This window comes from Arthrospiribacter ruber (assembly GCF_019343195.1).
Classification (GTDB): domain Bacteria; phylum Bacteroidota; class Bacteroidia; order Cytophagales; family Cyclobacteriaceae; genus Arthrospiribacter; species Arthrospiribacter ruber.
In genome coordinates this window covers 346,027-403,697 of record NZ_RPHB01000001.1, presented here as the reverse complement: position 1 = coordinate 403,697, position 57,671 = coordinate 346,027, and the positions used below count along the sequence as shown (strand labels likewise).

The following is a 57,671-nucleotide window of genomic DNA, read 5'->3' as shown; positions in this document are numbered from 1 at the left end:
TCCCTACCGCTTTACAGTGAAAGAAGGCGAAGCTTTTGCTTTTGCAGGGATTTGGGAAGAATATGAGAATGAAGCGGGGGAAACCAAACACACCTTTTTGATACTGACCACTGAGCCCAACTCTTTGGTAAGTGACATCCATGACAGGATGCCCGTTATTTTGGCTAAGGAAAATGAAAAAAAATGGCTGGATAAGTACACTCCTGAAAATGACCTTCTTTCCATGCTAAAAACTTACTCTGCCGACACCATGCTAAGCTATACAGTTTCCCAGCAGGTCAATCAGATCAAAAACGATAATCCTTCCCTGATCAGAAAAACATCCCCCATGGATCAATTTGGAAATTACACCCTTTTCGGATGAGAGAAAAAATCCACATCAATGATTTAAAATTTTTGGAAACAGAAGAAGCCATTGCCTGTTTCCTGATTGAAACTACATCAGGTCCCATTATGATAGAAACGGGCCCGGAAAGCACCTTCCCCCAACTTGAAAAAGGTATCACTGACCTTGGCTGGAGCCTTAAAGAAATTCAGGGTGTATTTCTTTCACATATACATTTTGACCATGCCGGTGCTGCTTGGAAGCTGGCAGCTTTAGGAGTAGATATATATCTACATCCAGCAGGTGTCCCCCACCTCCATCAGCCTGAAAAGCTATGGAATTCGGCAGCTCAGATTTATGGCGACCAGATGGAATACCTTTGGGGAAAAATGGAACCTATACCACAGGCCAAGCTAAAACCAGTTTCACACCTTGAGGAGGTGACAATTGGCAATGTCAAGTTGAAATCTTTGCATACTCCCGGACATGCCAGCCATCATATCAGCTGGATGGTTGGAGATGTGATTTTCACCGGAGATGTAGCAGGTGTGAAAATCGGAAACGGCCATGTAGTTCCCCCCTGCCCTCCACCTGATATACACTTGGAGGATTGGAAAAAATCCTTGGACATTCTTCGTAAAGAAGATGCAAAAATGCTTTTTCTGACACACTTTGGACGCATTGATGAAATTTCAAGGCATCTGGATCATTTGGAAAACACCTTGGACACCTGGGCTTTGTGGATCAAACCTCACTTTGAAAATAATAGGGATCAAAAAGAAATCATACCTGAATTTATGAAATTCACCCAACAACAGCTTAGGGATGAGGGTTGTACTGATGAGTTGATCAAAGTGTATGAATATGCTAATCCAAGTTGGATGTCGGTCGCTGGTTTGTACAGGTACTGGAAATTAAAAAGCCAAGGAAGAATTCAATGATCTTCTCTTTTTGCGAATAGGACTATAAAGTGGGATATTTGTACTGCTCAAGAAGAATTTCCTAAGAACCCAAATAACTTAGTTTATGAAAAAATCAAAAATAAAAGGTGTAGGCCATTATGTTCCAGAGCGGGTGATCACCAATGATTACCTATCCGGAATTATGAATACCAATAATGAATGGATTGTGGAGCGTACCGGTATTCAGGAAAGAAGGTGGTTTACCCCTGGGAAAGATACCGTTACCAGTATGTCAGCAGCAGCATCAAAGATGGCGTTGGAACGGGCAGGACTACAAGCTTCTGATATAGATTTTATTGTTTTTGCAACGATTACCCCTGACTATTTCCTTCCGGGAAATGGAGTTCTTTTACAAAGAGAACTAGGAATGCAAGGAATTGGAGCCTTGGACATACGAAATGCCTGTTCGGGATTTATTTATGCACTCTCGGTGGCAGATCAGTTTATCAAGACCGGAATGTACCGCAACATCTTGGTGGTAGGCGCCGAAATACAGTCTTCCGCTTTGGATAAAAGTGATGAAGGCAGATCCAGCGCGGTGATATTTGCTGATGGAGCGGGAGCAGCTGTACTAAGTGTCAGTGAAAATGAGGATTCATGCATTCTTTCCACTCACTTACATGCCGACGGTGACTATGCAGAAGAATTATATTGCAGTGATCCGGGCAGCAGCAGAGAAGTAAGGATATCCCCTGAGATGATTGATGCAGGTGATTTTTTCTTGAAGATGAATGGCAATGCCGTTTTCAAACATGCTGTAGTAAGGTTTTCGGAAGTAATCCAGGAAGCCTTGGACGCAAATGCCAAAGACAAATCGGAAATTGATCTTTTGGTACCTCACCAGGCCAACCTCAGGATCAGCAATTATATCCAGCAAAAACTCGGTCTGCCCGATGAAAAAGTTTTCAACAATATCATGCACTTGGGTAATACTACAGCAGCCACTATCCCTATCGCTTTAAGCGAAGCTTGGGAACAAGGAAGGCTAAAAGAAGGTGATTTGGTATGTCTAGCTGCTTTTGGAAGCGGATTTACATGGGCTTCAGCTTTGCTAAAATGGTGAATGAACAAAAGGACAAAATTGATCTGGAATTTTTGGAAAGCGCAAACTCTTTTTTCAAAAATTATGCTGTAGAAAAGAAAAAAATCCTTGATTTATTTACCGAATTAGCGAATGCTTTTCCCATAAGAGACCAAGTTGGAAGATATATCCATTCCAAAGGCAATAAAATCAGTCAAGGTTATAACTTGGATGGCTTTCCCTATCAAGTGCTCGACATAGGAAGAAATTTCGATATAGATCATGGCTTCAATATTCGCATCTTGCATTGGGTCGGTAAGGGAATGTTCTTTTTTGTCTATTTAGGTGGGGAAAAAGTAAACAAATATCTCTCTGGAATAAAAGATTCAGCAGTGGAAAGCTATTTTTATTCTCTTAAAAAACCTTTTGCATACCCAGAAATCCTCGTTCAGTCTTTGCCGGTAAAAGATGTTAAACCAGTTGATAATCCGGGCAATTTGATGATAGTATGGGAAAAAATTATTCTTGAAAGAGAGTTTTTAAAAAACTTTGACATGTTGTTGGAAAAGATAGGCAAGGCATTTGATTATACATTTTAGGTTTTCCTATTTTGGACAATTTAACCTAATTTAGAACCGAGTAGTTAAGATTTCGTAATCTTTAGACAAACATAGATTCCTCATATATGAAATATATTTTTGGTATTGTCACCTTTTGCTTATTCAGTCTCAACGTCTGGAGCCAAGGAAATTCCAATGTTGTATCCATTTATAATGCTGATTCTACCCTTATGGGAACTGGAATTATGAACAACGGACTAATGGAAGGTCTCTGGAAATTTGAAAACCCAAAAACCAATAGACTGATACAGACCATTACGTTCAGACAGGGCCTGAGAGACGGTCTTGCCATTGTATTTCATAGCAATGGAAACAGGCAGTTGGAAGCCGAGTACAAGGACAACAAATTGAATGGCGTTTTTCGTGAATATGACTCCACCGGTGCTATGAAGCTAGACCGGGTCTTCAAAGACAGTGTAGCCATAGGCCCTTACCGGGAATATTACGGCAGATCAGGTCAACCGGATTTTTTCAACCCCAGACAGATCAAAGTAGAAGGCCAGTTTGCAGAGGGCAAAAGAGATGGCAGATGGGTCACTTATTACAACAATGGTGAACCTGCAATCATACAAACTTACGAAAAGGGAAATCAGCACGGCACCTATCAGGAATTTTCTATAGATGGTGATCTCCTTCTGACCGTCAATTATCAGGACAACAGGCCTCATGGCACATTTACCCGCTATTCTTTCAATAAAATAGTAGAAGAAAGAGGCGAATACAACAATGGCCGTAGAGTCGGTAAATGGGAATCTTTCTTTCCTGGGACAAGAGTGCTTGAGTCTGAAAGGAATTATGATGAGAGAGGCAACAGAACTGGAGAATGGAAATTTTACTATGAAAACAGAAGGTTAGCAAGAATCGAGAGGTACGAAAATGATATTCCCGTAGGAACATGGGAAGAGTATTTCCCTAACCGAAGTCTATCCAAGAAGAAAACTTATGAGTTAGGTTTGCCTGTAGGAGAATATGAAGAGTTTCATGCCAATGGCAAAGTCTCTGTGAAAGGTCAGTATAAAAGTGGGGTAAAAGATGGACTTTGGAGGAATTTCTTTCCCGAAGGTACTCTATATTCAATTGGGGAATATAGAAATGACCTAAAGACCGGTCTTTGGAAATATTTCAACAAAATAGGCGTACTTATCGCTGAAGGCGAATATTCATTGGGATCAGAAAATGGACAATGGATTTATTATTATGACGGTGGTCAGCTTAAATCCATTGGAAGTTATTTTCTTGGCTTCGAAAACGGTGTTTGGGGTTTGTTTTATGACAATAAGCAACTGACGCAGGAAGAAACCTGGAGCAATGGCAGACTGATGAATGTCTCTGATTACAATACTTATGATGGTAGTGGTACTTTGGATAAAGGTACACTTCAGGATGGTAACGGTACAAGAATCACTTATTACACCTCAGGTAAAAAGGAGTCTGAGGGAAATTATGAAATGGGCAAGCCTGAAGGCACCTGGATATATTTCCATGAAAATGGAAACAAAGCTTCTGAAGGAAAAATGGAAGATGGCAAGAAAGAAGGTGCATGGAGATACTACAATCAAAATGGCCGACTGGAACAGATCATCAATTTCAAAGACGATGAAATCGTAACGGAAGAAGATGAAATGAGAAGTGAAATACCATTCACCAACTTCAACTGATAAAACCATATTGCTACTTTTCAGTTCTATTTCTAAAAAAGGACATGTTTGGACTATTTAAGAAAAAGACAGAACTGGAAAAGCTTCAGGAAACATACAAGAGTCTGCTGGAAAAATCACATAAGATTTCTCACAGTAATAGGACTGAGGCAGATAAGTTGATGGCAGAGGCAGAAGAAGTCGCCAAGAAGATAGATACTTTGAAAAAGAAGTGATCAAAAATCCGGGAATTCCCGGATTTTTTTATGTTTAACAGTGGAACTTTTCTTATTGCCAATCCCACTCCGCTTAAGTTATTGATATACAGGATAGATTTTTTTCATTTTCTCCGAAACCATTATCAATATGAAAATTTGCTAAAACGGTTTTGCTAATTTTTTATTCTTTTTATTAAAATTTTAACAAAACTTAATTTCATTTTTTAGCGTAAAATCAACCAAACACACTAAATCCTATTATCATGAAAACTACAATCCTATATCGAATATGCATGGTGCTGATGCTAGGCGTCGGTATGGCTCTGTTCCAGAGAGCTGATGCAGCCCCTCACAATGGTAGTGTTTCATTTCAGATATTCTATAATGAACTTGCACCATACGGAGACTGGGTAATGGACCCTAATCATGGCTATGTTTGGGTACCTTATGTAGATGCCAACTTCCAGCCTTATGTAACCAATGGCTACTGGACCATGACCAATTTTGGCAATACTTGGGTGTCCAATTACGTATGGGGATGGGCCCCTTTCCATTATGGAAGGTGGTTCTGGAGTGACTTCTACGGTTGGGCCTGGGTTCCCGGATATGAGTGGGGACCGGCTTGGGTCAGCTGGAGAACCGGTGGAGGATACTATGGATGGGCTCCTTTAGGCCCTGGCATGCACGTAAACATTGGTATTTACATGCCAGCAAGACACTGGGTCTTTTTACCTCAAAGAAGGTTCAGAGCTAGGTATTTCCACAGATACTTTATCCCTAGTCACAATGTGGTGAATGTGTATAACAAAACCACCATCATCAACAATACCTACGTAAACAATAATACCACATATTATACAGGTCCGTCTAGAACTGAGCTTCAAAGAACTACCAGATCAAATGTCCCGGTATATCAGGTCAATGAAACCAATAGACCTGGACGAAACACCTTGAACAACAATACCCTCAGTGTGTATAGACCTCAGGTAGCTTCCTCCAGATCAGTAAATGATGCAGCAAGGCCTCAAAGAGCAATTACCGCGGACGAGTTTAAGAACACTGACAGAAGAAGTAGGATCAATCAGAATGCTCAAAATAGCAGAAACAACCAGGCTGTTCAGAGTGCAGGGTCTGCTACTAGGGGTAACACTCAAGGAACAAGGATTCAGAGTACCCCACAGAGTCAAAGCAGAACTGCTGCTCCTGCTACCAGAAATACCAACAGAGAAGCTATCAGGGGTTCTGGATCTTCAAGAAGCAACCAAACTGCAACTAGCCCTGCTCAAAGAAACAATTCCAGGGTACAGCAATCAGGAACCAATCAAAGGTCTTCTGCCCCAGCGGTCAACCAAAGAAGCAACAGAAATCAAAATAGCTCAACTGTACGGCCTCAGCAAAACCAAAGGTCAAGTTCTCCTGCGGTAAGAAGTGGTTCGCAATCAAGAAGCAGTTCTCCTGCTGTCAGAAGCGGAGGATCATCAAATAGATCCAGCAGTCCGGCAGTAAGAAGCAGCGCTCCGAGCAGGCAAAGTAGCCCTAGGGTGAGCAGTGGATCTTCAAGCAGACAAAGCTCCCCTGCGGTCAGATCTGCACCTAGCAGGAGCAGTTCATCAGGAACCAGCTCCAGAAGCTCTTCAGGCAGAAGCTCTTCAGGCAGAGGAGGGAATTAAAATTAAAGGAGAAAGCCACCTTAGCGGTGGCTTTCTCCTTTAATTTCGATAACCCTCCCTTAAATTTTTAAAAATTGACCAGATTTTAATCGAGTTTTTGATAGTATCATCTATTTTTTTACTTAAGCCATTTTATTATTCTATAAATTTTTACTTATTTGATCTAAATTTTTAACACATGAACCTAATTAACCCGAAGAAATCACTCGAAAAAGCTGATGGTGTAGTAGAAATGAAAAGCTACATCAACAAATTAAAGCTGATCAAGAATTTATATACAAAAGGCAGCAACACTGCAGGAGAAATGTGCAATGAAGTCGGTATAAGCTTACCCACCGTAAACTCTCTGTTGAGCGATCTGATGAACTCAGGAGAAGTCATCAAACATGGCAGAGCGGAATCCCAAGGAGGAAGAAAACCGGACCTGTACAGACTTGCTGAGGATGCTTTCTACATAGTGTCAGTCGATATCAATAAATTCAGAACACGCGTGGCGATATACAACAGCCTCAACAATTCTGTGACTGAACCTGAAATACTGAAACTCCAGCTCAACAATGAAAAAGAGACTTTTGACAAAATTTGTGAGTTCATTGAAGAGCATAAAAAAAAGTCCGGAGTTTCTGAAAACAAGATTATAGCCATAGGTATCTCCATGCCGGGTTTGATTGATTCAGCTAACGGTGTCAACCATACCTATTTAAAGTTTGGTAAAAAAAGTTTGTTGGAAAACTTCGAGTCAAAATTAGGTAGGCAGGTTTTCTTGGAAAATGATGCCCGGGCCATGACATTAGCGGAGTTTAAGTTTGGCCAAAAAGAATCCCATAAAAATGTGCTCGGCATATTTATAGGCTGGGGAATCGGTATAGGTATCATAATAGATGGCAAACTTTATCATGGGGCATCTGGCTTTGCGGGAGAATTCAGCCACTCTCCTATTTTTGAAAACAGCGAAAACAATTCAATCAATAAAAACACCAGCCTGGAAACAGTCGCATCAGGAACTGCCATAGTTAAAATGGCCAATGAAGCCATACAGCTTGACGAAGACTCCATTTTGGCCAGAATGGTCAAGGAAAATGATCATGAAATAGAACCGGCTTTAGTGGTAGAAGCCGCATTGGCAGGAGATCAGCGTGCCATCACCATTCTATCCGAAGCAGGTCTCTTTCTGGGAAGAGGAATTTCTATCCTCTTGCAACTCCTAAATCCAGAGCTTATCATATTGGGTGGATCTGTGGCAGAAGCCAAACAGTACCTGACTATACCAATTCAACAAGCTTTGAATATTTATAGCATGCCTAAAACGAGGGAAAGTACCGACCTTACTATCTATAAACTTGGCAAAGAAGTGGGACTGCTTGGAGGAGTGGCAGTAGTCAACGAAAAAATATTCGAAGAAATTTTCCAGGCTTAGGAAAGAAAAATTAAGACCTGAGTGCAGTATGAAGTTTACAGTGTATTTTCTACTTATTTCAATATTGCTTTTTGCCGGAGTGATTCCATTTGGAGAAATTCCAGCAAACAAGTCTGCTTATTTTGAATCCATCTCTTCGAGAAAGTCAGGGGTCAGTTTCAATAACAAACTTACAGAAGACAAAAGCAACAACATCCTGACTTACGAGTACTTTTATAATGGAGGTGGAGTGGCTGTAGGGGACTTCAACAATGACGGTTTGGAGGATATTTTTTTCACCGGAAACATGACAGAAAACAAACTGTACCTCAACCTTGGTGATTTCAAATTCAGAGATATTACCAAGTCTGCAGGAGTTGGAGGCAAAAAATCATGGACTACAGGAGTGAGCGTGGTGGATATCAATGGAGATGGCCTTTTGGATATTTATGTGTGCTACTCCGGAAATGGAAACCTGGATAGCCGAAGAAACGAGCTATTTATCAACCAGGGAGACCTTACCTTTGTAGAGTCAGCCAAAGACTACGGCTTAGATGACCCTTCCAATTCTACCCAAGCCCTTTTTTTTGATTTTGACAATGACGGTGACCTTGACCTGTATTTGCTTAATCACCATATAGAAGTCATCAATGAAATAGAATTTGACGATGCAAGGCAAAAAAGGCATCCCTTTGCAGGTGATAAATTGTACAGAAATGATGGGGGAAAATTCACAGACATCACCCAAGAAGCGGGCATAAAAGGTTCTGCCTTAGGTTTCGGGCTTGGAGTAGTAGCTTCTGATCTGAATGGTGACGGCTGGATTGACCTGTATGTAAGCAATGATTACATAGAGCCCGACTACCTTTATATTAATAATGGAGATGGTACTTTCTCAGACAGATTGCCTGATTACTTGCAGCATATCTCCCATTTTTCCATGGGCCTGGACATTGCTGATATGAACAATGACGGCCTTCCTGACATTTTTACTTTGGACATGCTTCCAGAAGATAACAAGCGGCAAAAACTACTCTATGGCCCGGAGAACTATGAACAGTATGCCCTGATGGTCAATCGCGGATTTTATCACCAAAATATGAGAAATATGCTCCATTTAAATCATGGAGAAGGAATGTTCAGCGAAATCGGTCAGCTCTCGGGGATTTCCAACACAGATTGGTCCTGGTCTGCTTTGTTTTTTGATGCGGACAATGATGGGCACAAGGACCTCTTTGTCACCAACGGATATTATCGAGATTATACTAACAGGGATTTTTTAAAATACAAAGGAGATTATTACTTCAAAACAGCTGTAGCAGGAGAAAAAGCGGACACACTTCACTTGGTTACTTCCATGAGTTCTACGCCCATCTCCAATTATTTTTTCGGGAATACTGGCAATCTCACCTTCCAAAATCACACTAGAGATGCCGGATTGCACCAGCCCAATTTCTCAAGTGGCGCTGTCTATGCAGACTTAAATAATGATGGAAAACTTGATCTGATCGTCAACAATATCAACCAAGCTGCTTCTATTTACAGGAACAACCATCCAGCTGAAAACTATTTTATCAAAGTAAAACTGGAAGGAAATTCAGGCAACACATCAGGAATTGGAAGCAAAGTAACAGTATACACCTCAGAAGGCAATTACTTTCAGGAACAGTCACCCGTAAGGGGTTTCCAATCCTCTGTGAGTACAACTTTGCATTTTGGACTGGGAGGAAATTCCAAAATCGATTCTATAAAAGTGATTTGGCCTGGAGGAAAGTCTTCTGTGATCCAAAATCCTAAAGTCAATACCACACTTTCCATCAAAGAAAATGAAGCTTCCATGGGTCATCAGACCTACGAAAAACCCAAACCCATTTTTACCAACGGAGCAAATCCAATTCCTTACCGACATGAGGAATATGGTTTCAACGATTTCAAAAGAGAGCCCATGTTGCTTGAAATGCCCTCCTATATCGGCCCTATAATGGCTGCCGGAGACGTAAGTGGTAATGGCTTGGAAGAAGTATTTGTAGGGGGCACTAAAGGTTATCCAGGTAAAATGTTCCGCCAAGAAAATGGTGAATGGAAAACTTACAGCGTGTTTGAATCCGACGAAGAATTCACAGATGCCAGTGCGGTCTTTTTTGACGCTGATGGAGATGGTCTTCTGGATCTTTACATCGCGAGCGGAGGATACCATGATTACTTAAGCAGCGATGAATCTTTACAGGACAGGTTATACCTCAATGACGGGCAAGGCAATTTAAAGATAAGCGCCGACAAGCTCCCCAGAATCAGGTCAAGTGCGTCCAAGGTAGTCTCTTTTGACTTTGATGGAGACGGACATTTAGACCTATTTGTGGCAGGTAGGATTGTTCCTGGAAAATATCCCGAATCGCCCAAAAGCATTCTTTTATTAAATGATGGTAGAGGGAATTTTTCAGATATTTCAGAAATGGCACTTCCGGAAGGCGGCAAGCTGGGTATGATCAGAGATGTAGCAGTCCTTGATTTAAATGGTAATGGAAGAAAGGACTTGATTTTGGCAGGAGAATATACCCCAATCATATTTCTTGAAAATACTGAAGGTGAAAAATTTCAGGACAAAAGCTTGGAATACCTTCCCGATAACCCTCTAGGCTGGTGGACGAAATTAGAGGCAGGCGATTTCAATAATGATGGAAAAATGGACGTAATAGCTGGAAATTTTGGCTTGAATTCACAATTTAACCCATCTTCAGACGAACCACTTAGCCTCTATTTCGGCGATTTTGATGACAACTCTTCGATAGATCCTATTTTAAGTTATTTTATACAAGGTAAAGAATATCCTTTTCCAAGCCGGGACGAGCTTTTGGATCAGATGTACAGCATGAGAAGCAAGTTTACCGATTACGAATCTTATGCAAATGCCACAATAGAAAAGGTGTTGGGAAAAGAGGGGCTTAAAAAAGCATCCATCCTGAAAGCTAACGAATTGAGGTCAATGGTTTTGATCAACAATGGAGGCTTATTTGAAGCCACTCCACTTCCAATTGAGGCACAATTTGCTCCTGTTTATGCCATTCAGGTTTTGGATTTTGATGAAGACGGTAATCCTGATCTACTTTTGGCAGGAAATCAATCTCAAATAAGGTTAAGGCTGGGTGTCATTGATGCCAGTTATGGCCAGCTTTTTAGAGGCAAAGGCGATGGTGAATTTGATTACATAGACCAACAAAAGTCTGGGCTCCGGCTATATGGAGATGTCAAATCCATTGTAAATTTGCCTTCACAACCAAAAAAGTATTATTTTGGAGTAAACAACGGGGCCATTCAGGCCATTGAGCTCAATCCATAATGCTGTTACTATTTCGATATTGCTTTTTCTTAACCTTAATTTTGACCGGAATGCCATTGGCAAGCCAAACAAAAGGAATACCCCCTACCCAGCTTTATATTGACAATCTTTTTAAGATCACAGAAGTCATGGTAACTGATGTAGCTTCGCCACCGGCAGCTGCGCGCTTTTATGCATACACAACGCTTGCTGCACATCTTGCATGGGAACTTGCAGAAAACAAACACTTGGACAATAGTTTGGCAAATCACATAAACAGTAAGCCGGAAATTAACTTTGAAATCCCTGAAAATATTGATCCTTATTTTTGTGCTGTTTTTGCGATGTTGGAAGTAGGCAGTCAAATAATGCCATCAGGGGCATCACTTTCCCAGGCAAAGTCAGAATTGGAAAAAGACTATGTAAAGAGTAAAAAGCTGAAAAAGCAGCATTTGGAGCATAATAAGAAATTTGCCCTGCAAGTGGCCACTACCGTAATGGTAAAAGCGAAAAACGACAACTATGCACAGCTAAGTACCCTTACAAGGTACTCACCAAAAAAGGGGGAGGGATACTGGTACCCTACTCCTCCCGCCTATATGGCTGCTGTAGAACCGGAATGGAGAACCATCACACCCTTTTTTCTTGATGAATTGAGCAACTTCAAACCTACTCCTCCAGCAGTGTTTTCTTTGGATGAGGAAAGTTCATTTCACAGGCAAATGACAGAAGTGTATGAGGTAACTTCCCAACTTTCTAATGAACAAAAGTTGATTGCCAATTTCTGGGATTGCAATCCATTTATGGTCCAATATTCAGGGCACATGGCTATTGGTATAAAAAAAATCTCTCCAGGAGGACACTGGATAGGAATTACTGGGATTGCTGCACAACAGGCTAATCTGGACTGGAATGAAACCCTCTACATTCATGCTTTAGTGGCAGCTGGATTGCACGATGCTTTTATCAGCTGTTGGGAAGAAAAGTACGATTCTGACCGCATAAGACCCGAATCAGCCATCACCAAATACTTGGACAACAACTGGAGGCCACTGCTTCAGACTCCACCATTCCCTGAGTATACCAGCGGGCATTCTGTTGTATCAACACTCAGTTCGGTGATTCTGACCGATTTTTTCGGGGAAAATTTCGAATTTATCGATACCTCGGAGGTCTATTTTGGGCTTCCTGAAAGGGCTTTTGGATCATTTGAGGAAGCAGCCGCAGAAGCTGCAATTTCCAGGCTATATGGAGGCATACATTTTAGAGATGCCATTGAGGAAGGTGTAGTCCAAGGAAGAAAAATCGGAAAAATGATTCTGGAAAAAGTCAAAGGGCATGAGGCTTTGGTGCAGCATTAACCATTTTTGGAAGGCCTAAGGATTGACCAGTTCATTGTCCTCTTCGGCTAGTGAGCTGATTACGCCGTACAATGCTGACATTTCTCCTAATTCCGAAAAATCAAATGACAAATTACTTCCCAATTTTTGTAGTTCTAATTTCAATTCCTCTTCAAACAAAAATGAAGCTTTGCATATATTCCCTCCAAAAACCACATGATTCAACTCATATTTCTGATTACTCTCCCACAAAAACACCGCTAGATTGGCCGCATATTCTTTAAAAATGGATTTTACTTCATCCTTTGGAAGGGTCTCCACAAGCTCTTTGACCCCTGATAGTTTTTCTCCAAAGATGGCCTCTCCTTTATTCAAAAACCACCCCGTACCGAGGTAATCCTCTGCTATTCCCTCTTTGAATGACTTGGACCATAAGGCTCCATCCGAAAACTCTTCTCCAAACTTAAATGATGAACCCAAACCCGAACCTAAAGTCAAGCCTAAGACATTTTGGTAACCTTGAGCTTTTCCACAATAAGCCTCCCCTCTCAAAAAAGCTTCCGCATCATTGACAAAAAACAAATTTTCAGATGAAATGGAAAGCCTGTTTGCAAGCTCCTGTTTCAAATTTACTCCATACAGACTCAAAAATTTACCCTGGTCTTTAATCCAACAAACGCCATTTTTATAATCAAATGGAGCTGGCATTGCCAAGCCAATCAATATTTCCGGATTGCTATTAACCAGTGGTTCAAGAACTTTTGACCAAAGGGTCAGAATCTCTTCTTTAGAACCAGAGGAGTCGACGTTTGTCCGGGAAGATGTTAAAATTTTCATTCCCGAAGAAGATTCTTCAATTAGCGCAATGGAAATATGGGAACCTCCAATATCTCCAGCTAATATCCTTTTATGGGGCATTTCTGTGGTTTTAAAAGTAATTTAGGTCTATAATCTAGTTTTTAGCAACTACCCAAATGAAGCTGCTAAAAGGTTTTATCAAAATTATGAAAAAAAATCCAAACTCAATTAATTGATCTTTTTTCTTTCTAAAGTCAGGTTGATTCACGAATGTTCAATTTGTTGGGAAGGATAATTTTTCTAGATACATAACCCTTGTCCAACTCCTCAATATGGTTCAAAATAGTTTCCATCAATTTTTCAGAAATGGTCTCCAAAGGTTGCTCAATTGCAGTGATTTTAGGCTTGAACAATCCAAAAAAGTAATGATCATCAAATGATACCACCTTTACGTCCTTTGGAATATTTCTTCCCAATGAATCCAAGGCCTGCAATCCTTCGAATGCCAGGTAATTGGTCGCGAAAAACACCCCATCTATATCTCTGTTTTTTGAGAAAAATTCAAAAAGCTCTTGATAAGGCCCTGACTCAGCCAAATTATGGAATTTCAGTTTGAGCTCCAAACCCTTCACTCCTGATTGCTGAATGGCCTCTCTAAAACCTGTTTCTCTGTCAATCATCTGGGTTTGATCTGATTCCAATGAGATAAATGCGGGCCGTTTAACACCTTCTTTAATCAAATGATCAGTTCCTTCAAACGCACTTTTTTTGTTTTCCACTATTACATGGCTGCAATCTACATCAGGCAACCAACGGTCAAAAAGCACCACGGGGAATTCCTCTTCCATCAAATCTTTAATTACGTCCTCAAGGTCAGGAGTCGGGGTAATGATAAACCCGTCCACATTTCTCATTTTAAAAGTAGAAATCAATTCTTTGGCCTTTCCTACATCATTATCTGTACTACAGTAAATGATTTTATAGCCATTTCTATAGGCCTTCTCTTCAATGAACCTTGCTATAGAAGAAAAAAATTGATTGGAGATATCCTCCGCCATAAATACTATGATTTTGGACTTTCCCAACCTTAGGCTTTGAGCCACATGGCTCGGTTTATAACCAACTTCCTTGATATAATCTTTGACCTTCTTGGAAACCTCATCACTTATTCTCTGCTCTCTAGCCTTACCATTGATGATAAAAGAAACAGTGGTGATAGAAACTCCCAAAGCCTTTGCTATGTCTTTTATCGAAACTCTTTTTTTAGCCATACAATAAAAAGCCCCATTTTGCTAATCTTTAGCAATATGGGGCTTTAATTGATCAAAATCAAAGTCAAAAAGATCAGGGATTATACATATTTTCGAAAATTGCATTTAATAAGTCCCTGTCTTCAGAGTCCTCATTATACTCCCAAAACATAGCACCTCCAAGCTTATTTTCCTTTATGAACTTCACTTTTGCTGCTATGGATTCAGGATCTTCATAGCTTATAAAAACCCTATCCAACCTATTCCAGAGGAAAGGAGCTTGTGATTCATCATCCCAAAACCTTTCAAATTCCTTTTGAGACTCTAACTCTTTGAGCTGGAGAAACGGAAAAGTCCTGTTCCATTCCCCGGGCTGGTACAATCCATTGTTTTCATCTTCAACATTCTTCCAGCTTTTGCCATAGAATGCCAATCCCATTACCAGCTTTTCTATGGGCACACCTGCCTCAACATGATCATAGACCGCTTGTGCCGCTGACCTGCCCCCCTCCTTTGGATTAAAAAGATTGGTATGATGGGCAGTGGTATCCGTACCGGGCCCAACAAAATCATAGGTCATGATATTGATAAAGTCCAGGTAATTTTGGGCCGCCCCCAAGTCATTTACTTCCAGGTATTTTTTAAACCCTGCAGAAGCTATGGTATTCAGGTAATATTTTCCAGTCACTTCCTGAAGACTATCCAATGCCTCTCTTACAGATTTCAGCATGAGCACGAAGTTTTCCCGGTCTTCTACTCTGAAAATATTGCCATCTCCTTCCATTCCGGGATATTCCCAGTCAAAGTCCAATCCATCCAGGTCATGTCTGATCAGGTAATTTATGGCAGAATTTGTGAATTTTTTTCTACTTTCTTCTGTCAAAACTGCATCAGAAAATCCTTTGGACCAAGTCCATCCTCCGATGGATATCAGAATTTTTAAGTCAGGATTTTTTGATTTCAAAGAATGTAACTTCTTCATGTTTTCCCGATCTTGCTCCAATCTTCCCTCCCCTTCTGTGACCAATCCTTCTATCACATTGGCAAAAGCATAGTTGATATGTGTCAGTTTTTCCGCATGAATTCTGGCGGTATCTACTCCTTTCCAGCCGGCTACATAACCGATAATTTTCTTCTTTTCAGAAAATACAGTTTCACTTTCTGTCATTTGCTTAGTTTCTCCACAAGAGAAAAAAGCCACAAACCCAATTGCCAGTATCCAAAAATGGACCTTAACCCGTACATTTACATGAAAAAGGTGCCCTAAAGCACCTTTTTCTGTTTCATTTTTCAAGAGATTAGTTTCCACCATCCCACCAAACTCTGGTCATAAGAAAGTCACCACCGATTCTTGCACGTGCAGCTTCATAATTTTCCGGATTGGATCCGATTTCAGCTTCCCAATACCTTAGTCTCCTTGGGATTTCATTGGCTTCAAATCTGTTAGGGTCTTGTGTAGGAGTCAATTCAGGATAGCCTGTTCTTCTCCAGTTGGACCATGATTCAATATCATTCAGCCATGTGGCTGCCCAATATTCTTCGCCTATAAGCCTGAGTTTGTCTTCAGTAGATGCTGCAGCAAATCCCCTTCCTTGAATATAGGCCTCTACTTCTTGGGCGGATCTTGCAAAAGATGCGTCAAAATTGACCCAGGCATTGATAGCAGCAGCCACTCCACTTGCAAAATGTGTATTGGCATCAGATCCGATCCAACCTCTCACAGCGGCCTCAGCTTTCATCAATTCCGTTTCGGCATAAGTGATCAACAAATATGGATCTTCCCAATCGAGATACTTGAGGTTGACCATAGAAAACATTCTATTTCCCTGGCTTTGGAATAAAGGTATATCATCACCTGAAAGGACATTGAGTATAGTAGTGGAATTGTAGCCATTTGGCATACCTCTTTGGGCTTCTGGATCTGTATTCCAAGTACTAGGATCAGACTCAGGGTTACCTATCCCTCCGGAAACAATCATCAATCTCGGGTCATCGTTGGACTTCATCCAATCAATAAAGGTTTTAGAAATTTTGCAATCTCTGGAATACCTGTAAGTACCCCAATACCCATCGTTCAGTCCATTTCTATTGATTCCTATAGGACCTTCTTCATACAAGATATAAGCATTGTCAGCATTGGACTCAAAAGCACCGCTGTTATACGCTTCCAAAAAGACTTCTCTTGCTTTAGCCTCATCTACATTGCTCATCCTCATAGCCACTCTCATCAAAAGGGAATTAGCAAATTTTCTCCATTTGGCAAGATCCCCTCGGTAGATATAATCCTGGTTTCCAAGACTCCTTGCAGATGATGTAAAACTGTCTCTGGCAGACTTCAACTCCTCCACCATATCATAGTAGATATCCCTTTGGCTGTCATAAATCGGGAACCAAAATTCTTCACCTTCCAGTCCTCTACCTGCCTGAGAATAAGGAATATCCCCATATAGATCAGTCATTCTCTGCAAATCAAACACCCTAAGTACCGAAGCTGCTGCATATACATTGGCTTCATTTGGATCGTCCTGAGTATTTTTGATGACATGTGCCAAAGACCTGATCACATTGGTGTAATGAGTCTCCATGTAAGCACCACTGTATTGGGCATTATAGAAATACTTATCTCCACTGAAATAGCCCGCAAGAGAAGCCGTATGCTGTATTGCGGGAGCTGCATATAGCATATTGGCACGGGTGTTTTCATATTCCCCGCCGATCCTTAGGGTAGCCAGTGAAAAAAGATATTGCATATCCATTTCGGTGGCTGAATTAGGATCCACATTGAGATCCAATAGCGCTTGTTCGTCACAGGACGAGAAAGTCAGGACTGAGGCCAGAAATAAACCTGTTATTTTATTTATAGCTTTCATTTTTCTTAGTTTAAATTTTTGAGTAAACATCCTGATTAGAAATTAAGGTTGATATTAAAACCTAAATTCCTTGTCAAAGGCATTGCGAAATACTCGAGCCCCTGAGCATTACCGGAAACCGTATACCCCGATTCAGGGTGAATGTTCGGTACATTAGACCATAACAAAGCCAAGTTTCGCCCTACAATTGAAATAGACGCGCCTTCAAAAGGAGTTTTCGCCAACAGACTGTTTGGCAAAGCGTACCCGAAAGAAAGTTCTCTCAACTGAATAAAGGATGCATCATACACCACATTTTCGGTAATCATGGCATAACGTGAATAATACTGATCTACCCAGTAGCTGTTTGGATCGCCGGCCACAGCAGGTATGTTCCATGTACGGGCTTCCCCATTTCTATCCACACCATTTATGGTCAATCCAGACTCTCTGCCAGGAAGGGTTTCCTTGTGAAGACCATTGCCATAGGATACGGCATTTGTTCCGGACATAATACTTCCTCCATATCTCATATCAAACAATACCATCAACCTGAAGCCTTTGTAGGAGAAGTTATTGGCCAAACCTGCAGAAACAGGATGTCTACCTTCGGCCAAAGTTTCCAAACCATCTGTCCATACCGGCAATCCATCATCATCATACACCTTTTGTCCATCTATGGTCAAGTGTCTAAAACCTGCAATCATGCCCAAAGGCTGACCTACAATATGACGGATTCTTTCTCTTTGTCTTCTTGATTCGTCCAAATTGATAAATTCTATTGGGTCACCTGCTGCATCATTTCCTAGACTCAAAACCATACTTTGGTTGTTGGCATAATTCAGAGAGAAATCCCACTTGAAGTCTCTTGTCTGCACCGGAGTGACGTTTAATAAAAGTTCAACTCCTCTGTTTCTTAGCTCTCCAATATTGATAATAGTGGAACCAAATCCTGAGGTCGCCGAAATCCCTGTTGCCAATATATCATTGGTAGTATTTCTCTCATAATATGTAACATCTAATCCAATTCTGTTATTGAGGAATCTAAAGTCAACTCCAAACTCATACTCAGTTGACAAATAGGGCTGCAAAAGCTGGTTAGGAATAGAACCTACATTGATTTCTCCAAGACTACCTCCCAAGTGACCCTGTCCTACCAGGCCATATGTGAGGTTCAATGCATAAGGATTTGGGGCTCCTCCACCTGTTTGACCCCAAGAGGCCCTGAATTTCGTAAAAGTGATGGCACTTGGCATTTCAATCACATCACTCAAAACAAAGCTGGTTCCGACAGATGGATAAAACAATTTGCTGTTGTCAGGAGCAAGGGTAGAAAACTGATCCTGTCTAGCTGTAAGGTTCAAGAAGAGAAAGTTTTTATAACCGATGTTGGCCGAGCCAAAGAAGGAATTGATTCCCCATTCTGAAAAACCATACCCAACCTGCGGCGCTCTTACGTTTCTTACACTATGGAAGAAAGGAACTACCAGTTCATTTCCTCCTCCAGAAAGTGATTCGGAAGACCTTCTCATTCTGTTGGCACCTAACATAGCATCAACGGATACATCTCCAAAATCCTTTTGAGCACCTACGAATAAATCCAAGTTATCTTCTCTAATAGACCTTTTGGTAACCGTATAATCACCAAGAGGCTTGTAAGCAGTACCATATGCTTCGGAGGAATCATCCGTTCTGGCCTGAAAATCCGTGCCGGCACGGCCCATCACATACAACCAATCGTTGATGTCATACCTTAAGGAAACTTTACCCAATACCCTGTTGGTCAAATCCTGTCTGAAAAACTGGTGCGCCGCCCAATATGGATTGGTAAGGAAGACATTGTCTGTATATCCTAATTCGAAAAGATCTTCTCTGGCTCCCAACTTATCCCCAGGACCTCTCATCACATCAAATGGCAAATTGCCAGGTCTTGTTAAAACTGCAAAATTGGCATTTCCAGGAGAATCAGATAGTCTTGGCCTATTGGTAGCCAGCTGATTGGAATACTGACCACTAAAGTCCAAAGTCAATTTTTGGCCCAGCTTACTATTGATATTGACATTTAATACCTTTCTCTTGAAGCCTGCGTTTGGCATAATGTCTTCATTGACAAGGTCTGAATAAGCAAATCTGTATGTGCTTGATTCATTACCCCCACTTAGTGCTACTGAGTTGTTGATAGTGACTCCTGTCCTATAGAAGTCATTCAGTCCTTCTCCAGTATGTTGATAAGGTCTGTTTTCTCCATTAAACAAAGGAGCATTTCCTCCGTACCTGGAACCCCAATGGCTTACACCGATCTCTCTAGCTTCATTAGCAGTGGCGGGTGCTAGACCATCTCTTCCGGGACCAAACTCTCTTTGAAAATCTGTCAAATCCCAAGCCCTGTCAAAGGTTACATTACTGTTGAGAGAAATTCCTATCCCCTTTCTTGCCTTTCCCGATTTGGTAGTAATCAAAACCACCCCATTTGCAGCTCTTGCACCATACAACGCAGCTGCTGCGTTGCCTTTAAGTACCGAAATACTTTCGATATCATCCGGGTTAATAGAAGCAAGTCCATCACCACCATCATTTCCGCCCCACATTCCCGCACTTCCTAAGTTGCCTGTTTCAATAGGCATACCATTGACTACATAAAGCGGCTGATCATTGCCAGTCAAAGATGAACCTCCCCTGATCACCACTCTAGTTGATCCTGCAGCTCCTGAGGCAGGGGGTGAGACATTCACACCGGCAATTTTACCAGTAAGGGCGTTTCCAAGGTTTACAGCTCTGGATTCCGTGAATTTATCTCCACTGACCTGAGTTACTGAATAGCCCAATGCCTTCTTGTCCTTTTCCATACCAAAAGAAGTTACTACCACTTCTGCCAAATCAGACATATCTTCCTGCAAGGTCACATCCAGTTCACTTCTATTTCCTACGGCAAATTCCTGTGCCAAGAATCCAATAAATGAAAAGGTGAGCACGGAATTGTTGGTTACCGTAATCGTATACCTACCATCTAGATCAGTGGTGGTACCGGTATTTGACTGTTTATCCAGAATGTTTACCCCTGGAATAGGTTCCCCGGTAGGATCTACTACCGTACCGGAGAGCACACGTGTCTGAGCATAACTTTCCTGATGAAAGAAAAGCCCAAGAAACAACGCGCACATCATGAGTACAACTTTGTTCATAAAATTTAATTTAGGGTTACTTGATCTATAATTTTTAATTGAGGTTTAGCTTTTTTAAGAACATTTGAAATTTACTTTCCAAATCCTAAATCACAGAATTTAAAATCTTTAAACTCACCAAAAACAATTCAAACATCCGATTTTACCGCCTATCCAATAATTAGATGCAAAGTAAATGTATCAAAATTTTTAGAGCTGAAAAACAAATATTCTAATTTTTTTAATTAAGTAACATTCAATCTTTTAAATATTTTAATATAGTAAATCGATTTAGTGAAAATATTTGGTAGATTTTAACAAAAAAATAACTTAAAATTTTTTTCTATTAAGACCAATATTTAAATGATTTTTTTTATAAAGTATGTGAAATTTATTTATTATTTTATCTTTAATCACATCATTTAAATGATATTTTCTTCTTTAAAAAACAGCTGATAATTTGTTTAATTGCCAAAAATCCACAAAAAAACCCACAGCTTTTGACTGTGGGTTCCTGTTAAGTAATGAATAAATTTCTATTTAATAAAGAGCATTTCTCTATACTTGACCAGTGGCCAAAATTCATCGTCCACCAATAGCTCCAGCTTATCTACTGCATACCTGATTTTGTCAAAGTAGCCTTCTTTTACTTCATCACAATATCCTTTGGCTCTTTTCACTATATCTTCCTCTTTATTTAGAGTTCTTCTAGCATCAATCATCGCCATTACATTTTGTTTGAGTGATTCCAAATGCTTGCTCACTTCTTTGATGGTTTCAATGGCAGCCGTATTGTCAAGGCCTAGCCCTTTTAGGCCATTGGCATTTTCGATCAGCTTATTCTGGTATTGGATTGCAGTTGGAATGACATGGTTCAAAGCCAAATCTCCCATAACTCTCGATTCAATCTGTACTTTCTTCAGATAGTTTTCCAGCATGATCTCGTGTCTTGCGTGCAACTCTACCGGAGACAATACATTGTGCCTGCTAAACAACTCAATAGTTTTCTTTTCTAAATAAGTATCCAAAGCATAAGGAGTACTTTTCAGGTTAGATAGTCCTCTTTTTTCTGCCTCATTAGCCCATTCCTCAGAGTAACCATCCCCTTCGAATCTGATTTTTTTGGAATCTTTAATGTACTTTCTCAATACATTCACTACAGCAATTTTTTTCTCTTTTCCGTTGCTGATCTCCTTTTCTATGTCTTTGGCCATTGCTTTCAGTACTTCCGCAACGATCACGTTCAATACTGTCATTGGTCCGGCGGAATTGGCACTGGATCCTACTGCACGGAACTCAAACTTATTTCCGGTAAATGCAAATGGTGATGTTCTGTTTCTGTCAGTGTTGTCAAGGATAATCTCAGGTATCTTGGAAATACCCAGTTTCATATACATGTTGTCTCCCTTTTCAATCTTGACATTACCGTTCTTCTCCAACTCGTCCAATACACCTGTCAAAGTAGATCCTAGGAAAACTGACATGATAGCAGGAGGAGCTTCGTTGGCACCAAGTCTGAAATCATTACTTGCAGAGGCAATAGATGATCTCAAAAGATCTGCATTGTCATAAACAGCCTTGACAGTAGCGACTACAAAGGTCAGGAATTGCAGATTCTCTCTGGCAGAATTGCTTGGCTGGAAAAGGTTGACACCAGTATCTGTAATCAGTGACCAGTTGTTGTGCTTACCACTACCATTTACTCCTGCAAATGGCTTTTCGTGGAAAAGGACCTTTAAACTGTGTTTTTCTGCTACTTTATCCATCAGGTCCATCAAGAGCTGATTGTGGTCAATCGCTTTATTGATTTCTTCAAATACAGGAGCAACTTCAAACTGTCCTGGAGCTACCTCATTATGTCTGGTAGACACAGGTATGCCCAATTTCAAAGCCTCAATTTCGAAATCCATCATGAAGTCCTTGACCCGGGTAGGTATTGAACCGAAATAATGATCTTCCAATTGCTGACCCCTTGCTGGATTGTGCCCAAAGACAGTTCTGCCTGACATTACCAAATCCGGTCTGGTCGCAAACAATGCCTTATCTATCACAAAATATTCCTGCTCCACTCCCAAAGAAGGAGTCACTTTTTTCACATTTCTATCAAACAATTGACAGATTTCTACGGCTGCAGAATTGATCGCCTCCATAGATTTCAAAAGAGGAGTTTTGTAATCTAGGGCTTCTCCCGTGTAGGCCACAAAAATCGTGGGGACACAGAGAGTTTTGTCAAAAATGAAAATCGGAGAAGATGGGTCCCAAGCTGTGTAACCTCTAGCCTCAAATGTAGATCTTATCCCGCCATTTGGGAATGAGGATGCATCAGGTTCTTGCTGCACCAATGCGGAACCTTTAAACTTCTCTATCCCCGCATGTGCATCAAAAAAAGAGTCGTGCTTTTCTGCTGTAGACCCTGTCAAAGGCTGGAACCAATGGGTATAATGTGTAACCCCTTTGGATAATGCCCAGGTTTTTACTGCGGAAGCAATCTCTTCAGCTGTAGAAGGATCGATTTTACCCCCTCTTTCAGTTGCCTCAATTACTTTTTTAAACACAGAAGGCGCCAAAGCTTCCTTCATTTGCTTAGTTCCAAAAACATTGCTTCCAAAGAAGTCTGAAATTTTACTTGATGGAGGAACAACATTGGTTTTTGGTCTCCCCTGCGCTATTAGAAGCGCTCTTTGTCTTAAAGTTGCCATTTTCTACAATAAGTGGTTTGTTTTTATCCCTACAAAAATATGAAATAATATTAAATTTAAAGATCTAGGGTCATTTTTAATACCAAAACTCATGTTTTTTACATTCTTTTTAAAAAAACAGGGGCAATTTTATTGATATCAGTTCCAAAAACTGTGATTTGGTCTGAAAAAATAGAAAATTGAAAACTTGAGCTTATTGATTACCTTTGTAGATTGAAATAAAGGAGAATAAAGTGAAGAAAGTAGCATTTTATACGCTTGGCTGTAAGTTAAATTATTCTGAAACATCTACCATCAGTAGGATGTTTGAGGCAAAAGGATACCAAAAAGTGGATTTTCAGGATAATCCTGACATTTATATCATCAACACCTGTTCGGTGACCGAAAATGCTGATAAGAAGTGTAAAAAAATCGTCAAAGAGGCAAAAAAAATATCTCCAGACTCATACGTTACTATAATCGGATGCTATGCACAGCTCAAGCCTAGAGAGATTTCCGAAATTAAAGGGGTAGATGCTGTGTTGGGAGCAGCAGAAAAATTCCGTCTCATTGAACTATTAGATGGTTTTGCAAAAGAACAGGAAACCAAAGTACTTGCCTCCGAAATTCAGGAAGCCAACACTTTTAATAATGCCTACTCCATACATGACAGAACCAGAACCTTTTTAAAAGTTCAGGATGGATGTAATTACGGCTGTGCTTTCTGTACCATTCCTTTAGCAAGGGGAAAAAGCAGGAGTGACAGCATTTCCAACATATTGGATGCGGCCAGAGAAATTGCCCATACCGAAGTAAAGGAAGTCGTATTGACCGGAGTGAACATCGGAGACTTTGGAATTCAGGATGGCAGAAGAAAAGAGAAGTTTGAGGACTTGGTCCGTGCCCTGGATGAAATCGATGGCATAGAAAGATTCCGCATATCATCTATAGAACCCAATCTGCTCACCAACGAAATCATAGAATTTGTATCCATCTCTAAAAGATTCGTTCCCCACTTCCATATTCCACTCCAATCAGGAAGCAATACCATTTTGAGAAAAATGGGCAGGAGATACTTGAGAGAGCTTTATGAAGATAGGGTAGCCAAAATTAAAACCCTGATGCCTCACTGCTGCATCGGAGTAGATGTGATCGTAGGATTCCCTGGAGAAACTGATGAACTGTTTTTGGAGACTTACAACTTCCTCAACGAACTTGATATTTCATATCTACATGTCTTTACTTATTCCGAAAGAGCCAATACCCGTGCCGTAGAAATGGAGGACGTTGTACCTATGAAGATCAGAAATGAACGGTCGAAGATGCTCAGGATTTTATCTGAGAAAAAAAGAAGGAAGTTTTACGAAGAAAACCTTGGAAAAACTTTCACTGTACTCTTTGAAGAAGATATACAGGAGGGACAAATGCACGGCTTTACCGAAAACTACATCCGTGTAGCGGCCAAATATGACCCTATATTGATCAATGAATTAAAGACTGTTACTTTAAACGCTGTCAATGATCATGGAAACGTAGAGGCTATAGAACCCGAAATGAGCTACGAAAGTCATTGATTTTCAGACTTCCAAAAAATAATTATGTAACAAAAACAAACATTTCCTCCTGCTTATAGTTAAGTTTATACACAAAAACCTAACAACCATGAGCAGTTTCTTTAATCCAGACGGCAGAATAAGCCGCAGAAAATATTGGATCTTTTTTATTGTTTTTTATTGGACAAATTTATTGGCATTGATCAAAATGTATGATGCTTACACAATGGATGATATTTTCTCCTTTGTGGCATTTGGAGTCGTTTTGATCACTACCATTATACTTCTGATGATTCAAGCCATCAAAAGATTACATGATATAGGCTTGGATTGGAAGTATTCCTTGTACCTACTTATTCCACCTCCTATCAATTTCATTGGATTTATTTGGTTGGGTGTCAAAAAAGGACAGGAAAAAACAAATGAATACGGTAAGGAGCCCAAAAAGACAGACGTGGTCTGATCTTGCTCTATTTTATTTGATATTTCCTTTATTCAATTCTTTCACCGCATGGTTCACAGCTCGTGCTGTCAATGCCATGTAGGTGACAGAAGGGTTTTGCGTCCCTGTAGAGGTCATACATGCACCATCTGTGACAAAAACATTTGGACAATCATGTAATTGATTGAATCCATTTAAAATGGATGTTTTTGGATCTCTCCCCATCCTTGCTCCTCCCATTTCGTGAATATCAAGACCGGGTGCCTGATGGGTATCCCATGCTCTAATGTTTTTGCAACCGGCAACCTCCAACATCTCAGATCCTTGCTCAAGAAAATCAGCAAGAAGCTTTTCATCATTTTCAGTATAATCTACATTTATTTTTAAAAGAGGAATACCCCAAGGGTCTTTACTTGATTGGTCTAATTCAACAAAATTACTTTCAACAGGTATTGTTTCACCTTGCATCATCATAAAGACCGACCAATCACCTGGGACAGAATTTTTCTCCTTAAATTCCTCCCCAAAAGGAACACTAGTCCGGGAACCCCAACCCTGTCTCCCCGCAGTATAAAAAGACATGTAGCCCCTTAAAAAATCAGTTTCCTGTTTTTTTACATTCCTAAAATTCGGCATCATCACAGCCGTAGGTCTACGACCAAAATAATGCTTATCCTGATATCCATCAAAGCTCCCTCCTATATTACCTCGGTAATTGTGAAATGCAATGTACTTACCCAAAACTCCGCTGTCATTTCCCAATCCATTTGGAAAACGGTCAGAAGTTGAATTCAGCAATATCAGGTTAGAATTAAGTGCTGAAGCATTTAAAAAAATAACTTTGGCAAAATACTCCTTCGTGGTCCCATCCAAAGCGTCTACTATTCTTACTCCGGTGACCTTTTCCTTTTTATCATCATATATGACAGAATGAACTACAGAATGAGGTCTAAGAGTGAGATTTCCCGTAGCTGCCGCAGCAGGAAGCGTTGAGGAATTAGAGCTAAAGTATGCCCCAAAAGGACATCCTCGATAACATTGATTTCTGGCCATACACTGTCCCCTACCCTGCGCCAAATGGTGCTCTTGGGGCTTTGTCAAGTGCGCACACCTGCCAATCATCACGTATCTGTCCTTATAATGGGCTATAATTTTGTCCTTGACCTCCTTTTCCACACAATTCATCTCCCAAGGTGTCAAAAACTCACCGTCTGGCAATGTCTCCACTCCATCCCTGTTCCCGCTGATGCCCACAAACCTCTCAACATAACTATACCAAGGCGCAATATCTTCATATCTGATAGGCCAATCAACCGCAAAACCATCTCTGGCAGGGCCTTCAAAGTCATACTTACTCCATCTTTGTGTCTGCCTGGCCCATATGAGGGATTTCCCCCCAACCTGATAGCCCCTTACCCAATCAAATGGCTTCTCTTGAATATAGGGGTGATCGGTATCTTTTACAAAAAAATGCTCTGTATCCTCTTTATAGGCATAGCATCTATTCACAACAGGATTTTTTTGTCTGTCCAAAAGCGGGACGGTATTCCTGTGGGGCATTTCCCAAGGATGCGAATTCATGGTAGGATAATCTTTTAAATGCTGTACATCCCTTCCGCGCTCCAGCACCAAAGTTTTGAGCCCTTTCTCACAGAGCTCCTTTGCAGCCCACCCGCCGCTTATTCCTGACCCGATTACTATAGCATCAAATGAATTTTCAGCCATTACTCGTACCTTAAAGACTCAATGGGATCTAATTTACTTGCTTTGTAGGCCGGAAAATAACCGGAAGCCAGACCAACTACAACACATATTATAAATGCAACCACAATCCAAAACCAAGGAATCAGAAATCCCCCTGGACCTATGGCATTGGCCACTATGTTGCCTATTCCAATTCCCAATATTACACCCAATATCCCACCTAGTATACAAATCACAATCGCTTCTATTAAAAACTGCTGACGTATCCTCAATGGGGTCGCCCCAAGTGCCTTCCTCACTCCTATCTCACGGGTCCTTTCTGTCACTGACACCATCATGATATTCATCAATCCAATGGCTGCTCCAAGCAAAGTTATAAATCCAATCCCGAATCCTCCAATTCTTAAGTATCCTGCAATCTCCTCCAGGCTTTCCCCTACAGATTGACTTTTTGTGATTTCGAAGGAATCTTCCTGACCAATTCTATCCTGCCTGATTTTCCTCATTACTCCAGTGGCCTGACCCATTTCATAATCCAACTGCAATGGATCAGTACCTTTGGCCGTAAGCGAATACCTGAAATTACCCCTGGTATCCAATCGACTTGCATTTTCAACTGGTATAAAAATAGCTCGGTCTGCTCCCGGACCACCACCTACAGCTCCTTGCTTCTCTAATATCCCGATTATCGTGTACCTTCTTCCAAAAAAAGTAATGTAATCATTAATAGGATCATCATTTTTGTCAAATAGTGTGTCAATAATATCCTGGCCTACAACACATACATTATTACCGTACCTTATTTCTGTATTACTGAAATTTCTACCTGTCTCTACTTTCAATCCTTTTAGATTAAGGTATTGTTCGTCCCCTCCAGTCACTCTCACATTTGGGTTGGTTTTCTTGGAACCCCGCTTCACTTCTACAGCAGAACTCACCGTAGTGTATACAGTGGATGGCCCTGTACTACTGAATTCACGCTGAAACTCCAAAACCTCCTTGTACCTAAGAGGGGGAAAAGTCTTTTCAACGACACCATCACGCATACCCCTCCCACCAGAGAAGCCTTTTGATCTGATATCAAAATTACTGGCTCCCAATCCAGCAAAACTTTCTTCAATCTGTGCTTTGATGCCATCGATTGCAGTCAGCATACCTACCAAAGAAGTAATCCCAATAGCAATGATCGTCCCGGTAAGAATTGTTCTCAGCAAATTGACTTTAACTGATTTTAGCGACTCTCTGATATTTTCGGCCAGGTTCATAGATTGTCCATTTACGTGCATCACTACTGTTTTCCCAAGCAATGAAGTCTTAATATTAGGAAATTAAGTATTTATTCAGGATACCTTTAAAGGATTTTAACTCCAAAATGATAAAAAATTCTAAGATTTCACCTTTAATGCATCCTGTCACCTCTGATTTCCAACTTCTGGATTATTTCAGCTTCATAATTAAGCCATTCCTTCCATCGGGCATTCACCTTTTCCAAATCCCCGTAGTGCCTGGCCAGCTCTAAAAAATTGACGTAGTGTCCTGCTTCCGAAACCATCAGTTCGTAATAGAAAGCCTTCAGCTCTTCATCTTGAATGTGCTTGGATAATAATTTGAAACGCTCACAGCTTCTTGCTTCAATCAGGGCATTCATCAGCAGTTGTTCGGTGAGCTGCTGTATCCTACTACCTCCTTTTTTGACAAAAGCCTTCAACTGTATCACATACTCATCCTTTCTCTGCTTCCCTAGCTTGAACCCTCTCTTTTTAAGCTTCTCCAACACCCTTTCAAAATGTCCCCATTCTTCTGCGACTACCGGGGTCAACTCTTCTACAAGCCTCTCAAATTCATTGAACAGCACAATCAATGAAATACAGGAGGATGCTGCTTTCTGTTCACAGTAGGCGTGATCTACAAGAATATCTTCTATGTTCATTTCAGCAATATTCACCCACCTCGGATCTGTGGGCAGCTGAAGGTGGAGCATTTTTTCTTTGGTACTTTCTATCCAGTTCATCATTAATCAAATAAAGGCCAACTGATCCCTATATCCAATGCTCGCCTCAGGCCTGTAAAATATGGAGTAACAAAATATCCCGGCTCACTAAGGGTATTGATATTGATATGGTTGAATCTAAGCAATATTCGGGTCCGATTGATCCTGGCATTTAAGAAAAAGTCCACTACAGGATAGGCAAAAACCAAAAATTCATTTTGTAGATAAAAATTCTGTAAGGCAGGATTGTATGCATCTGCAAAATAATCACTTCTGAACCTGCCTTCCACACCAATCTGAATAAATAGATTTTCATCGAATAAAGGGCTGTCATAATACAACCTGCTGTTGGCAAAAAATTCAGGGATCCTAAAATTATCCGAACCACCACCAGAAAGCAAGGTATAATACAAATCCGACTCCCAATAAAATTTATTCCTCAGGTTAAATGAATATTTTAAACCGGGAATCAACATAAACGCCTCCGAGGAAGCCTGAGCAGCCTGCTGGTTTTCATCGAAGAAGACATAATTATTGATCCTATTGATGGTCACGTTTGGTCTTAAGCTCCACCTTGGAAAATCAGCCTTGATCACACCCTTGATCTGGTCCAGCCCAATGTTCCCAAACCTGTTGGACCATCGGTGATGGTTACCCCTATTGAGCTGCTGAATAGAGGTGGGTTTATAAAGGGCCTTGGTGTAGGATGCCTCCAACCAGGGTGACACAAACAGTCCATGAAGCCTAAATGCTCCAGGTACTAAATACTCCCCTTCGGCTTCAAACTTCCATTGATCAGAAATCACTCCTCTAAGCATCCCTCCAAGATACAATTCATCAAAGCCATTTGGATTGACCATAAACTGGCTGCTCATATTGCCCGTCCTGTACCTTATGAATGCTTTGTAAAACAATGGCCCCAAGTCTCCCTTAAAGCCTGCCTCATTTCTCACCTCCGCAAACCGGAAATGGTTGGCAGTACTGTCCAAGGTATTGAATCTGGCCGGATTATAAAGATTAAAGAAAGTAGAGTCCCCTGATCCTAGGTTGGCATTGAAGTTCATCTGCTGGAGCTTCCAATCAAAAGAATGGTAGACTTCCAGGCCTTTGTAAAGTTCGTATTCGTGATACAAATGGACTTCTTGCCTAAGGTCTATGGCCCTGGAATTCCGAAGCCAGACTTTGGCATCTTCGTATGCAAACAATATGGAGGTCTCATCAATTTCCGGAGGGATAATCCCACCTTGTTCCCGGACCTGATGTTTCATCCTCGAAAAATTTGCCAACAAAAAATATTTGCCGTTTTCTGACCTGTAATTGGTATGGAGAGAATACGACGTCTGCTCTGTTAAATTATCATCCCTGGCATTTGGATTCAGTGTTTTCCTCGCCCTGATAGTACTGAGGTTAAATCCCACATTCCATCTAGGATTCACGTTTCTGGCAAAAGCCAAATCCAGCATATTGCGGTTTCCTCCCCCCCAAAAGGCATTCATCTGGGTATATGGTGACTTGGTATCATAGTACTTCATGCTATCGGAAGAATTATGATAAAGGTCATATACATGAAATCCTGAAGTCACACCGATCATTTTGGGTGCTTCGTAAAAAATCGGCTGAGCAGCACTGCCAATATTGCCCAGATCCTGATATTTCCATCCTGATTTAGCTACAGGCTCGTAATAATGAAAATTATTGAGTAAAGTGTCAATCTCATATTTGACATCCCTGTTTTTCCTGATGTCCTTTTCAAAAAAATAAAGACTGGTCTTCGGCCCGAAAACCATTTTGGTGGAATCATCGATCAATTTTTTTCTTTCACCTGACTCCTGCTGCATCTGCTCCTCTGGGTCTTGCTGTCCCATTGGCATCTGCATCCCCTGGTTTTGCTGCCCCGGAGGGGTAGTTGTTGGGCTGATTGGTCTTATCTGCGCCATCACCCCTGTCCCAAACAGGAAACAGGTCATCCAAATAAAAACTGTTAATCTTACTTTCACTGATGATAGGCTTTTGCGGAAACCATGTCGGACAATTCCTTGCGCAATGCATTTTGGTCCTGCGCAGACATATTTATTTTTATAGGCATGGCAAAAATCGGAAATTCTGCCAAATAATCACGAAAGCTTGGATTTTTTAGTTTAACTGCATCCTTTTCTGTAGTCAACAACATGGAATCAGGCATTTCTTTCAGTACTGAAGTGATTTTTTTCATGTCTGAATCCGAATAAGTATGGTGATCTCCAAAAGTGAATTTTTCTATAACCTGAAACCTACTTTGACATTCATTTACAAATAAAGCATCATTAGCAATGCCCGAAACCAAAACTACTTTTTGCTTAATTTGCTTTCCATTGTCCAAAACGGAATAGGGCTCACCATATTGGATAGAAGTGAAAATTGTTTTAGCATTCGTGTACTTTTTGATTTCTCCTATATATAGAGCCTTTAGCTCTTCACCCAAATTATCAGGACATTTGGTTACGATTACTAAGTTTGCCCGCCTGGCCCCACTCCTGCTTTCCCTCAGCAGTCCCATAGGCAAAACATGATCCCTGAAAAATGGACTATGGAAAGTAGTCAACAGAATATTGTAATCAGCCCTGAGATACCTGTGCTGAAAAGCATCATCAAGAAGAATTAAAGCTGTATCCGGATATTGCAGCATTATTTTCGGTATGGCCAAGGTCCTTTGTTCACCAACTGCCACTTTGATATTTTTTCCATATTTTGAGAAAATCTGAAATGGCTCGTCTCCTACCTGTTCCGGGCTCAACCCATCTTGCAACATGATAAAACCTCTTGTTTTCCTACCATACCCTCGGCTCAGCACTGCAAGTCTATATTTTTCGGTGAGTGACTCTATCAAAAATTCCACCATGGGTGTTTTGCCTGACCCTCCTACACTTAAGTTACCGACAACGACAGTGGGAACATCAAAATTCATCTCCTTTTTATACCCAATATCAAACAGGTGATTGCGCAGCGCAGTTGCGAAATCATAAACTACGCTGAAGGGATATAACAAAGTATGATACCACCGCATGGATAAAATTGCTTAATTTGGAACAAAGTAATGGAAAAAATATGGTTTACACGATTCAGGATATTGTTTCTTACCTTGAGCAGATTGCTCCTGGCAGCTATCAGGAGTCCTACGACAATGCCCAATTGATTACAGGTGATCCTAAAGCAGAAGTCAAAGGAATTTTATGCAGCTTGGACGCAACCGAAGAAGTGGTCAATGAAGCGATTGAGTTAGGCTGCAATCTAATTATTGCCCACCACCCCATAGTATTTAAAGGACTCAAAAGTTTTACAGGACGAAATTATGTGGAAAAAACGGTCATCAGGGCAATCAAAAATGACATCGCGATATTTGCCATCCATACCAACCTCGACCATGTGGCCCATGGGGTCAACAAAAAAATCTGTGACAAATTAGGTCTGGACAATACTAAAATCCTGAAGCCCAAAAAAGGAATACTATCCAAATTGGTAACTTTCATACCTGAAGAAGAGGTGGAAAAAGTATCATTGGCGCTTTTTGATGCTGGTGCAGGACAAATAGGAGAATATAAAGATTGCAGTTTCCAAAGTAAGGGCACTGGGACTTATACCCCTTCTGACAGATCCAATCCCCATAAAGGTGAAAGAAACAAGCCGCACAGAGAACCTGAGGTTAAAGTCGAGGTGGTACTACCTTCCTATCTTGAAAGAAAAGTTCTTTCAGCACTGAAAAATTCTCACCCTTATGAAGAGGTGGCTTATTTTCTTACCCGTCTTGAAAACGAAAACCAAGAAGTGGGAGCTGGCATGATTGGGGAATTGCCAAATAAAATGAGCGAAAAGGATTTCTTGCAACTCCTAAAATCACAAATGGATCTAAAAATCGTCAAACACACCCATTTCACTGGTAATCCTATCAAAAAAATTGCCGTATGCGGAGGAGCTGGCATTTTCCTGCTATCAGATGCCAAAAGAGCAGGTGCGGATGTATTCGTTACTTCTGATGTAAAATACCACGAATTCTTTGATGCTGAAAATCAACTCGTTATTTGTGACATAGGACATTATGAAAGTGAAATTTACACAAAAGAGCTGCTTGTAGAATTATTGTCGCAAAATTTTACTAATATTGCACTCTATTTGACAAAAGTAGTTACGAATCCCATAACTTATACATAGTACATGGAAAGTACAGTTTCACAAAAGCTTGAAGCCTTATTAAACCTTCAGAAAATAGATTCCAGACTCGACGCGATTTTTAAAGTTAGAGGAGCCCTTCCAGAAGAAGTCCAAGACCTTGAAGACGAGATAGTAGGTTACGAAACCAGATTGGAAAAGTTCAACAGCGATCTCCAAAGCCTAGAGGAAGACATTAAGTCCTACAAGGAAAACATCAAGGAATCTGAAAGACTGATAAAAAAATATCAGGAACAACAGATGAACGTCAGAAATAACAGAGAGTATGACGCCATCACCAAAGAACTTGAATTGCAAGACCTTGAAATTCAAGTTTCTAAAAAGAAAATAGGAGAAGCTCAGGCCAGAATCGAAAGCAAAAATGCAGACGTAGATGCCCTGAAAGAAACCCTCAATGAAAGGCAAAAAGACCTTGAAACAAAAAAGTCTGAGTTGGACACCATCATTTCAGAAAGTGAAAATGAAGAGTCTAAGCTAAAAACCGACAGGGAAAAAGCTTCCAAAAAAATTGAAGACAGACTTCTTAAGTCCTACAACAAAATCAGGGACAACGCTAAAAACGGTCTCGCTGTAGTGATGGTAAAAAGAGGTGCCTGTGGAGGTTGTTTCAATATTGTGCCCCCACAGAGACAGGCAGATATCAGAGAGAAGAAAAAACTTATCGTCTGTGAACACTGTGGAAGAATCTTTGCAGGTGTCGAAGATGAGATAGAAGAAGAACCGGTAAAAAAGAAAAGAAGCACTAGGTCTTAAGCGATCTAATAATTATAACCAAAAGCCCGGAAAATATTTCCGGGCTTTTTTTTTAATAAAAAAAACTATATTTTTAGAAACAACTAACTCCCAAAAGATCATGAAAAAACTATTGTCATTACTCTTCTTGTCAATTTTCCTTTTTTCATGTAACGACCCTGCTGAGCCTGTTGTAGAAGATGATCCGGAAAATTTCGAACTAATCGATAATTCTAATCTTAACTCGGGTTTTGTTTTTGGGATGGAAATCATTGATGATCAGCTTTTCTTTCTGCATGAAAGTAACCCAGGATACATCAATAAAGATGGGGAGATCACTTTTTCTTGCTGCGCTACAGGCGGACAAAGCCGAAGGTTCAGGCCTTCTTTTACCAGGAATTATACCCTTCACCCAATTCAAAACCTAATTGGGTTTAATGTTTTCTCTTCAGATTTTGGAGAGTTACGAGGCTTGATTCTTGATGATTATTTAGGGGGAAATGGAGGCGATTTTAGATTGGTTTCAGACACCCAAAAAGAATTGATCCATCCCGAAAGAACCTTTGACCTTAACGGTAATCATTTAATCCTGAACCTTATTAAGGACGGATTTCATGAGATCCTTATACTTGAAATTGACTTTGGAAATGGATTCGGCAGTCTTGAAGTAAATAAAGCAGCAGCAATCACAGCCTCAGATTTAGGGATGGCTGCTGATGCAAATGCCCAGGGGCTGATCATACAAAGTGTGAAAAAGCTCGAAGATCAATGGATTGCCCACATCAGAAAGGCCGGAGAAGATCCCGAATCAGGAGATTCATTTCTGATTTCCAAAGATGGCAGCAGCCAACTACTGATAGGCCCCTCCACAGGAAGCCCAAATTTCAGGTTTTATGATTATGCACAGGTATCTCCTTTGGAATACCTGATTTCAGAATCTCCGGTGGGAAGGATTTCTCTTACCAATTCCCCACTTTCTGAATCCAAAGAATACATCACTGAGCTCAATGGTCCCCTGATGGTTCGCTCTGATGGTGACAAAGGACTGATTTTTATGCCCGGTACTGAAGTTCTCTCTTCATTGGAAAACTTCCGTGAAAATGCAGTTTCAAATCATCAACTCACCGAACTGGACAGAACAGGACTAAATGGCGCACAAATATATGACGTGCAATTTTTTGGCGGAAAAGTTTATGTAGCCACGAGAAGTGGGCTATATGTGAAAAGCCAGGAAAACTTTTGGGAAGAAGTAAGGCTACCATAATCAGGTCCTTAGCTGATGTTCAGTAATAAAGCGGATCAATTCATCTATAGCAATGCCTGCTCTTTCCGAAGCATCAGTGATGTCTTCTCTGCTGACCTGAGCGGCAAAACTTTTGTCCTTAAGCCTCTTTTTCACACCTTTTACTTCCATGCCCTCATATCCATTTGGGCGCATGAGAGAATAGGCATGGATCAAACCTGACAGTTCATCAAAAGCATACAGCATCTTATCCATCTCAGAATCAGGCTCTACGCCAAAGTGTCGAGGACCATGGGAAGCTATGGCTTTTATGATTCTTGGATCCTGATTTCTCCCTTCAAGTTCCTCGATGATTTTTCTGCAATGTTGATCAGGCCATTGGTCCCAATCAGCGTCGTGCAACAGTCCTGCCAAGTACCAGATATGCTGTTCATAGTCGCTAAGACCTTTTTTAGCAGCATAAACTTTCATCAAATGGCCGACTTGCTTCATATGAAAGATCAGTTTATCGTTGGTAACCCATTCTTCAAGTAAAACATAGGCATCTTCCTCGGACATAGCATTTCCGATATCTTTTTGAGATCCAAAATGGTCTTTTTTTAAAATTAATGTTGATGACATGATTTTTATATATTATTTTTTGTATTTTAAATAAATATTTTTGCTTTTCTTTACAATTGTAAATATTCAAACCTCAGAGAAGTTGAAGACAACATCCACCCTCCCTACCGATCTCTTCGATTTGATCCACCAATCAGGACAACTCTTCATGCTCATTTTGAATGAACAAAACCTCATCACAGGCTTTAATGCTCTTTTGGATTCACAGCTACCTGATTTTGGCAGCTCTATTTCAGCTAAATCACTTTCGGCAATTATTTATCCACAGGATTTTTCAAATTATACATTTTTGCTTAAAAATGCATTGGAATCCAAAAAATCAAGTTTTCAAATTGATCTTAGAGTACTTAACAAAGATGGTGAAGATTTTAAATGGACGAGATGGGAGTTTAAAATTGGAGTTATTAACGGGCAGAAAAGAATTTTGGGAATTGGCTACCCTATTTCAAAATACCTGCCTCACCACATTGAAGTGCCCAGAAACCTGAACGAACTTCAGATAAAGAATGAAATATTGGGAGGGCTTTTTGAAGATCACCTGTTAGGTTTTTGGATTTGGGACCTCATCAAAAAAAAAGACTACCTAAGTGATTCATTTCTGAACATGCTGAAGTATACTTCCAAACCTGAAAGGAGCCAAAAACCTTCGGTCAAATGGAAAAAACACATTCACCCTGAGGATCAAAAAGAAGTGAAAACGCTTTTGAAGCAGCATTTTGAATCAATGGGCAATACCCCTTTTCACCACGAATTTAGATTGCTCACCTTAGAAAATGAAACGATAAATATTTTGTGTTACGCAAAAGTAATCTCTTGGTCAGAATCCAATCAGCCCCTATTGATGATTGGTGGTATTTTTGATATTTCTGAAAAGAAAAAATCAGACCTTTTACTCGATAAGCAAAACAAGTTTCTCAAAGACCTAACCTTCAACCAGTCCCATATGATGCGCGCCAAGCTGGCCAATGTGCTAGGCATTCTCGAAGTCATCAATCTGAAAGACGACTTGGCAGAAGCGAAAGAGCTTCTTGCTATTGTAAAGAAAGAAGCCCTCAAACTGGACCAAGTCTTACAGGAAAGCATCCATGCCTCCAGCACCCTTAATTCGGATTAGCCTTCATAATGGATCTTTCTCCTTTGGCCAATCCTTGATTCTGAAGTTTACAGGCCTTCTGATTCCAGTATACCCAAGGCATACCTCATGATGATATCCTGAAAATACAGGGTATACTTTGCCTGAGCCTGGTCAGACTGGGCAGTAACCAATTGTTGATTGGCTTGTGCAAGGTCTACAAAATTTGACACCCCCAGTCTAAACCTTTCAGAAATGGCTTTTTGAGCTTCTTCTGCTGCTTTAAGCTGAAGTTTGGTAGCCTCATCTCGGCGGATAGCAGCCCGGTAATTTTCATAAGAAAGCTTGACATCCTGAGCAATCTGCCTTTCCAAAGCTCTCTTTTGAAGATTCTGATTTTTCAAGTCTACCTTACTTCTAGTTACTTCCAGTCTATTGTCAAAATTATTGAAAACTGGAATATTCAATCTAAGACCAAATGAACGCTGAGGATATATGGTAAAAAATTGGTCCCTAAATGGTCTTTGGTCAAAAGAAGTCGAAAAGGTGCTATAATTGAAAAAGGCATTAATTTGGGGGTAAAGCTGAGCCCTCGAAACCGCAAGCAACCTCCTGTTTGCTTCCTCCAGAGACTGTTGCTGCAAAAGATCTTTTCTATTGCTTAAAGCAATGTCATAAAGTTGAGGATAAGAAAGGGCTAAAAGATCACTCCCAAATGCAGCCACATCTACTGCCTGAGGTTTTGGTAATGCGTTGTTTTCCATTTGAAGAATTTCAGCCAGGGTCCAGAGGTCTGTTTCCCACTGAATCCTTGCATCCAAAGCGACTGTCTCTAACCTTGCAACTTCAGATTGTTGGTTATAGAGATCGGCCAATGTTCTCAATCCGGCATCCACAAATCCCTCAATTTGCTCAAGTTGTTTTTTTTGATTTTCAAGGTTTTCGACAGCAATATTATACAATTGTTCATCAAGTAATACCTGTAAATATTGCTGGGCCACATTGAACATCACCTCTTCCTTGGCTCTCTGCACTTCATTTTGCCCAGCCTCGGCAAAATGCCTGGTAGCAGCTGTCATATTTATTCTTCTAGCCCCATTGAAAACAGGCATACTTACATCCACATTTCCGGTAATATAGTCCTGAATCTCATTGGTTACAATCAGTTCTCCTTCTACCTGCTGGAACTGCTGTCCAATATTCCGCCCCGCAGTACTGCCCATGTTGATTCTGGGTAGATGGGAAAGCTTGGCATTTATTTTTTCGGCTTTCAGAACTTCCTGCCTGTTACTGACCATCTGAAAATCCAGGTTTTGGCTTATCCCTATCCTGACTGCTTCATCAAATGACACGGGTATAGTATCCTGGGCCTGAAGATTAAATGGAATTGTTAGGCATAATGCCAAGTGTAGTAGGGTATTTTTCATTTTTCAAATGGTAATATCTTGGTCTATTTTTCCGTCAAGCATCTCAATCAGACGGTTTCCGTAGTCTGCATTTTCCCTGGCGTGAGTAGCCTGAATAATGGTAGTACCCTCTTGATTGAGCTCTTGAAAAACAGTCATGATCTCCTTAGCTTGGTTGGAGTGCAGGTTTCCAGTGGGTTCATCAGCTAAAAGTACCCTGGGCTTACCTGCTATGGCCCTGGCAATCCCTACCAACTGTTGCTGTCCGCCTGACAATTGCTCAGGAAATAAGTCTTTTTTTGCAACCATATTGAACCGATCCAAAAGATTGGCTACGATACTTTTCCTTTCGCTACCCGAAACATTTCTGTATAAAAGTGGGGTTTCAATATTTTCATAGACTGTCAGTTCATCAATAAGGTGATAGGCTTGAAAAATATATCCAAACTCGGACTTGTGAAGGGCATTCTTTTCTTTGGATTTCATGGAATTAATGTCTCTATCATCAAAATGGTAAAGCCCCTCATAATCCTCATCCAGAAGGCCAATAATATTGAGCAAAGTAGATTTACCGACGCCCGAAGGCCCCATAAGGGTGATGAATTCTCCCTGTTGGATTTCCAGGTCTATGCCCTTAAGAATAAATGTGCGCTGAAAGCGTGAATCAATAAATTTATCAATATTTGAAAGTCTGATCATGAACAAAGATTTTTTTACTCTTGACCAAGTTCCCAAACTTATGCCATAAAAAAAGCCCTTATTCTTAGCGAATAGGGCTTTTCACTTATCATTTGGCCTAAAATTGCCGAACATGTTTGTCCGCCAGCGGACGAAATTATCCAGGTATACTCGGCCTTACTTCTATTTTGCTAGGAAGCGTCCTTGGGTGTATTTTCATCAAATCGACCACCATCTGTCCCAAATCTTCTATCTGGATCTTCCAGGCATCAGCTTCATTAGGTGTATGATCATTGAAATATGTGGCCACGGAACCTGGCATAATCGTCGTACAGCGGATGCCTTCATTTCTCAAATCCAACATCACCGCTTGGGTAAATCCGGTAAGACCAAATTTACTGGCATTGTATGCAGATCCTTTCGCGAAGAAATTGGTACCCGCAAGACTGGAAATAGTTATAAAATAACCTTTCGCTTCTTTTAGCCCTTCCAATCCGGCTTTGAGCGTGTAAAAAACTCCTGTAAGATTGGTATCTATGGTTTCCTGCCACTGTTCAACACTCAAATCCTGGATAGCAGCAAAATGCCCTATGCCTGCATTGGCAACCAACAGGTCAATCTGTCCCCATTTATCCATTGCTTGCTGTATGGCTTTCTTTTGGGACTCGAAATCCCTCACATCTGCCTCAAGTCCAAGTGCTTCTCCTTTTCCAATTTTATTCAGCTCGGATACTGCTTTATCCGCAGCCTCCTGAGACCGACTGGTAATGGCAACCCTCATACCCTGTTCCATTAGGGCGGCGGCGATTCCATATCCTATTCCCTTGCTTCCTCCTGTGATAAAAGCTGTTTTGTTTGCTATATTTTGCATGATTTATATTTAGGTTAAAAATCCGATTATCTACTTAGCAAAACCTGTCATCCCTTAAAGAGGTTCAGAAAAATTCAAATTTCGTAGGAAAGGACAAACATTTGAAAATCCCTTAGGGCAAGGAACCTTATGTCCTCCATTTCCTTTCAAGATTAAACATGGAAATTGAAGAGGGGGCTTTGAAAGATGTGTAAAATCCAATTTTTCCTCGGGTTACACCTAGGCTTATTCAAAGTTCGATCACTTGGTGATCATAAACAAGCATCAAACAATTCATCAGTTAAACAATTCCACTACTCTGTCTTCAGGAGGCAAGGATATCCAAACACTAATAACTATACACTTTTTAGTACGGCCCCTGCTAGTGTCTTCACTGACAGATCTCTCTTGCCCTTCAAAAATCAGTTAACATTTTACCTTTACCTCTCATTCTTCCTTTATCCCTCATCCTTCCTATCTAAGATTTTTCTATTCTCCTTTAAGAGAATCGACAGGATTGATACGGGCTGCCCTGAAGGACTGTACGCCCATAACTGTCCAGGCTACTGCCATCACTAAGCCCATCACGATCAAAAGCGTAGTCCATCCCAGATCAATTCTGTAGGTATAATCCTGCAACCATTTGTTCATTCCATACCAGCCGAGTGGAGCAGCGATGACAAAGGCAATGAGCACCAGTTTGGTAAATTCTTTGGAAAGCAACAACACCAAGGAGCTTACAGATGCACCCAATGCCTTTCTTATTCCTATTTCTTTTCTTCTTTGTTCAGCCGTGAAAGCCGTCAGAGCAAATAAGCCCATGCAGGCAATAAAAATCGCAAATCCTGTAAACGCTGCAAACACTTTCCCAATCCTTGCCTCAGACGCATACATGGAAGCAAAGCGATCATCCAAGAAACTATAAGTGAAGGGTTGACCAGGTGCCAATTCATTCCATTTTCCTTCGAGAAGCGACAAAACTTCTTTGGTATCTCCTGCCTGAAACCTGAATGAGGCAATCCCTGTAGGATTGGGATCAATAAACATTAGAACCGCACCAATATTTTCCTTCAATGATTCAAAATGGAAATTCTCCACCACCCCTATAACAGTTCTCAGCTCAGCATTTTCGGTACTAAAACCATTGTCATTATCTCCGGAAAAAGAGGATATTTTTTGCCCGATTGGATCCCCATCGAAATTGAAATTTTTGACCGCAGTCTCGTTCAGAATTACTCCTGAAGAATCGGAGGGAAAGTCCAAACTGAAATCCCTACCCTGAATGACTTTCATCCCAAGTGTGCTGATATAATCAAAGTCTACTCTCCAGTTTTGAATGGAAACCAGATTTTCCTGATCCTGAATATCCCTCCCAAATACCCACCAAGGGGTATCTGACCTATTGGTCCCTGATACTGGCAGGTAACCACTTAAAGTCCCTTTTTCAATAAGAGAACTGGACAAAATCTGTTCTTTGAAAGTTTGCTTTTGACTTCCCATGGCATACAGATCATGTACCATGATGATCTGATCCTTACTAAAACCGAGGTTTTTATTTTGTATAAAATTCATTTGTGAAAAAAGCACTATGGTACAGAAAATAAGTATGATAGAAATGGCGAACTGAAAAACCACCAAAGAACTCCTGACTGATGAACTTTTCATTCCTTTGGATATATCCCCTTTGAGAACTTTGGAAGGATTGAATCCTGAAAGAAAAAGTGCAGGATAAGCCCCTGCGATAAGTCCCACCAAAAAGGCTGCTAAGAGCAGGTACAGATAAAACTCCACATCCGTCAGAGGAAGCTTTAGATTTCTCCCTGCCAAATCATTGAAAAAAGGCAATAATAAGGAAGCCAATAAAATGGCCAGCATAAAAGAAAAAAGGCTCATGATAAAGGTTTCACCTAAAAATTGACCTATAAGCTCATTTCTCCCAGAACCCATCGTTTTCCTAACACCTACTTCCTTGGCTCTATTGGATGATTTAGCTGTCGCCAGATTCATAAAATTGATGCAGGCGATCAATAAAATGAATACTGCTATCGCGATAAACAGATAAATGTATGTAATCGAAAAGTTTGCTTTGAACTCACCTAATAAATCTGAATGTAAATGTATGTCCAATAGTGGCTGTAAACTGTATTCTACTTTGTTTCCCGAAGCTTTGAATTGTTCCAATGTAAAATCCTCACCCAAAATCTGTTTCAATACCGGAGCCATGTGTTTTTCACTCATTGCCCTGATTTTCTCTTCCATTGCCTTGGGATCAGCCCCAGGATGGACGAGTAAATAGGTTTGGAAATTATTACTCAACCACTGACCGCTTTTAGCTTCAGCCAAACCCTCTGCTGCCAGCAATGCATGAAATTGAAAATGGCTGTTTTCAGGAATATCAGCAAAAACCCCAGTGATATTGTAGGAAGTTTTATTATCGAGAATAAGACTTTGACCTACTGCATTTTCTCCTTTGAAAAACTTGTCAGCCAGACTTTGGCTCACGAGCATGGTATTTGGTTCATCCAGGGCCTTTTCTCTAATTCCCTGTACTAAAGGAATATTAAAAACATCCAAAAAGCTTTTTCCTGCAAACACCACATCATTTTCTTTGATATTGTCCTCATATCTTTTGATCAGAAATGAACCCTGCTGTCTAAAATGAACCGCAGCCTCGACTTCGGGGATTTCGGATACCAATGCCTCAGCCATTGGGGCAGGAGCAAATGTCATGTTCATGGCATTGCCACCAAAGACAATATCTGAACTGATTCTGTAAATGCGCTCTGCATTGGGAAAATGCCTGTCATAGCTCAATTCATTTTTAACAAAAATTGCGATAATCATGCACAGTGCCATTCCCAATGACAAACCTAATACATTGATAAAGGAAATGCTTTTGGTCTTCCAAAAGTTTCTCAGGGCAATTTTCAGGATATTTCGAAACATATAATTTGCATTTAATTAGGTTCAACAATTACTCGCTTTTGAAAGCACTGGAAGGGTTTTCCATGCTGTCTGAAAGATTTCCAGCCTACTATAAAGATGGCAACCATGCCATCCATAAGCAATGAAACTGCACAAATCTGCCAGGATAATCGAATTTTTGAATTGGAACCCGACATCCATTTTCCAATCAGATAACTCACTGGTGGGGCTTCCAAAGCAATACCCTGGAGATTGGGACAGGCCCCTATATCTTTAGCAAATGCGGAGTGCCTTGCTGTCCGATAAGACAACTTGTTCCGATTAACTCGTTTTGATCGGTTGTAAAATCTCCATAAGAAATCAAAGTTGAAATGGTGAAAGTATGATGTGACACATTTTCAAATTCTTCATAGCCCATCTTTAATCATCTTTCAGCGTTTTGGCCGGGTTCAATGCGAAGACCTTTAGTGTCCGATAACCTATGGTGAGAATTGCTATAATTAGCACCATTAGGATAGACAGAAGGTAAATTGACAAGGAAATGTCTGTTTTATAGGCAAAGCCCCCCAGCCAAATTCCTTTAAACCAAAGCCCGAATCCTACTGCCATGATAGCAGACACTGTCAAGAGGACAAAGAAGTCAGAGGATAAAACTTTAAGCACATCAATCGCATCGGCTCCCAATACTTTTCTGATGCTGATTTCCCGAGTTCTTCTCATCGCAACGTATGAGACCAAACCGAACAGCCCCATACAGGCAATGAAAATAGCTATGCCAGCAAATACGCCGAATATGCTACTGACTTTCATTTCTGCCTGGTACATTTTATCATATTCTTCGTCCAGAAACCGGTAAGTAAAGGGCCTGTCGGGAAACAAACCCTTCCAGACTTCCTCCAATTTAGTAATGCTTTCGTTGGGACTGCCTTTTGGAAGTTTTGCTAAAATCCAATTGGCTTCAGAAGGTTGGATAAATATTGCCAATGGTCCCACCTGATGGTGTAAAGAGTTGAAATAAAAATCCTGTACTACACCTTTTATATTGCAAATAAGTCCGTTATAATTCACTTTACGACCAATACTCTCTTCCACTTCCCATCCCATTTCCTTAATGGCCGCTTCATTGAAAATGATGTTCATTTCTGATTGACTCTCATAGGCCTCTGACTGATTGATATCCTGTTTTGAAAAATCAGTACCTGCTATCAGGTTGAGGCTGAGAGTCTGAAGTATATCATGGTCCACAGCAAAACCCGTGATCATAAAATCTTTGTCGTTGTCTCCCCCGGGAGATACAGAGTACCCGGCCTGAATAAATATGGGTAGGGAGTTGGACAGACTTACAGACTGTGCGGCACCTGTTCTATCTACTTCATTTTTGAATGAGGACACCTTTTCCATCATGTTGTAGTGAAAATTGAGCGCGATCACCTGTTCTCTGTCATAGCCAAGGTTCACAGTCTGCATATAATCCAATTGTTTTTTAACAATAAAAGTGGCAAGCAACAGGCTGATTGAAACAAAAAACTGGAAAACCACCAGGCCTCTCCTAAGCCAGCCTCCTTCATTAGCTCCTGTAAATTTTTTCCCTAAAGCTTTGAGAGGTTCTAACCCGGATAAAACAATGGCCGGATAAAAACCCGAAAACAACCCGATCAGAATTAATAAGGCAATCATTAGAGAAAACCCTAAAGGACTAAATAGCAGTTCCAGTCGTAAAGGAACTCCCGAAAAATCCATAAAAAATCCTTTCAACAGGTAGATTACTAAAAGGCTGAAAAGAACTCCTGCAGTGGAAAGGATCATAGATTCGGATAAAAGCTGTCCAAATAACTGAGGCCTACCTGCACCCAAAACCTTTCTTAGCCCTACTTCCTTATTGCGCTCAGTAGACTCCGCAGTGGCAAGATTGACATAATTGATGATCCCTATAATTATAAGCAGAATTGCAACTGACCCAAAAATATAAAGGTTCTTAATGTCAGATGCAGGTTTCATTTCCTTTAGTTGACTGTCTCCCAAGTAAATGGAAGTCAAGGGTTGAAACAACATTGCCACTTCAAAACCATAACTTCTCAATTGTTCACCCAAATATTTTTCCACCATCTGATCCAGTTTCCCAGCAAAGACTTCTTTATCGGTATTGGGAATCAGTTTGGCATAAGAATAATAATTGGCGGGAGACCATTGGGGGTCTTTTCCATGTCTGGTTGTGATAAAAGAGGCTAAAAAGTCAAAATCAAGGTGACTGTTACTGGGGAAGTCAGATACTATCCCTGTAACCTGATAATCTGTCCCGTCTACCTTTATCGTGCTTCCTACTGTAAGTAAAGGCCTCTGGAAATAGCGTTGTGCAGCGGAATATGTCAGGACTATCTGATTGGGTTCGGTTAAAAGTTTTCCCTCAGCTCCGGCAAGTAATTCCAGATTGAAGATTTCAAAGAAATTTTCATCCACAAAGGCAAATTTGCTTTCCTCCCGGTTTCCTTGGCCCCCATCTATCAGCACCGAAGAAAAGATGCTATAATCAAAAATCAAGGTAGCAACTTCCACTTCCTCAATTTCTTCCATCAGGGCTGGCACCAAAGCTGAAGGCGTCATAGCTACTACCTGTTCCTCTCCTGACCTTTCAAACTTTTGGGCAAACCTTACCACCCGCTCCGAATCAGAATACATGCTGTCATAGGTAGCCTCATGGTAAATGTATAAGGCGATAGCCAAAAAACTCACAATGGCTACAGTAAGACCCAAAATATTAATGCCTGTATAAAGCTTCCGCTTCATCAGGTTTCTAAACGATACTTTGAAGTAATTTTTCCACATGGCTCATTAGATATAAGTTGGTCAGTTCCCATAAGGGGCAAGTCAAAATAAACTTTTCACCAATTGTGCCATTTTAAAAAATGGGGCAGACCCACTTTAAAAGGTATTTTTCAGAAATTCACATATAGGACACATGGACATTTTTGTGCGCAGGCGGTCAAAAAATTTTCTTAAATCTTTGCTTTCACCAAACCTAGCAACCTGATTGCCAGCCTTAACTCATAAGAAAAAAGGTTCTGTCAAAACTCAGCCATGCACCAATTGCAACAAAAGTCCACAAATATATGCACCATAAGTCCCGACAGCGTAACCCAATACTGCCATCAATACACCTACAGGTGCCAAGGATGGATTAAAAGCTGATGCCACTATAGGTGCTGATGCTGCTCCACCTACATTGGCCTGAGATCCCACTGCAACAAAAAAGAAGGGAGCTTTAATCAAATAAGCCACCAACAACATGATCAGCACATGAAACAACATCCAAAGTATTCCAATCAGAAAAAATACCGGACTATCAAAAATTGCCATCAGATCCATCTGCATTCCAATTGTTGCTACCAAAACATAAAGCAAAACCGATCCCAGTCTAGAGGCCCCGGCACCTTCCAATTCCCTTGCACGCGTAAATGACAGCAAAAGACCACCTGTCGTAGCAACCACCACTATCCAAAAGAATGCTTTGTCTAAAGAGTACTGCCCAAGTGCCGGATAGTTTTCACCGATAAAGGGGGCCAACCAATCTGCAAGCAAGTGAGCAAAACCAGTCAAGGCAAAACCTATCCCCAAAATTTTCATGGTATCAGCCATACTTGGTATTCTGAGAATACTTTCCCTGTATTTTTCTACTTTCTCTTGCAACTCATGAATGGCAGAACTGTCCGCTTTGAAGATCTGGTCAATCTTACCTGGCTTAGCAGCCCAATATAGCAAAACCGCCATCCAAACATTGGCTACCAGAACATCCACTGCGATCATTTGTGAAAAAAGTGTAGGGCTAGCTCCAAATACCTCCAGCATAGCAGTTTGATTCGCCCCCCCTCCTATCCAACTTCCTGCTATTGTGGCCAGTCCTCTCCAAATCTCATCGGGACCAGCTCCTCCCAATACCTCCGGAAAAACAGCTGAAACTGTCAACAATGCCAAAGGCCCTCCTAAAATGATACCAAGTGAACCAGCCAAAAACATAACCAAAGCCTTGGGACCTAACTTTAGAATACCTTTGAAATCAATACTTAAAGTCAACAAAACCAGGGATGTGGGCAATAAATAACGTGAAGCCATGCCATATAGCTGAGAATACTCACCTGAAATCAATCCTACAGAATTTAGCACAGCAGGAATAAAGTAACAAAGCAAAATTGAAGGCACTACCCTGTAAAATTTCTGCCAAACTGGACGCTTACTTGATGACGTTCCAAATACCAATGCCAAAACTGACATCAAAATCCCAAAAACAATGGCATCATTGGTAATCAAAGGGGCGGATTCTTGCATGGAAAAAGATGTTTTTTTGCAACAATACCACAATTGGACAAAAAATCAAAAGTTGCTTTGCTCCCACATGTAGGTAAATTCACCCAACATCATCGCTGTGGCTCCCCAGACCATTTCAGATTCTATATCAAAATACGGTGCCTCTATTCTAATACCCCCATGTACTTTAACTGATCCGCTTTTTCTTATGGACCGATCCAAAATCCTTGGAAATGGACACCTGATGATTCTCTCTACTTCACTGGGATCCGGACTGAACACAGGCTTATCATGAAGGTAACCCAAGTAAGGAGAAACCATAAAATTACTTGGTGGGATATAAAGATCTGACATTCTTCCCAATAATACTACCTTAGATGCGTCTATACCGATCTCTTCCTCGGACTCCCTCAAAGCCGTATAGGCAAGGTCTCCATCGCTTTCCTCCATTTTCCCTCCAGGAAAGGCAATCTGCCCGCTGTGCACTCCTGGATATGTAGGCCTCTTAATAAAGGGGACATGACATATTCCTGACTCATCAGGATAGAAGAGCATCAAAACCGCTCCCTTTCTGAAATCCTTTCTTGTTTGTTGGGCAAACCTGGTTTCATCCACTGGCATTGGGGCCATTGTAATCTGTCCTTTTCTTCCTGGCAAAGGTTGCTGCAGGAGCATTTCCAGTCTTCTGATGACTTCTCCAAATTCCATTAAAAATCGACTTTCCTGAGTTTTTCTTTTAGAAACCCATCTTTGGCGTATTTGGTTGTCTTAAGGGGATGTTTAAAAGAAAGAAGTATTGAATTTTCCACGTCTATGAGCCAGAGTTTTGGGGTGACTCCCTCTTCCTCTTCAAAAAAACCAGATACCAATAGGTAATTTGGAGTTACCCACACTGCATCTTCAAATCCCCCTGAGGGCCCCATAAACAGCAGTCGCTCCCTCATTCCATCATTGCGGAAATAGATCACTTCTGAATCAGGATTGAGAAATGGACCGCCCTGCTCAGGGAATACAATTTTGTAACTGTAGATATCCACCACACCTTCACCGTCCGGATTTGGAAGCAAATAGGGATAAAAAGGGGAGTTCTCGTCGATATAATTCTCTTCTGGCCACTCCAATTGATCAAAGCTGAGCTTCTTGTCCAATACAAAATCTGAGGTACTGAAACCATTTTCTACCTTTCTCCAATGAGAGGCCCAAGGTTGCAATTGCTGCACCCCGATTTCCAATAGCTGATACTCTTCCTCTTCTAAAGTCATTCCCTCTTCCTCCTCTACTTCTTTGGTCTCTTTGTCTGATGAACAAGACGTAAGAAAACCTGACAAAAGTAAAGCAATCAAAGAGTAAAGAAATATGGATTTTTGAATCTTCATCGTATGTCTGAAAGTAGGACGAATAAAATACATCTTGAGTAAAAATCAAAAAAGGCCGGAACATTGTTCCAGCCTTTTCCATCTCTCAAACCTATTAAACCTATTGTAGATATTCATTGATTGAATAACATGGTTGAAAGGTATAGAATGTTTTGTTATTGTCCAAACAATCGATTGCGAAAATTTTATTTTGTTATCAAAATCATAAAATTCTTACTCAATTTTATACCGGAATTTCAAGATTATCATATAGATACGTTTTGAAAAAAAATCCATTTCAATGGAAAATTTCATTATACTCAGGCTCTGCCCAATAAAATATGAATCCGTATTTTGATGCACATTATTTATTGATTCTTGGAATAAATATACAAGTAGAAATGTAATAAAAACCTGCCCATACTTTTCATTGCCTGTCCATTTGTTATACATTTAATTCTGTTAGGATCAAGAAACGAAATGGAACCAAATAAAATTGAATTTACTGCCGAAATCATAGAAAATAGTTTTGCACACTACATGGAACTTTTCAATGAAATCACACGCAAAGCACCAGTATTTTTTAAGAAAAAAGATTGGACAGGTATGCAGATACAGCACAAAAAAAGACTTCGACTGTACAAAGACCATATCAGTGAGGCTACAGGTCTAATAGAAGGCATTGTAGAAGGGATGGATGGAGATTTTGATTTTTGGATACAAACAAAAAAAACGTACCAGCAAAAGATTAAGTCAAGAAGAGACAAAGAGTTGGCAGAAACCTATTTTAATTCCATCATCAGAAAAATATATCCGGGATTGGCCATCAATGAAGCTTTGATGTTTGTACATGAAGGCTACAATTCCTGTCCGCTTTATTCGAATACTAACCTCTATCATGAATACCCTTCCCAATGGGGACTTCAGAAAATCTTAAGGAGCATAATGGCCGATTTTGACTTTGATATACCCTACCTCAACAAAGAAGAAGACATACAGCTACTCGTGAGGTCTGTAAGGGAGGTAATCTTGTCAAGGTACAAAGCCACAGAAGACACCGTCACACAGGTGATTAAAAGTGTTTTTTACAGAAACAAGGCAGCCTATTTGGTAGGCCGTACACGTGTTGGAGACAAATGGATGCCATTCATTATTCCATTTCTTAACGGGCCTAATGGGGTATACGTGGACACCCTGATTTTTGACCCTAAAATCATGGCACACCTTTTCAGCTTCACCAGGTCGTACTTTATGGTTGAAGTTGAGATCCCTTCCCAGATGGTAGCATTCCTAAACTCTGTCATCACACACAAGCAAGTTCACGAACTTTACAATGCCATAGGGTTCAACAAGCACGGAAAAACCGAGTTTTACAGGGATTTCATCAACCATTTGGCTTTATCAAAGGATAAATTTGTGATAGCTGAAGGCATCAAAGGAATGGTCATGACTGTATTCACTCTACCTTCATACAACATCGTCTTTAAAATGATAAAAGACTACTTTGAACCTCCAAAAACCATGACAAGGCAGGAAGTAAAAGAAAAATACAAAATGGTCAGCCTTCACGACCGTGTGGGTAGAATGGCTGACACCCATGAATTTGAAGAGTTCCATATTCCTCTCGACAGAATCAGTGAAGAATTGATGAAGGAACTGAAAAATGATGTCAATTCCCAATTGGATTTTACTGAAAAAGAACTCATCATCAGGCATGTATACACTGAAAGAAGGATGGTTCCGCTAAACCTTTACTTGGAAACCTGCACGCTTGAAGATGCCAAAACTGCGGTAGAAGAATATGGATATGCCATTCTTCAACTGGCCAAAGCCAATATTTTCCCGGGAGATATGATGACCAAGAATTTCGGGGTGACAAGGCAAAAAAGAGTGGTATTTTACGATTATGATGAAATTGAATTTCTTACAGAAATGAATTTCCGGGAAAAACCCATACCTGAAACTTTTGAACAGATTTATGCCTCGGAACCTTGGTACGAGATCAAACCCAATGACGTATTTCCGGAAGACTTTAAGAGATGGATGATCGGCAGACAGGATGTTAAAGAACACTTTCTGGCGTACCATAAAGACCTTTTTGATCCTGAATATTGGACCAAGCTTCAGCAGCAAATAAAGAAAGGGGAGTTTATCCATGCTTTTCCCTACCCCTCAGAATTGAGGTTTAGGCCAGAAGAAGAGGCATAAAAAAAGCCGGGCACAGACCCGGCTTTTTAGGTTTTTTAGCCAAAAGGATCAACTTCCGCCACTTACCGTAAGGTTGATGGTTCTTTCGGCAGTAAAGTTACTCTCTGTCACCAATACAAACTGCATGGTAATGGTAGAACCAGCTGCATCAGATGGTACAGTGTACTGGAAAGTTTCTACGTAAGAATCATCAGTATTCCAATTGGAGAAAGTCTTTGTTTCAAGGTTTGTAGCAGTACCACCAGAAACCCTATTCATTCTCAATTCAGTAGCATTTTCGTGCTCTGAATAGATATTTAGCGTAAACGTCACTGTCTGCCCCGGTTCAGGATTGGTAGTGGATGCCGTAAGCGTAGCAATGGTGCCAACAGCCCCTACCACATCATATTCAGGCTCCACGTCTTCCAGAATACAGGAAGTTGCAAGAAATAAAACCGTCAAGATCAGTGCTATATTTTTCAAATTATTCATAGTCATTTTCATTTAAACGTAGATAAATTACCTGTCCCAGAAAACCCTGTCCTGATTGGTCACAGATGGGACATTCGCTGAATTGTTCACTACCTCCCTGTTAGGATAAATAAACCTCCTTGGAAATGCTCCTTGGGTGGAATTGGATGGTGAAGGCTCCAAAGTAGGAATACCTGAAACGGTATTGGAAGCTCCTTCCGGAGTAGACCTTCTCCAATCCGACCAAGCTTCTGCCTGAAGAAACAGGTCAATATGCTTCTCCTCCATGATTTTTTCCAGCGTAATACTGTCTGCTGATTCGCTTCCAAATTTTTCAATATATGCTGCATCTGCTGACCCTGTAACCCGCTGCAAGGAAGCCGCCACAGCTGCATTGAAGGCTTCGGCAGCCCGGGATTGCTGTCCAGCTCTCAAAGCTGCCTCCGCTTCTATAAACTTGAGCTCACTATAGTTCAATACTGGAGTAGGTGCTTCACGTGTATTGAGATAAGGCCCTGGGACTACAGCACCTTGCGGTCTGGAGGAAGATCCATTCGGCGTGCCTACATACAGCCCAGCAGTCGTCTCCGATACAAAAAACGGTAACCTTGGATCATCCATTCCTTCTTCCACCCGGTCTCTTAACTTGTCAATAAAACGTTGACTGATCCCCACATTGTTTTCCCCGAAAGTAGTCTGAAAAAACGGAAACCAAGGGCCGGCAAATTCAGATCCAAAAACCACAATCGGCTGGTCCGCATTGGATTCAAAAGAACCCGCATCAATAGCAGCCAAAGTTGCAGAAGCAGAACCTGCTGGATCCACTTTACTAAGGTGATTATGGTATCTGGCTTTTAAAGCATTGGCTAACATGATCCATCTTGGTCTGGAGTTTTGTCTCCATAAACTCTCATTATTGGCCCTGTAGATCAAATCATTGGTACTCGGTGAGGTTGTGCTTTCTGAATTAAGATCCGCAATACCTTCATCCAGTAACTGCTGTACCCTCGCGTATATTTCCTCCGCACTGTCAAAGCTAGGCTGGGTAATTTCATCCAACTGTAAAGCTTCAGTGTAAGGAATGTCATTCCAAAGGTCTACAGAATAAGCCAATACTGCTGCTTCCATGATCTTGGCAGCACCCAAGTAATGTGTAGCTCCAAGCTCTTCTGACTTCTCTTTGATGTTCTTGATGTTATTCAGACAATTGGCATAAAACCTGTTCCAGGTAGCATCACTCATATCAGCTATAAAGGCATAATTATTCACTTGTTGCTGATCTCCAAGGACTCCAGTGAGGTACTGCATCAAAATACTTGTAAACTGGGCCGACTCCCCACTTACACCATAAACATAGGCTGCAGTCACTGCAGGGAATATCACCTGAATGGAAGCGTCCGTAGCTTGATTGGGATTGGTATTGATTTCATCGAATGATTCACAGGAAACCAACATCGCCACCAACGTGAAATATATAAATATCTTATTTTTCATTTCTTTTCTTCTTTTTGGTTTAGAACGAAGCGTTTATCGTAAGACCATAGCTCCTCATATTTGGAGTAGTAAATGCATCCAGACCAATCGCGCCATTAGGTCCACCTAGGTTGGTCTCAGGATCTATACCTCCATAATTGGTGAATAAGAGGAGGTTTCTTCCATATACACCAACCGAGGCCCTGCTCATACCCATTCTGCTGGCAATAGAGGACGGAAATGAATAATTGAGCGTCACGTCTCTCAATCTGATCCAGGATCCATCCTGCACCCATCTTTCAGTCAACTCCCGTCCAAAAGAATTAGCAGCGCCCACTCCTTGGAAGGCAGCTTGATCCAAAGTAACAGGAATATCATTAACCTGTCCGTGGTTATCCCCTCCTGGGTTCTCTATAACACCTCTGAAAACTGCCACTTTATTCCTATCCAAAGTATGCTCTGCCACACCTGAACCATTCCCCATCCAGAATGCGGTCACATTGATAATATCACCTCCTTTTCGTATATCCCACAACATGGTAAGGTTGAAGTTTTTGTAATAGAAATTATTCCTCCAACCGATCAGGTAATCAGGGTTTGGATTTCCTACCATGATCTGTTCTGGATCCATCATTGGAAAACCCTGAGGATTTACCAAGACATCTCCATTGTCATTTCTCAGAAAACCATTCCCATAGAATACTCCAAACTGCTCTCCGGGGATCAATCTGCTTTGGATTCTTGCCCCAAACATATTGGTAACTATTGGTTCATCATTAGGCAGAGAAACCACAAAGTTTCTGTTTCTAGTGAAATTGAAAATCATATCCCAGGAAAAATCCCCCCTATCTAAAATTGTACTGGTAAGAACAGCTTCAATACCTTTGTTTTGGATCTCGCCGGCATTGGTCAGTTGGGAAGTAAAACCTGTGGATGCCGGAACCGGAACTGATACGATCTGATCCTGGCTGACGGCATTATAATAAGTAACATCCAAACCAATCCTATTTTCAAACAACCTAATGTCTGCTCCAATTTCAAAAGTATTGGTAAACTCAGCCCTCAGGTTGTTGTTACCCGCGGCTGAACTCAACAGTACCCCTCCTACTCCATCTATAGGAAACCTCACACCTGAAGCATATCTCGTACTTGTAGTGGCAATATTATAAAAGGTGTCTGTAGAAAACGCCGGAGGAATATTACCAGCACCTGCATAAGAACCTCTTAATTTGGCAAAACTCAAAGTCCTACTGTCAATCTTTAACAAATCAGTCAAAGCTACACTTAGACCTGCACTACCATAAGTAAAAGAACGGTTGTTGGCTGGAAGTGTAGAAGCCCATTCATTTCTGACAGATAATTCCAAAAAGATAGAGTTAAGATACCCCAAACTTGCTCTGGAGAATACTGCCTGCGTCATTCTTCTTGTATCTGTTTTGGTGAAAATGGGATTTTCCTGCGTGTTCGCAATATTGAACAATCCCGGAATGGCGAAATTGGTACCATTCATGAAAAGACTGCTGGTAGAAGAAGAAAACATATTGTGTCCAACCAGAAAAGTAGCAGAAAAATCCTCACTCAAATCTTTGGTCGCAGAAAGAATCAAGTCCGAGTTAAGGATTCTGTCTGTATAAGTATCCTCATATATTCTTCCACCTAAAGCACCACTTGCTGAAATAGCTGCTCCACCGGATGAAGATGGGGCCCATATTTGAGTTCTTTCGTCATGGGAGAAATCAAAACCCAATCTATGGGTAATGGTCAGCCAGTCGCTTGGGGTTATTTCAGTTTGTAGAAACGAAATAAACCTGTTTACATTATCTGTATAAGGGTTGTTATTGACCGTCCAAAAAGGGTTGTCCGGACTAAATGGAACTGATCCGTCCAATGCCCCTCTAAAGTTTCTCTGTACACCACTTGGATAGACAAATCCTGCAGAGTTATCAAATGATGGAGGAGTTCTGTAAAGGCCTTGTATAGCATCTGAGAAGTTATCTCCCCGTCCAAACTTGGTCGAGGTACTATTGACATAATTCACAGAACCTCCGATTTTAAATTTCTCGGTTAGTCTTGAATCTGCTGATAACTTAAGGGAGGTCCTGTTAAAGTCATTGTTAGGAATGATACCTTCCTGATACATGTTTCCGGCTGAAAGATAAAAACTTGACTTTTCATCTCCGGCCGATACAGCTACGTGGGTATCATTGGTGAAACCATTTTGGAAAAATAGTCTTTGGTTGTCATAAACAGGAACCCTAGGACCGGCATTGGGATGGTTCATATCCACAATGGTACCATTAGGATCTTTAGCAAAAGGAGTACTTGGATCGTATCTCAATGTAGAAATGGGTGCTCCATAATGATTGAAAGTAGTCCCTCCATTATAAATTCCATTATCACCCTGTGCATATCTCAATTGTCCAGGGAAATAATTCATGATCCTATCCGTGGAAGTGTTGGTGGAAACATCTACTGTAAATCCCTTTTTCCTGGATCCTTTCTTGGTAGTGATCAATACTACCCCTGTTGCACCCTGAATACCATATAGGGAAGTAGCAGCAGGTCCTTTCAGCACAGATATACTTTCGATATCATTAGGGTTGATATCAATCGCTCTATTGGCATAATCCACACCACCTGATGTACCTATAGAAGCTCTAAAGGAGTTATTGATCGGTACACCATCTACAACGAATAAAGGTTGGTTTTGTCCTGAAATAGATTGTATACCTCTTATCACGATACTGGAACCGGCACCCGCAGAACCACCCTGTCGGGTCACCTGTACACCGGCTACCTTGGCATTCAGGGCATCTACTACATTTTGTTCGCGGGAGGCAAGGATTTCAGCAGAACCCACTTCTTGTTGGGAAAAGGAAATTTTCTTTTTTTCCTGGGTAAGACCAAATGCAGTCACCACCACTTCTCCCAACTGCTCTGTATCCGGAGACATGACCACATCTACTGTAGACCTGTTGTTGACCCTTACGGTCTCTGCTCCAAAACCGATAAATGAAAATGTCAGGACACTGTTACCGGAAGGAACATTGATAGAGTAATTGCCATCGATGTCCGTTACCGTTCCGGTATTGGTACCCTGAACCAAGATAGACACGCCAGGTAACGGCATTCCATCTTCCTGCGAAGTCACATTCCCACTCACTGCCATACCTTGCCCAAAACCATGATGGCCCAGACAAAATGCAGAAAATAAGAAAATTAATAGAGTAAAATTTTTCCTCATAAAACTTTAAGAATTTTAATTGTACATAAACTTAGAAATAACCAGAAAAAATCTGGACCGAAAACACCACCTTAAGTTGGCACATTAGGGAAAAACCCTCAGCTAACTCATAAAAACCTGTATATCAGCTCCATCTTAAAACATAAGCCGAATTAAATATTGTGAATAAAAAAGCAAATTGCAATAAAATTGATACTAAAAAATGATATTAAAACATTCTTACATCTAATTAGTGTCTTACAAAATAATATCCTTTCAAACGAATGATTTTTTAATTGAGCACTATTAATCAATCAGTTACATATTATTATTTAAAGTATATATGTCATATTTTCTTCACAAAAAAAAATATCTAAAACACCCTGACATTACTAAAAAATTCTAATTACTTGGTATAAGTGGTCAATAAATCAACCTAAAAATATATAAATAGTGCACTTCATAATTAATAATGGTCAAACTCACACTTAAAATGAAAATTTATTAGAAATACCGCAAGACTAAGTCCATAACAAACTATAGTTTAAAATATAAAAAAACGGAGAAAGCACCCTATAATTAATAAAAAAGCCCCTGAAAATTTCAGAGGCTTTTTACTTTTCATTATTAAAGAATTATCTCAACTCAACCAATTCAGGTGCAGAGTGGTCTTCTGGAATTTTGTCCATCGTAATTTCCTTTGTTTCGAGCTCAGGAGTTACTTTTTCAGCAAATTCTCCATGTGGTCTTTCCGAAATGTGCGGAGCGATTACCAAGGCCACAATGGATGTTAATTTGATCAAAATATTCATGGATGGCCCTGAGGTATCCTTGAATGGATCCCCCACAGTGTCACCAGTTACTGAAGCCTTATGTGCTTCAGATCCTTTGTACTGCATGGTTCCATCTATCATCACTCCTTTTTCGAAGGATTTTTTGGCATTGTCCCAAGCACCGCCGGCATTGTTCTGGAAAATACCCATCAAAACTCCTGACACGGTAATCCCTGCCAATAGGCCGCCCAATACTTCCGGTCCAAATGCGAACCCAACAATCATGGGAGAAATCAATGCTATGGCTCCCGGTGCTACCATTTCTCTGATAGATGCCTGGGTAGAAATTTCAACACATTTTTCATATTCCGGCTTGGCTTTGTATTCCATGATTCCCGGAATCTCCCTAAACTGCCTCCTGACTTCATTCACCATATCCATGGCCGCACGGCCTACTGCCGCAATCGCCAATGAGGAGAAAATAAATGGTATCATCGCTCCAACAAAGAGACCTGACAATACATCCGCTTTATAAATATCAATAGAGTCAATTCCTGCCAAACCTACATAAGCAGCAAAAAGTGCCAATGCTGTCAATGCAGCAGAGGCAATTGCAAATCCTTTTCCTGCAGCTGCTGTGGTATTTCCTACAGCATCAAGCACGTCGGTACGCTCTCTTACCTCTTTAGGCAAACCTGACATTTCAGCAATGCCACCGGCATTATCCGCAATTGGACCAAAGGCATCAATCGCCAACTGCATGGCGGTAGTGGCCATCATCCCTGCTGCTGCAATCGCTACACCGTAAAGACCTGCCGCCAAAAACGATCCGTAAATACCTCCTGCCAATACCAAAATTGGCAATACGGTAGATTCCATCCCAACAGAAAGACCTCCAATAATATTGGTAGCATGACCTGTAGAAGATTGCTTGATGATAGAATTCACAGGCCTTTTGCCCATGGCTGTATAATATTCTGTAATCATACTCATCAATGCACCTACTATCAATCCAATGACAACTGCTCCAAACACACCCATCTTGGTAAAGGCTATTGATCCACCTCTGGCCAATACTAAATCTCCCTCAGGCAACATGTACATGATAATCGGGTAAGAAGCAGCTACTGTAAGCAAGATTGAAATCCAATTACCTTTATTCAATGCTGCCTGTACGCTGTCTGATTCTTTATTGATACTGACAAACAAGGTACCTACTATGGAAAACAT

At 40.7% G+C, this 57,671-nt stretch carries 42 protein-coding genes (2 of these 42 only partly in view); 17 read left to right on the top strand and 25 right to left on the bottom strand.

The window, feature by feature from the left end:
* The 10 genes from EGN73_RS01535 to EGN73_RS01490 form a co-directional block, all read left to right on the top strand.
* A protein-coding gene (locus EGN73_RS01535; protein ID WP_219286421.1) for an SOS response-associated peptidase crosses the window boundary here: on the top strand, nucleotides 1-364 show its 3' portion. Its footprint begins 335 nt before the window's first position; the window shows 364 of its 699 coding nt (coding positions 336-699); its start codon lies off the left edge, out of view; it ends in the stop codon at nucleotides 362-364.
* A complete protein-coding gene (locus tag EGN73_RS01530) occupies nucleotides 361-1,266 on the top strand; it encodes an MBL fold metallo-hydrolase (RefSeq protein ID WP_219286419.1) in 906 nt (301 codons plus the stop codon). The genes EGN73_RS01535 and EGN73_RS01530 overlap by 4 nt, the downstream gene beginning before the upstream one ends.
* A gap of 85 nt (nucleotides 1,267-1,351) precedes the next feature.
* The gene (locus EGN73_RS01525) at nucleotides 1,352-2,350 is read left to right on the top strand and encodes a 3-oxoacyl-ACP synthase III family protein (RefSeq protein WP_219286417.1); all 999 of its coding nucleotides are present in this window, start codon (nucleotides 1,352-1,354) and stop codon (nucleotides 2,348-2,350) included.
* Complete coding sequence (locus tag EGN73_RS01520) at nucleotides 2,344-2,907, top strand: hypothetical protein (RefSeq protein ID WP_219286414.1); 564 nt, start codon at nucleotides 2,344-2,346, stop codon at nucleotides 2,905-2,907. The genes EGN73_RS01525 and EGN73_RS01520 overlap by 7 nt, the downstream gene beginning before the upstream one ends.
* An 86-nt stretch (nucleotides 2,908-2,993) precedes the next feature.
* Nucleotides 2,994-4,586, top strand: coding sequence for a toxin-antitoxin system YwqK family antitoxin (locus tag EGN73_RS01515; protein ID WP_219286412.1), 1,593 nt, complete (start codon nucleotides 2,994-2,996; stop codon nucleotides 4,584-4,586).
* 44 nt (nucleotides 4,587-4,630) lie between these two features.
* On the top strand, nucleotides 4,631-4,801 hold the full coding sequence (locus tag EGN73_RS01510; protein WP_219286410.1) for a Lacal_2735 family protein: 171 nt from the start codon (nucleotides 4,631-4,633) through the stop codon (nucleotides 4,799-4,801).
* Between the two features lie 245 nt (nucleotides 4,802-5,046).
* Complete coding sequence (locus EGN73_RS01505; RefSeq protein ID WP_219286408.1) at nucleotides 5,047-6,453, top strand: DUF6600 domain-containing protein; 1,407 nt, start codon at nucleotides 5,047-5,049, stop codon at nucleotides 6,451-6,453.
* Nucleotides 6,454-6,631: 178 nt separating this feature from the next.
* Nucleotides 6,632-7,870, top strand: coding sequence for an ROK family protein (locus EGN73_RS01500; protein WP_219286406.1), 1,239 nt, complete (start codon nucleotides 6,632-6,634; stop codon nucleotides 7,868-7,870).
* Between the two features lie 28 nt (nucleotides 7,871-7,898).
* Nucleotides 7,899-11,186, top strand: coding sequence for a VCBS repeat-containing protein (locus EGN73_RS01495; RefSeq protein ID WP_219286404.1), 3,288 nt, complete (start codon nucleotides 7,899-7,901; stop codon nucleotides 11,184-11,186).
* Nucleotides 11,187-11,236: 50 nt separating this feature from the next.
* Complete coding sequence (locus EGN73_RS01490) at nucleotides 11,237-12,526, top strand: vanadium-dependent haloperoxidase (protein WP_246611415.1); 1,290 nt, start codon at nucleotides 11,237-11,239, stop codon at nucleotides 12,524-12,526.
* 15 nt (nucleotides 12,527-12,541) lie between these two features.
* Here the strand turns inward: EGN73_RS01490 and EGN73_RS01485 are convergent, their stop codons facing one another.
* The 6 genes from EGN73_RS01485 to EGN73_RS01460 form a co-directional block, all read right to left on the bottom strand.
* Nucleotides 12,542-13,423, bottom strand: coding sequence for an ROK family protein (locus EGN73_RS01485; protein ID WP_219286402.1), 882 nt, complete (start codon nucleotides 13,421-13,423; stop codon nucleotides 12,542-12,544).
* Between the two features lie 134 nt (nucleotides 13,424-13,557).
* Nucleotides 13,558-14,574, bottom strand: coding sequence for a LacI family DNA-binding transcriptional regulator (locus EGN73_RS01480; RefSeq protein WP_219286401.1), 1,017 nt, complete (start codon nucleotides 14,572-14,574; stop codon nucleotides 13,558-13,560).
* 73 nt (nucleotides 14,575-14,647) lie between these two features.
* Nucleotides 14,648-15,865: a glycoside hydrolase family 18 protein gene (locus tag EGN73_RS01475; RefSeq protein WP_246611414.1), complete on the bottom strand. Its 1,218-nt coding sequence runs from the start codon at nucleotides 15,863-15,865 to the stop codon at nucleotides 14,648-14,650.
* On the bottom strand, nucleotides 15,852-17,423 hold the full coding sequence (locus tag EGN73_RS01470) for a SusD/RagB family nutrient-binding outer membrane lipoprotein (protein ID WP_219286400.1): 1,572 nt from the start codon (nucleotides 17,421-17,423) through the stop codon (nucleotides 15,852-15,854). The genes EGN73_RS01475 and EGN73_RS01470 overlap by 14 nt, the downstream gene beginning before the upstream one ends.
* Before the next feature lie 35 nt (nucleotides 17,424-17,458).
* Complete coding sequence (locus EGN73_RS01465) at nucleotides 17,459-20,584, bottom strand: SusC/RagA family TonB-linked outer membrane protein (RefSeq protein ID WP_219286398.1); 3,126 nt, start codon at nucleotides 20,582-20,584, stop codon at nucleotides 17,459-17,461.
* A gap of 515 nt (nucleotides 20,585-21,099) precedes the next feature.
* Nucleotides 21,100-23,262 carry a glutamine synthetase III family protein gene (locus EGN73_RS01460; protein ID WP_219286396.1) on the bottom strand — a complete coding sequence of 721 codons (2,163 nt, stop codon included), beginning with the start codon at nucleotides 23,260-23,262 and terminating at the stop codon, nucleotides 21,100-21,102.
* Nucleotides 23,263-23,495: 233 nt separating this feature from the next.
* Between EGN73_RS01460 and mtaB the strand changes: the two genes are divergently transcribed.
* Both mtaB and EGN73_RS01450 read left to right on the top strand, forming a co-directional pair.
* Complete coding sequence (gene mtaB / locus EGN73_RS01455; RefSeq protein WP_219286394.1) at nucleotides 23,496-24,815, top strand: tRNA (N(6)-L-threonylcarbamoyladenosine(37)-C(2))-methylthiotransferase MtaB; 1,320 nt, start codon at nucleotides 23,496-23,498, stop codon at nucleotides 24,813-24,815.
* An 88-nt stretch (nucleotides 24,816-24,903) separates the two neighbouring features.
* Nucleotides 24,904-25,257: a DUF805 domain-containing protein gene (locus tag EGN73_RS01450; protein ID WP_219286390.1), complete on the top strand. Its 354-nt coding sequence runs from the start codon at nucleotides 24,904-24,906 to the stop codon at nucleotides 25,255-25,257.
* A gap of 12 nt (nucleotides 25,258-25,269) precedes the next feature.
* On the opposite strand, the gene EGN73_RS01445 is transcribed toward EGN73_RS01450, so the two are convergent.
* The 6 genes from EGN73_RS01445 to lpxK all read right to left on the bottom strand — a co-directional run bounded on the left by EGN73_RS01445 (nucleotide 25,270) and on the right by lpxK (nucleotide 31,973).
* Nucleotides 25,270-26,961: a GMC oxidoreductase gene (locus EGN73_RS01445; protein WP_219286387.1), complete on the bottom strand. Its 1,692-nt coding sequence runs from the start codon at nucleotides 26,959-26,961 to the stop codon at nucleotides 25,270-25,272.
* Nucleotides 26,961-28,205, bottom strand: a complete 1,245-nt coding sequence (locus EGN73_RS01440) for an ABC transporter permease (protein ID WP_219286385.1) — start codon at nucleotides 28,203-28,205, stop codon at nucleotides 26,961-26,963. The genes EGN73_RS01445 and EGN73_RS01440 overlap by 1 nt, the downstream gene beginning before the upstream one ends.
* Before the next feature lie 134 nt (nucleotides 28,206-28,339).
* Nucleotides 28,340-28,951 (bottom strand): MiaE family protein, encoded by a 612-nt coding sequence (locus EGN73_RS01435; protein WP_219286979.1) that lies wholly within the window; start codon nucleotides 28,949-28,951, stop codon nucleotides 28,340-28,342.
* Between the two features lie 2 nt (nucleotides 28,952-28,953).
* On the bottom strand, nucleotides 28,954-30,801 hold the full coding sequence (locus tag EGN73_RS01430; protein ID WP_246611413.1) for a putative porin: 1,848 nt from the start codon (nucleotides 30,799-30,801) through the stop codon (nucleotides 28,954-28,956).
* Nucleotides 30,749-30,901, bottom strand: coding sequence for a hypothetical protein (locus tag EGN73_RS22465; protein WP_246611412.1), 153 nt, complete (start codon nucleotides 30,899-30,901; stop codon nucleotides 30,749-30,751). Before EGN73_RS22465 ends, EGN73_RS01430 begins: the two co-directional genes overlap by 53 nt.
* 22 nt (nucleotides 30,902-30,923) lie before the next feature.
* Nucleotides 30,924-31,973, bottom strand: coding sequence for a tetraacyldisaccharide 4'-kinase (gene lpxK / locus EGN73_RS01425; protein WP_219286383.1), 1,050 nt, complete (start codon nucleotides 31,971-31,973; stop codon nucleotides 30,924-30,926).
* A 41-nt stretch (nucleotides 31,974-32,014) separates the two neighbouring features.
* Here lpxK and EGN73_RS01420 point away from each other — a divergent pair, with 41 nt between their 5' ends.
* From EGN73_RS01420 to EGN73_RS01410, 3 genes are all read left to right on the top strand, one after another.
* A complete protein-coding gene (locus EGN73_RS01420) occupies nucleotides 32,015-33,115 on the top strand; it encodes a Nif3-like dinuclear metal center hexameric protein (protein ID WP_219286975.1) in 1,101 nt (366 codons plus the stop codon).
* A gap of 3 nt (nucleotides 33,116-33,118) precedes the next feature.
* A complete protein-coding gene (locus EGN73_RS01415) occupies nucleotides 33,119-33,886 on the top strand; it encodes a zinc ribbon domain-containing protein (protein ID WP_219286380.1) in 768 nt (255 codons plus the stop codon).
* A gap of 100 nt (nucleotides 33,887-33,986) precedes the next feature.
* Nucleotides 33,987-35,129: a hypothetical protein gene (locus tag EGN73_RS01410; RefSeq protein ID WP_219286378.1), complete on the top strand. Its 1,143-nt coding sequence runs from the start codon at nucleotides 33,987-33,989 to the stop codon at nucleotides 35,127-35,129.
* Here the strand turns inward: EGN73_RS01410 and EGN73_RS01405 are convergent, their stop codons facing one another.
* A complete protein-coding gene (locus EGN73_RS01405) occupies nucleotides 35,130-35,729 on the bottom strand; it encodes an HD domain-containing protein (protein WP_219286375.1) in 600 nt (199 codons plus the stop codon).
* 82 nt (nucleotides 35,730-35,811) lie between these two features.
* On the opposite strand from EGN73_RS01405, the gene EGN73_RS01400 reads away from it, so the two are divergent.
* Nucleotides 35,812-36,843, top strand: a complete 1,032-nt coding sequence (locus EGN73_RS01400; protein ID WP_219286373.1) for a PAS domain-containing protein — start codon at nucleotides 35,812-35,814, stop codon at nucleotides 36,841-36,843.
* Between the two features lie 47 nt (nucleotides 36,844-36,890).
* Here EGN73_RS01400 and EGN73_RS01395 read toward each other — a convergent pair whose 3' ends face one another.
* The 8 genes from EGN73_RS01395 to EGN73_RS01360 form a co-directional block, all read right to left on the bottom strand.
* The gene (locus EGN73_RS01395) at nucleotides 36,891-38,228 is read right to left on the bottom strand and encodes a TolC family protein (protein ID WP_219286371.1); all 1,338 of its coding nucleotides are present in this window, start codon (nucleotides 38,226-38,228) and stop codon (nucleotides 36,891-36,893) included.
* A gap of 3 nt (nucleotides 38,229-38,231) precedes the next feature.
* The gene (locus EGN73_RS01390; protein WP_219286368.1) at nucleotides 38,232-38,906 is read right to left on the bottom strand and encodes an ABC transporter ATP-binding protein; all 675 of its coding nucleotides are present in this window, start codon (nucleotides 38,904-38,906) and stop codon (nucleotides 38,232-38,234) included.
* A gap of 136 nt (nucleotides 38,907-39,042) precedes the next feature.
* Complete coding sequence (locus EGN73_RS01385) at nucleotides 39,043-39,756, bottom strand: SDR family oxidoreductase (RefSeq protein ID WP_219286366.1); 714 nt, start codon at nucleotides 39,754-39,756, stop codon at nucleotides 39,043-39,045.
* Between the two features lie 468 nt (nucleotides 39,757-40,224).
* Nucleotides 40,225-42,681 (bottom strand): ABC transporter permease, encoded by a 2,457-nt coding sequence (locus EGN73_RS01380; protein ID WP_219286364.1) that lies wholly within the window; start codon nucleotides 42,679-42,681, stop codon nucleotides 40,225-40,227.
* A gap of 399 nt (nucleotides 42,682-43,080) precedes the next feature.
* Nucleotides 43,081-45,483, bottom strand: coding sequence for an FtsX-like permease family protein (locus EGN73_RS01375; protein ID WP_219286361.1), 2,403 nt, complete (start codon nucleotides 45,481-45,483; stop codon nucleotides 43,081-43,083).
* Nucleotides 45,484-45,729: 246 nt separating this feature from the next.
* Complete coding sequence (locus tag EGN73_RS01370) at nucleotides 45,730-46,980, bottom strand: DUF819 family protein (protein WP_219286360.1); 1,251 nt, start codon at nucleotides 46,978-46,980, stop codon at nucleotides 45,730-45,732.
* A gap of 45 nt (nucleotides 46,981-47,025) precedes the next feature.
* Nucleotides 47,026-47,667, bottom strand: coding sequence for an NUDIX hydrolase (locus tag EGN73_RS01365; RefSeq protein WP_219286359.1), 642 nt, complete (start codon nucleotides 47,665-47,667; stop codon nucleotides 47,026-47,028).
* Entirely contained in the window at nucleotides 47,667-48,335 is a 669-nt protein-coding gene (locus EGN73_RS01360) for a bifunctional isocitrate dehydrogenase kinase/phosphatase (RefSeq protein WP_219286357.1), read from the bottom strand. Before EGN73_RS01360 ends, EGN73_RS01365 begins: the two co-directional genes overlap by 1 nt.
* 459 nt (nucleotides 48,336-48,794) lie before the next feature.
* On the opposite strand from EGN73_RS01360, the gene aceK reads away from it, so the two are divergent.
* The gene (aceK, locus tag EGN73_RS01355; protein WP_219286355.1) at nucleotides 48,795-50,522 is read left to right on the top strand and encodes a bifunctional isocitrate dehydrogenase kinase/phosphatase; all 1,728 of its coding nucleotides are present in this window, start codon (nucleotides 48,795-48,797) and stop codon (nucleotides 50,520-50,522) included.
* Between the two features lie 48 nt (nucleotides 50,523-50,570).
* On the opposite strand, the gene EGN73_RS01350 is transcribed toward aceK, so the two are convergent.
* The 4 genes from EGN73_RS01350 to EGN73_RS01335 form a co-directional block, all read right to left on the bottom strand.
* Entirely contained in the window at nucleotides 50,571-50,993 is a 423-nt protein-coding gene (locus EGN73_RS01350) for a hypothetical protein (RefSeq protein WP_219286353.1), read from the bottom strand.
* A gap of 27 nt (nucleotides 50,994-51,020) precedes the next feature.
* A complete protein-coding gene (locus EGN73_RS01345; RefSeq protein ID WP_219286351.1) occupies nucleotides 51,021-52,466 on the bottom strand; it encodes a SusD/RagB family nutrient-binding outer membrane lipoprotein in 1,446 nt (481 codons plus the stop codon).
* A 19-nt stretch (nucleotides 52,467-52,485) separates the two neighbouring features.
* Entirely contained in the window at nucleotides 52,486-55,689 is a 3,204-nt protein-coding gene (locus tag EGN73_RS01340) for a SusC/RagA family TonB-linked outer membrane protein (protein ID WP_219286349.1), read from the bottom strand.
* A 614-nt stretch (nucleotides 55,690-56,303) separates the two neighbouring features.
* Nucleotides 56,304-57,671: the 3' portion of a sodium-translocating pyrophosphatase gene (locus EGN73_RS01335; protein WP_219286347.1), read on the bottom strand. It continues 861 nt past the right edge of the window; only the last 1,368 of its 2,229 coding nucleotides appear in the window; its start codon lies beyond the right edge, outside the window — the gene reads right to left on this strand; it ends in the stop codon at nucleotides 56,304-56,306.

Excerpts from the sequence above, each read along its gene's own strand:
- EGN73_RS01525 (WP_219286417.1), top strand. The coding sequence starts at position 1,352 with ATGAAAAAATCAAAAATAAAAGGTGTAGGCCATTATGTTCCAGAGCGG.
- EGN73_RS01435 (WP_219286979.1), bottom strand. The coding sequence starts at position 28,951 with ATGAACTGGATAGAAAGTACCAAAGAAAAAATGCTCCACCTTCAGCTG.
- EGN73_RS01530 (WP_219286419.1), top strand. The coding sequence starts at position 361 with ATGAGAGAAAAAATCCACATCAATGATTTAAAATTTTTGGAAACAGAA.
- EGN73_RS01390 (WP_219286368.1), bottom strand. The coding sequence starts at position 38,906 with ATGATCAGACTTTCAAATATTGATAAATTTATTGATTCACGCTTTCAG.
- EGN73_RS01495 (WP_219286404.1), top strand. The coding sequence starts at position 7,899 with ATGAAGTTTACAGTGTATTTTCTACTTATTTCAATATTGCTTTTTGCC.
- EGN73_RS01480 (WP_219286401.1), bottom strand. The coding sequence starts at position 14,574 with ATGGCTAAAAAAAGAGTTTCGATAAAAGACATAGCAAAGGCTTTGGGA.
- EGN73_RS01520 (WP_219286414.1), top strand. The coding sequence starts at position 2,344 with ATGGTGAATGAACAAAAGGACAAAATTGATCTGGAATTTTTGGAAAGC.
- EGN73_RS01380 (WP_219286364.1), bottom strand. The coding sequence starts at position 42,681 with ATGTTTCGAAATATCCTGAAAATTGCCCTGAGAAACTTTTGGAAGACC.
- EGN73_RS01340 (WP_219286349.1), bottom strand. The coding sequence starts at position 55,689 with ATGAGGAAAAATTTTACTCTATTAATTTTCTTATTTTCTGCATTTTGT.
- EGN73_RS01370 (WP_219286360.1), bottom strand. The coding sequence starts at position 46,980 with ATGCAAGAATCCGCCCCTTTGATTACCAATGATGCCATTGTTTTTGGG.
- EGN73_RS01345 (WP_219286351.1), bottom strand. The coding sequence starts at position 52,466 with ATGAAAAATAAGATATTTATATATTTCACGTTGGTGGCGATGTTGGTT.
- EGN73_RS01490 (WP_246611415.1), top strand. The coding sequence starts at position 11,237 with ATGCCATTGGCAAGCCAAACAAAAGGAATACCCCCTACCCAGCTTTAT.
- EGN73_RS01475 (WP_246611414.1), bottom strand. The coding sequence starts at position 15,865 with ATGGTGGAAACTAATCTCTTGAAAAATGAAACAGAAAAAGGTGCTTTA.
- EGN73_RS01500 (WP_219286406.1), top strand. The coding sequence starts at position 6,632 with ATGAACCTAATTAACCCGAAGAAATCACTCGAAAAAGCTGATGGTGTA.
- EGN73_RS01460 (WP_219286396.1), bottom strand. The coding sequence starts at position 23,262 with ATGGCAACTTTAAGACAAAGAGCGCTTCTAATAGCGCAGGGGAGACCA.
- EGN73_RS01405 (WP_219286375.1), bottom strand. The coding sequence starts at position 35,729 with ATGTCATCAACATTAATTTTAAAAAAAGACCATTTTGGATCTCAAAAA.
- EGN73_RS01485 (WP_219286402.1), bottom strand. The coding sequence starts at position 13,423 with ATGCCCCATAAAAGGATATTAGCTGGAGATATTGGAGGTTCCCATATT.
- EGN73_RS01450 (WP_219286390.1), top strand. The coding sequence starts at position 24,904 with ATGAGCAGTTTCTTTAATCCAGACGGCAGAATAAGCCGCAGAAAATAT.
- EGN73_RS01375 (WP_219286361.1), bottom strand. The coding sequence starts at position 45,483 with ATGTGGAAAAATTACTTCAAAGTATCGTTTAGAAACCTGATGAAGCGG.
- EGN73_RS01415 (WP_219286380.1), top strand. The coding sequence starts at position 33,119 with ATGGAAAGTACAGTTTCACAAAAGCTTGAAGCCTTATTAAACCTTCAG.
- EGN73_RS01365 (WP_219286359.1), bottom strand. The coding sequence starts at position 47,667 with ATGGAATTTGGAGAAGTCATCAGAAGACTGGAAATGCTCCTGCAGCAA.
- EGN73_RS01430 (WP_246611413.1), bottom strand. The coding sequence starts at position 30,801 with ATGCCAATGGGACAGCAAGACCCAGAGGAGCAGATGCAGCAGGAGTCA.
- aceK (WP_219286355.1), top strand. The coding sequence starts at position 48,795 with ATGGAACCAAATAAAATTGAATTTACTGCCGAAATCATAGAAAATAGT.
- EGN73_RS01465 (WP_219286398.1), bottom strand. The coding sequence starts at position 20,584 with ATGAACAAAGTTGTACTCATGATGTGCGCGTTGTTTCTTGGGCTTTTC.
- EGN73_RS01410 (WP_219286378.1), top strand. The coding sequence starts at position 33,987 with ATGAAAAAACTATTGTCATTACTCTTCTTGTCAATTTTCCTTTTTTCA.
- EGN73_RS01395 (WP_219286371.1), bottom strand. The coding sequence starts at position 38,228 with ATGAAAAATACCCTACTACACTTGGCATTATGCCTAACAATTCCATTT.
- lpxK (WP_219286383.1), bottom strand. The coding sequence starts at position 31,973 with ATGCGGTGGTATCATACTTTGTTATATCCCTTCAGCGTAGTTTATGAT.
- EGN73_RS01440 (WP_219286385.1), bottom strand. The coding sequence starts at position 28,205 with ATGAACCTGGCCGAAAATATCAGAGAGTCGCTAAAATCAGTTAAAGTC.
- EGN73_RS01420 (WP_219286975.1), top strand. The coding sequence starts at position 32,015 with ATGGTTTACACGATTCAGGATATTGTTTCTTACCTTGAGCAGATTGCT.
- EGN73_RS01360 (WP_219286357.1), bottom strand. The coding sequence starts at position 48,335 with ATGAAGATTCAAAAATCCATATTTCTTTACTCTTTGATTGCTTTACTT.
- EGN73_RS01505 (WP_219286408.1), top strand. The coding sequence starts at position 5,047 with ATGAAAACTACAATCCTATATCGAATATGCATGGTGCTGATGCTAGGC.
- EGN73_RS01510 (WP_219286410.1), top strand. The coding sequence starts at position 4,631 with ATGTTTGGACTATTTAAGAAAAAGACAGAACTGGAAAAGCTTCAGGAA.
- EGN73_RS01445 (WP_219286387.1), bottom strand. The coding sequence starts at position 26,961 with ATGGCTGAAAATTCATTTGATGCTATAGTAATCGGGTCAGGAATAAGC.
- EGN73_RS01385 (WP_219286366.1), bottom strand. The coding sequence starts at position 39,756 with ATGCAAAATATAGCAAACAAAACAGCTTTTATCACAGGAGGAAGCAAG.
- EGN73_RS01350 (WP_219286353.1), bottom strand. The coding sequence starts at position 50,993 with ATGAATAATTTGAAAAATATAGCACTGATCTTGACGGTTTTATTTCTT.
- EGN73_RS01470 (WP_219286400.1), bottom strand. The coding sequence starts at position 17,423 with ATGAAAGCTATAAATAAAATAACAGGTTTATTTCTGGCCTCAGTCCTG.
- EGN73_RS01515 (WP_219286412.1), top strand. The coding sequence starts at position 2,994 with ATGAAATATATTTTTGGTATTGTCACCTTTTGCTTATTCAGTCTCAAC.